Below are 54,937 nucleotides of genomic sequence, written 5' to 3'. Positions count from 1 at the left end.
CGCAGCGCTTCCTCGGGCACAACGGTTATTTCGCGGAGAGCGACATCGAGAGCTATCTCAGGGATTATGCGGCCGAGGATCCTTGGACACTTTCAAACCTTTCCAATTTCCGCGCCAATGTCCTGATCGACAATGCCGAGCTGGTCTCGGATGAACGCTACAGCAAAAGTCGCCTCTACAACGAGTTCTTCAGGAAAATCGGCGACGATACGTTTCGCGCCCTGTCGATTTCCGGGAGCTCCCCGCACGGCAAGGGATCGCTCGCCATCCACCGCGGAAAGTCGTCGCAGGGTTTCTCGACCGCCGGCAAGCGTGCGCTGGCCCGTATCGCGCCGCATGTCGGCAGGGCGGTGGCGTTGCGTGCCCAGTTGGCGCAGCTGGAAAGCAGCCGCGAACTGGCTGGCGCCTTGGCCGATGCCAGCCCCGTGGCAACCCTTATCGTGGACAGCAAGCGACGACTTCTTCGCGCGAATGCGGCCGGGGAGGCTTTGCTGCAGGCATCATCCCTATTCATCGTGAAGTGGGGCCGTATCGGCATTGTCGGCAAAAGCGCCCGTGCAATCGAAGACGGGTTGGCCCGCGCGACATCCCCGTCCCCGGCTCCCGCGCTGATAGCGATCGCGCGGGAAGACGATGTTCCCCTGACCCTCGACATCCTGCCCATGCCGATCGATGCGACGACAAGGGGCGCGATGCTGGTTGTGCGCGACCCCTCCGCAATGTCGCCCGATACACCAGCGCGCCTGAGCGGCCTGTTTGGCCTCAGCTCTGCCCAGGCTGCCGTCGCGATGGGACTGGCGGAGGGACGAACCATCGAGCAGATGGCCAAAGTCCGCGGCGTTTCGCGCGAGACCATAAAGGTACAGGTCCGCGATGCGGCTGCCCGGCTCGGATGCACCAGGCAGGCCGAGATCGCCGCGGTCGTCCGCGCAATAGGTGTCCTGTCTAAAAATGCAGGCTGATCGCGAACCATAACCCGAATGGGTGATGTGGGGCCAGAGACGGCAATGTAAGGCCCGACGATATCAATTCATTCTGTTTTTGATAGGTTTTTCGGGGGTCGTTCTCATGAGTACCAGTGATATTTTCGTCGTCGATAATGGTCTAACCTATTCGGCGGAGGATCCTTCCGTTGCGACCCTGCTCGATGGGGGTTTCGTCGTTGCTTACAATCGCAACAGCGATCCAGGGGGCGACGGTGACGACGAAATCTACATCATCTATTACGATGCATCGGGGCAGCCCACTACGCCTGCGTTCCAGGTCAATTTGTCGACTGTGGCTCAAGACGACAATCCCGAAGTAACCGTCCTTGCCAACGGCAATGTGCTTGTCGTCTGGACCAAGGAATCGGTCGCAGGTTACGATCCGGAATATGGCTACGAACTCTACGAAGAGGAGATTTACGCACAGCTCCTTGATTCGTCGGGCAACCGCATCGGGCTGAATTTCGAGCTGCTCGAGGGCGGCGGATCGGTTTACGCGATGGATATCACTTCGCTGGAGGGCGGCGGGTTCGTCGTCAGCTACCAGGATTATTCCGATTGGAGTGCTGGAGTCCGGATCTTCGACCATCTGGGCAACGCTGTGGGCAACACCATCTCGATTCCAAACTCATACGACATCAGTATCACGGGGCTCGCAGGAGGCGGATTTGCGATAGGCTGGCAGATCGATGTCTATGACGAAGTCGCGGACATCTGGACCTATCAGAACTACGTGCGCAGCTATTCGGCCGATGGCACCGCGATAAGCACGACCTTGCTGGGCACCAGCCCGGATTATTTCGCCGCACCGGATGTCGCAAGCTTGGAGGGCGGAGGCTTCGTAACAGTCTGGGCAACCGGAAATGGCAATATCGGTGCAGCGCTTTTCGACAGCAACGGCCAGACAGTCGGCAGCAAGTTCTATGTCAACACTTCGCCTGCGGCCGTTTTTACAGAGGCTTCTGTTATCGGGACCTCGGACGGGGGCTTCGTAGTTGCATGGAACTACGATAATTTCGGCGAATACATCTATCACGCCCAACGATACGATGCTGCCGGCAATGCCGACGGTCCCCTCATCACCATGGCTACAGGCCAGATCGACCCGGCCGATTTTCAAATGTCGGCGCTCGCGGACAACGGGTTCGTGGTCACTTGGGATGCCGAAGAAAACGACCGGGACTTCGTCCAGGGTTACTACTCGTCTGTGGGCGGCGAGGAGATAAGCGGAACTGCAGAGGATGAAGAAATCTCTGGCGGCAGCGGAAACGATTTCATCTACGGCCTCGGCGGGAACGATATCATCAACGGCCTGGGCGGTAACGACACGATCGATGCCGGCACGGGTAACGACACGCTGATAGGCGGCGCCGGGGACGATATCCTGATCGGGGATGCTGGAGAAGACACCGCGTCCTACTCCACCGCTTCTGCTGGCGTTTTCGTGCGGCTGCTTGCAGGTGGTCCGCAGGACACGCTTTCGGCCGGCATCGACACTCTGGTAGCAATCGAGAACCTGGTCGGTTCGGATTTCCGTGACCGCCTCGAAGGCGACGATGGATCAAATCGCGTCGATGCGGGGGATGGCGACGACCGTGTCTACGGCCATGGCGGCAACGATGTCATCGTGCTCGACACAGGCCGGGACCGCGCCTGGGGCGGCGCAGACGATGACCGGATCTACGGCCAGGACGGCAACGACCGCATCTATGGCGACAATGGCGACGACCGTCTCTACGGCCAGGCCGATGACGACACGCTGATCGGCGGGGCCGGCAATGACGAGATGGTCGGCGGCACCGGCAACGACATCTATTTCGTCGACGATGCGGGCGACAGCGTGCTCGAGCTGGCCGACGAGGGTAATGACGGCGTGATCGCCGGGCTCGACTATACGCTGGGCGACAATGTCGAGATCCTGCGCATGCGCACCGGCGATTTCGACGGGACCGGCAACGGGCTCGACAACATCGTGCGCGGTGTCGGCGGGGTCAACGTGCTCCACGGCATGGGCGGCGATGACAGCATCTACGGCGGCACGGGCAACGACACGCTCGACGGCGGCGATGGCAACGACCGTCTCTATGGCGAGAACGGCAGCGACACGATGACCGGCGGCGCGGGCGCCGACAGCTTCATCTTCATGGATGCAGCCGAGCTGGGCACGCGGCTTGCCATCGCCGATATCATCACCGACTTCAGCCAGTCGGACGGCGACCGGATGAACCTGCGCAATGTCGATGCCAACATCAACCTCGAGGGCGACCAGAACTTCGCCTTCATCGGCACCTCGGCGTTCAGCCAGACGGCAGGCGAACTGCGCTATTTCCAGACCAGCACCAGCACCATCGTGGAAATGGACGTGGACGGCGACGGCGTCGGCGATCTCTACATCCGCCTCGACGGGCAGATGGATCTCAGCGCGGGCGACTTCGTGCTCTAGTGTGCCGGAGACAGAGCGACGTCGGCAGGGTACCGGCGTCGCCTTGCCTTATCACCCTGCGCGCAATAGGGTTGTGAGAGGGTTCGTTAAAAATAATCACAACCGGAGGTGTGACCGCGTTCTGGGCGCGGGTAATCTTTGCGCGATGCCGCACGAATGCGGGTAAGCGCAATGGGGGGCTATATGGGCGTGTGGTTCGATACCGAAATTCAGGGAAAGCAGCTGATTGCCGAAGCATCGGGAAGGCAGCTTGCCCGGGAAAGTCATGACCTGATGACGCAGTTCCAGCTGCTTTCCGTTTCCGGCAACGAGCAATCGTTTTCACACGGCCCCGCACCTGCCTGCGGATGCACGGCCTGCTGCACAAGCGCGGCGATGGGGGACGGCTTCGTCCTTTCGCTCGAAGCCATGGCCACGGTATCCGACTACACCTCGCTCATCTCAGGCAGTTCCATGAGCATGGCTCCGGGCCTTGGCGCATTCTTCAGCTATTCGCTGGCTAGCCAGATTCCCGATTATCTCCTGCCGACCCTGAGCCAGGAACAGATCGACACCTTCCAGGAATTCACGGAAGAACAGGCCACGCTGATCCGGCAGGCGATTGCCGAGTTTACCGACGCCAGTGGCCTGACCGCCTTCGAAGTGCCTTCGGGCATGGGCGACATGAATTTCTATGTGTTCGACCTGGCGTTTTTCCCTGCGCTCGGCGGAGGTGCTGCCGGGTTCGCCTATTACCCGACGAACTACGATTCCAATTTCGCCTCCGACGTCTTTCTCGACGATACGGCAGCCGGCGGATATGCGGTTATCCTTCACGAAATCGGCCACGCGGTCGGCCTGAAACACCCTTTCGAGGGTGATCCCATCCTGGATACCGAGCTCGACAACCGCGCAAATACGGTCATGTCCTATACCCACACGGGTTTCGCAGACCAACTCGGCCCTCTCGATATCGAAGCCATCCAGTATCTCTATGGCGACGATACGGCGGATGGAAACCAGGTGGCATCATGGTCGTGGGACAATCACACCCATACTCTGACCCAGACAGGCTTCGCCGGTAACGATACGATATTGGGGATAGGTGGGCGCGACGTGATCGACGGCCTCGCAGGCGCGGACACCATTTACGGCCGATTGGGAAATGATTCACTCAGCGGAGGAGATGGCGCAGATATCCTTTACGGCGGCGACGGCGAGGACGAGTTGTTCGGTGGCGGGGACGAAGACAACCTGGTCGGTGGCAATGGCGACGACATCCTCACCGGGGGACTTGGCAATGATTCGCTGTCGGGTCAGCGCGGAAATGACGAGATTTTCGGCGGCCAGGGCGATGACAATATTTTCGGTGGCGGCGACGACGACTGGCTCGAGGGGGGCGATGGCGACGACTGGATCAGCATCGGGGATTATTGGGACCGCTCGATAGGAGGTAGCAGCGTCGCCCACGGCGGGTCCGGGAATGACGGTTTCCAGATTTATGCAGGCGAGAATGCAATCCACGGTGACGCGGACAATGACAATTTCTACCTCTATGGCGGAAATAACCAGGTATTTGGTGGAACCGGGAATGATTATTTCTGGGTTTCCTATTCCGATGATGGAAGTACCCATCAGCTCGATGGCGGCGACGGCGATGACGACTTTTTCGTAGAACTTCTGACAAGCATTCCTTTGGTCATCGACGTTACGGACCTCTCGTCCTTCGGTGTCGTCCTGGATAGCGTCGAGGCCGTCTACATTCTCGGCTCTGAATTCTCCGAAACCCTGATCGACGATATCTCGAATACAGGGGCCTACCATTCGCTGTATGGCGGAGATGACACGGTCTACACCGCCGGTTGGGACTATCGGCCAGGGACAGATGGCCTCCCCAGCTTCTGGTCGCACAGTTATTACGGCGGGGACGGTAACGACATTTTCCATCTGGGTGCAGCGAGCGGCTACATCTACGGTGAGGCCGGTGCTGACCTCTATGTCTATGACCATGCCGGCGACATTGCGCAGGGATCCTATTGGTACGTCCCCGACTTCACGACCGGGACCGACCAATTCGACATATCGGCATTCCCCGTTTGGAATTTGTCGATCGACGTCAATGGCTATGTGACCGGACTGACAAGCGCCGGTAATCTCGGTTTTTATGCGCCTGGCATAGCGCTTTCGGATATCCTCCAGCAGTCTGGCATCGGCATGTATTTCGCCGGAAATTACTATTCCGAGCTGGTGCAAGGCGGTGCCGACAAGGATTTCCTCAAGGGTTCCGAAGGGAACGACGAGATCTATGGCTATGGCGGCGATGACCTAATCCATGGCGACGATCTTTCGGTCACGGTCCTGCAGACCAATGGCAATGACGATGAGATCCACGGCGGTGACGGCAACGACCGGCTCTACGGGGCGATCGGCAACGACCTTCTCTATGGCGAAGCCGGTGTCGATCTCCTGGACGGCGGGATCGGTGACGATTTCCTCGATGGAGGCTCTGGCAGCGATAGCGCGAGCTATGCGGATGCGGCTGGCGGCGTTTTCATAAACCTGCGTGCGGCAGGGGCACAGGACACGCTTTCGGCCGGGATCGATACGCTCGTCTCGATCGAGAACCTGGTCGGCTCGGGTTTCCGTGACCGTCTTGTAGGTGACGACGGGGCAAACCGCGTTGATGCCGGGGATGGCGACGACCGTGTCTATGGCTACGGCGGGCGGGACGTGCTTGTGCTGGAAGAGGGCAATGACCGGGCCTGGGGCGGCAGCGACGATGATCGCATTTATGGCCAGGACGGCAAGGATCGCATCTATGGCGACGATGGCGACGACCGTCTTTATGGCCAGGACGGCAATGACACCCTGATCGGCGGGGCCGGCAATGACGAGATGGTCGGCGGCACCGGCGACGACATCTATTTCGTTGATGATGCGGGCGATAGCGTGCTCGAGCTTGCCGGCGAGGGCAATGACGGCGTGATTGCCGGAATTGACTATGCGCTGGGCGACAACCTCGAAAAGTTGCGGATGCGCACCGGCGATTACGACGGGACCGGCAACGGGCTCGACAACATCGTGCGCGGTGTCGGCGGGGTCAACGTGCTCCACGGCATGGGCGGCGATGACCAGGTCTATGGCGGCACGGGCAACGACACGCTCGACGGCGGCGATGGCAACGACCGGCTCTATGGCGAGAAGGGCAGCGACACGATGACCGGCGGCGCGGGCGCCGACAGCTTCATTTTCATGGACGCGGCGGAGCTTGGCACGCGGCTTGCCATCGCCGATATCATCACCGACTTCAGCCAGTCGGACGGCGATCGGATCAACCTGCGCAATGTCGATGCCGACAGCACTGCCGAGGGCGACCAGAACTTCGCCTTCATCGGCACCTCGGCCTTCAGCCAGACGGCGGGTGAGCTGCGCTATTTCCAGACCAGCACCAGCACCATCGTGGAAATGGACGTCGACGGCGACGGCGTCGCCGATCTCTACATCCGCCTCGACGGCCAGATGGATCTCAGCGCAGGCGATTTCATACTGTAAGATTCCCTAATGGGTGGAAAGTCGACCATCGCTTTCCACCCAGTTCGGGCCATAATCGATGTCAGATTGACCGCTGAGCGAACGCAATCAGGCGCCAGCTTCTTTCAGCAGCGCTGCGCTTGATGCAGTTCGCGACTTAGGATTGCCCTGCCACAGGCACTTGGAGATCGCATGAATTCTTGAGCCTCACGGAAATATTCCGGAAGTCGGCCCTGGTGACCCCGGTCTCGTCGAAACGGTAAGTACCCAGCTTCCAGTAATGGTTCTGGTCGCCGGCATCGTAGCCGACAGGTCCCAGATATTGCCCTGCCCGTTCGCCGTTCTGGTAGATTACCGCGCCAGCATCGGTGCCCAGCGTTACGCAATAGCGAAGACGCTGCCATTCGCCCCGATTTGCCGGTATTTCGGCGACGACGAGGTCCGGCCCGCGCCCAGCCTCGATCGTGCCGGAGCGGATCGTAAAAAGCAGCTTGTCCCCTTCCAGGTTGACGACAAACGGCGGGTAAATGAAGTCGTCTCCTTCGGGAAGCGTCGGACGGTCAGGACCGTGTAACTGGGAGAGGATGAGCCTCGCCGGGCCATCCATGCTTCCCGCCTCGACGATCTTCAAATCGTAGGCAAGCTCGATACTCTGGCCCGGTTGTGCGTATGTTTGCGAGCTGAGTTCGGCGCGCTCTCCCTTACTTTCGGGCGCGGAAGCCCACCGATCTCCGTCTTGGATCTCGAAGCTGAAACTGTTTGCCCCCCAGCGCGTGATGGCGCCTCGGCGCTCTGGAGCGTGAACTGTGAATTCGGATCCACCTACCGATAATCGAGAGTGATTTGTCGGGGTTGCGAGCAGGAAAAGATTGGCTGCGAGCAGCGCCAGGAGAAGAACCAAAAGAATGCCAATCCGGCGATTCAACGATGTTTTCCGATCTTTTCGGGCACGACGCGCCTAAACTCCGGCATCTTTCAGCAGCGCGGCCCTTAGCTCGCCGATCCCCATGCCCTTCTCGGCGCTGGTGACATGGATCTGCGGGTAGGCAGCGACGTGTTTCTTCGCCTCGGCCTCGACCTTCTCAACCGTCGCAGCCAACTCGCTCGCCTTGATCTTGTCGGCCTTGGTCAGCACCACGCGGTAGCCCACGGCTGCCTCATCGAGCATCTTCATCATGTCGCGATCGACATCCTTCAGCCCGTGGCGGCTGTCGACCAGCACGAGATTGCGCACCAGCACCTGCCGTCCGCGCAGATAGGTGCGCACCAGGTTCTTCCACTTCTCGACGACCTTAACCGGGGCCTTGGCAAAGCCGTAACCGGGCATGTCGACGAGACGGAACTGGGTGGGCTCGCCCACCTCGAAGAAGTTGAGTTCCTGCGTGCGGCCCGGCGTCACCGAGGCGCGCGCGATGGCCTTGCGACCGGTGATCGCGTTGAGGAGCGAGCTCTTGCCCACGTTCGAGCGACCCGCAAAGGCGATCTCGGGCACGGTCGGATCGGGCAGGAACTTGAGCTGCGGGGCCGAGAGGAGAAACTCCACCCGGCCCGAGAACAGCTTGTTTGCGCGCCGCTCCAGCTGGGCCAGTTCGGCGGCTTCTTCGTCGGTCATCACTCGCGTCCCGGGAGCTCGACCTTGGCGGCCTTGGCAGCCTTCTCGGCCTTCTCCTTCTCGGCCGCCGCCCTCAGGGCAGGGTGCTTGGAATAGAGATACTTCTGCTGCGCCAGCGTGAGGATGTTAGAGGTTACCCAGTAGAGCAGAAGGCCGGCCGCAAAGGGCGCCATTACGAACATCAGCACCCAGGGCATGATGTTGAATACCTGCTGCTGGACCGGGTCCATCGTGCTGGGGTTGAGCTTGAAAGTCAGCCACATCGTCAGGCCGAGCAGCACCGCAAGCACGCCGATAGCAAGGAAGCCGGGCGGGTCGAAGGGCAGCAGGCCGAACAGGTTGAGGATGGTCGCCGGATCGGGTGCGGAGAGATCCTTGATGTAGAGGAAATCCTGGTGGCGCATCTCGATCGCGAGGTAGAGCACCTTGTAGAGCGCGAAGAAGATCGGGATCTGGAGGATCAGCGGAAGGCAGCCGGCGAGCGGGTTGACCTTCTCGTCCTTGAACAGCTTCTGCATTTCCTGCTGCTGCTTGACCCGGTCGTCCTTGTAGCGTTCCTGCAGCGCCTTCATCTTGGGCTGGATCGCCTTCATCGCAGCCATCGATGCGAACTGCTTCTGCGCGATGGGGAACATCAAACCGCGCACGATGATCGTCAGGATGATGATCGCCACACCGAAATTGCCGACGATTTCGAAGATGTTCTTGAGAAGCCAGAGGAAGGGTTTCTCGAACCAGCGGAACCAGCCCCAGTCGATCGCCAGGCCGAATTTCGCAAGCCCTGCATCCTCATAGGCATCGAGCACGGTCGATTCCTTCGCGCCGGCATAGAGGCGCGAGGTCGTCGTGTATTTGCGACCGGCCGGCACAGTCACCGGGTCGTAGATCATGTCGGCGCGGTAGATGTTGCTGCCGAGCGAGCGGAAGGTCGCATCGGGCGTCGCCCCATCCTGCGGGACCATGGCTGCCAGCCAGTAGATATCGGTGAAGCCGAACCAGCTCGGTGCGCCCTCGGGCGAAACCTTCTTCGCCTCGTCGATATCGTCGTAATCGTAATCGTAATTCGCGCTGTCGCCGAAGACGCCCATTGGGCCCGAATGCGCGATGAAGAAATCGGCGCTGGCGGTGTCGCTGGTACGTCCGACGAGGCCATAAGGCTGCACGACGGCGGGTACAGCGCTGCGGTTCGCGACGGCCTGCTCGATGGTGAGCATGTATTCGTCGTCGATGCTGTAAGTGAGCTGCAGTTCGATCCCGTTGCCGGCATCATGCGTCAGCGTGACGGGATTATCTGGTGTCAGCGTGCCGCCCTCGGTGGACCAGAGCGATTCGTCGGACACTTTCTGGCCGTTCACCAGGAAACCGAACTGCGAAAACTGCTGCGCCGGAGTGCCGCGCGGCGAGAATATCCGGACGGGGTCGTCATCGTCGGCATCAGTGGTCGCGGCGTAATCCTTGAGCACGACATCGTCGAGGAACGCGCCCTGCAGATTGATCGAACCGGCTATACGCGGAGAATCGATCGCCACGCGCTCGGGCGTGGCAAGCGCGGTTTCGAGATCGGCGGCCTCCTGCGCGATTGCCGTCGGGTCCTGAAGACCGCCGGTGCGCGCATGGGCGACCTCGGCCTGTTCGGCGGGCGTGTCGACCTTCTCGGCCGTGACGGACACTTCCTCGGGCTGCGGATAGAAATAGTCCATCGCCCACTGCCAGCCGATCAGGACGGCCAGCGAGAGAGTGAGCACGAGCACGAAATTGCGTGAATTTTCCAAGGTCGATCCCGGTGGTAATTGTATTCGTCAGGTGGGAAGGGTGTGTTGCTACGTCAAGACAGTGGTCCCTCAAGGAACCGGATCGTGGCCGCAGCCCCCCCAGGGTTGGCAGCGCAATAGCCGCTTGAGGGCGAGCCATCCACCCTTGATTGCGCCATGTTTCTGCAATGCCTCGATCGCGTACTGGCTGCAGGAGGGGGTAAAGCGGCAGGTAGGCGGCAAAATCCGGCTCGGACCGAGCTGCCACAGGCGGGCGATCCAGATGAGCGGGTACTTCATGCGCGGCGCGACCGGTTGCGATGCGCGCGGCGGGCGCGGTCGCCCTCGCCGCTGGCTGCGCGTGAGAGAGCAGCGGCGAGTTCTTCGGTCAGCGCGGCAAAATCGCGTTCCACCCCGCCTTCGCGCCCGATGAGGATATGGTCGTGGTCGGGCAGTCCCGCTTCGGGGAGCGCGGCCCAAAGGAGTTCGCGGAAACGCCGTTTCATCCGATTGCGCACCACGGCATTGCCGATCTTCTTGGTCACGGTGATGCCATACCGCTTGCCCTTCCCCTCGTTGGGACGGGTTAGCAGCACGAAACCGGGCTTGGCGTTTCGCACACCGCGATTGGCGGCGAGAAAATCGCTGCGCTTGCGGATCACGGACAGGCTCGGGTGCATGGAATGCAGATACGCAAAACGGGCCCCCGATGGGAGCCCGCTTTTGTTATCGCGATGACAGGCGCGCCGAAGCGCAGCCGGTCAGTCGATTACGCGCAGAGGTTCTTGCGGCCGCGGTTGCGACGTGCACGGAGAACCTTGCGGCCGCCCGGGGTGGCCTTGCGGGCGAAGAAACCGTGGCGACGGGCGCGCACGAGGTTCGAGGGCTGGAAAGTCCGCTTCATCGGATGATCCTTCGTTAAATCACAATACGCCGGGCGAATCGCTCCGACAGAAAAAGGGCCGCCGCATGGGGCGACCGCTCTCGTGAGGGCGCGCTTAAGGAAATCGGGCCCGAAGGTCAAGCCTGAAGGCGCCTTGCACCGATATGGATGGGCCAAGTCTCGACAATCGCTACGCTTCTTGCCAGAGCCTTCTCTAAGCAGGGGGGAATTCAGGTGGTCGCATTGGTCCGGACGGTGGCCTATCTCGGGCTGGAAGCACGCAGCGTGGAGGTCCAGTGCAGCCTCGCGCCGGGCCTGCCCAATTTCAACATCGTGGGCCTCGCCGACAAGGCCGTGGGCGAAAGCAAGGAGCGCGTACGCGCCGCGCTCTCCTCCATGGGCCTCGCGCTGCCGCCCAAGCGGATCACGATCAACCTCTCGCCGGCCGACCTGCCCAAGGAAGGCTCGCATTACGATCTTCCGATCGCGCTTGCGGTGCTCGCGGCGATGGGGATCACCGATGCGGAGCAATTGGACGACTGGGTCGTCGTCGGCGAGCTGGCGCTCGATGCGCGTGTGCAGCCTTCGCCCGGCGTGCTGCTGGCGGCTATCCATGCGAGCGAGCAGGAAAAGGGGCTGGTGTGTCCTGCCGCACAAGGCTCGGAGGCGAAATGGGCGAGCGACGTACCGGTTCTCGCCGCGCCCGATATCGCCAGCCTGCTCAATCACCTCAAGGGTACGAGCCAGCTGCCCCAGCCGGTGCAAGGAGAGGTCGAGGAGCCGGCTAACGCGCCCGATCTCAAGCAGGTCAAGGGGCAGGAAACCGCCAAGCGCGCACTCGAGATCGCGGCTGCGGGCGGGCACAACTTGCTGATGATCGGTCCTCCGGGCGCGGGCAAGTCGCTGCTCGCCAGCTGCCTGCCCGGCATCCTCCCCCCGCTCTCTCCTTCCGAGGCGCTGGAAGTGAGCATGGTGCAATCGGTCGCCGGCCTGCTCGAGGAAGGGCGCATCTCCCGCGCCCGCCCGTTCCGCGCGCCGCATCATTCGGCGAGCATGGCCGCGCTCACCGGCGGCGGGCTAAAGGTGAAGCCGGGCGAGGTCAGCCTCGCCCATCTCGGCGTGCTGTTCCTCGACGAATTGCCAGAGTTCCAGCGCGCCGTGCTCGATTCGCTGCGCCAGCCGCTCGAGACCAACACGGTCGACGTCGCGCGTGCCAATGCGCATGTGACCTTCCCCGCTAATGTCCAGCTTGTTGCGGCGATGAATCCCTGCCGCTGCGGGCACCTCGGCGATCCCGCGCTGGCATGTTCGCGCGCCCCCAAATGTGCCGCCGACTACCAGAGCAAGGTATCGGGCCCCATGCTCGACCGCATCGATTTGCACGTCGAAGTCGATCCCGTGAGCGCCGCCGACCTCGCCCTGCCCCCGCCCGCCGAGGGCAGCGCGGAAGTCGCCGCAAGGGTTGCTGCAGCCCGCGCGGTTCAGACTGCGCGTGCAGAAAAGGCAGGCGCACGCACCAACGCCGAATTGCAGGGCGACGCACTCGAAAAGTTCGCCTCACCCGACGAGAAGGGCCGCGAATTGCTGATGCAGGCCGCCAGCGCCATGCGCCTTTCCGCCCGCAGCTACACGCGCATGCTGAGAGTAGCGCGGACGATCGCGGATCTGGCGGGCGCGGAGAAGGTGGGGCGCATTCACGTGGCAGAGGCGCTCAGCTACCGGAGGCAACCGCCACGCGCGTGAGTTGACAGCCACCGGCATGCGGCGCAGATTCCCGTCGGTCCAACCGTCCGGGGAGGGATGCTGTGCCTTATAAGAAAGCCTATATGTGGGTAGCTTTTGCGACCCTGCTCACTATTCCCGCCTTTTGGCGCGGCTATTTCGGGCGCATCTCGGAAGTGGGCTGGGAGCTGCATTTCCACGCCTTCACGGCGACCGGTTGGATGATCCTTTTGGCAGCACAGGCATGGGCGGCCCACCGGCGAGACAAGCTGGCGCTTCACCGCCTCCTTGGCCGCGCAAGCCTGTTCTTTTTCCCGGTGTTCTTTTCCAGCGCCCTGCTCGTCGTCTGGTCGATGGCGCACAACACCGCCTTCGGCGACAGCATCATCTACGAGGCGCATGGCGAAGGATTGGGCGCCTACGACTTCCTCTCGGTCACTTGTATGGGGATGTTCTACTACCTGGCCCTCAAAGAGCGGCGCAGCGTGCACGTCCACGCGCGTTGGATGATCGGCACGCTGTTCGCACTGATCGGCCCCATGCTGGCGCGGCTGTTCGCGATACCCCTGTTCATCACCTTTGGCAGCACGCAGGCGCCGCCCGACATTTTCTACGCGGCGCTTGTGCTGGCCCAGACTGTCGCGCTCGGCATCGCCCTCCTGCTTTGGCGCGGTGCCCCGCTTGCCGGAAAGCAGCCGATGAAGTGGGTGGCACTGCTGGTTTTCGGCCAAATGGCGATCTTTGCCGTCGCTCGTCTGTCGGACGGGTGGCGAGAGATGTTCATGGCAATGGGCCGAACCGACAGCGCCATCTGGTTGGTGCTAGGCCTCGCCATCGGCGCGGCCGTGACATGGTTGGGCTGGCAGGCAGGGAAGACCCCGCAAAGCAAGAAGGCCGCCCCCGCGATGGGAGCGGCCTCCTAAGCCTTGCAGCAACGTCGGTTGCCTACTGCTCCTCGCTCATATCGAGGTTTAGCTTGACCGTTTCATGCTCGTGGTCGCCCTCGAACTTGGCGAGGAAATCGGCGATGGGCATGGCCTGGTTCGGCATTTCCTTCGATCGTGCGCCGGGCTATTGACGGCAGCCGCCGCGGTCGTGACGTCGGTATCGCAGATCAAGGCGGAGTAGGAGAACGACCAATGATCCGTAGCCTGTTCATGTGCCTGGCCACGGCGTGCGCCATCGCCGCTTCGCCGGCGTCCTCTCGAACCGATGCACCTGATGGCACGTTGCTTTCGTCGAAGCCGTGTCCGCCCAATCCGGTCGAGTCGTACGAGCACTATATCGACAGCGCGCGAGCCTATTTGGCCGAGGAAGTCGCCTTGGCCGCAGCGGAGGGGATACAGATGCCGGCCGTCGCCGACGACCTGCTTGTGGAGATGCTGGACGACCGGGAAACAGTCGAAAGCCAAATAGCTTACGAAGGGTTCGAATGCCTTCAGATCACCTATGCCAGCGATGGCCTGGAGATCGGCGGCTTCCTCTGGAAGCCTGCCGACACGAGAGGGGGCAGCCTGCCGCTGATCATCGCAAATCGGGGCGGCAATGCCGACTTCGGCCCGATGCGGCCATGGCACAATTGGGGCTGGCACGATTTCCTGCGCGCGGGCTACGTCGTGCTCGCCTCGCAATATCGGGGTGGGCCGGGCAGCGAGGGCTTGGATGAATTCGGTGGCCGCGACCTCGATGATGTCCGGGCATTGCTGCCGCTCGCCGAAAATCTCGGTTTCGTGGACACACGAAACATTTTCGCCTTCGGTGAATCGCGAGGCGGCATGACAACCTACATGCTCGCGCGCGGAAAATCGCCTTTCAAGGCCATCGCGATCCGGAGCGGGCTTGGAAATGCCTATCGTCTTGTGGAGAGCAGGCCGGTATTCGATACGATGGTTTTTCCGGCGCGTATCCCGGACTATGCAGAGAAACGCGAGGAAGCCCTGACGGCCCGCTCTGCATCGATGTGGGCCGATGAGATCGCAGCGCCCGCGATCATTTTCCATGGCTCGGACGATTGGCGCGTTTCACCAAGCGATGCCGTGACTATTGCAGGGAAAATGATGACAGCCGGGATTCCTGTGGAGCTGCACCTCTACCACGGCGACACGCATTCCATCACTCTCAACCGCACGGATATGCTGGCGCGCACGATCGCCTTTTTCGATCGCTTCCGGATACCGTAAATCGGCTTAGTCTTCCTCGCTCATGTCGAGGTTGAGCTTCACCGTTTCATGCTCGTGGTCGCCCTCGAACTTGGCGAGGAAATCGGCGATCGGCATGGCCTGGTTGGGCATTTCCTGCGCTCCGGCGCTGGGTGCAGGCGCGGCGTGGCCATCCGAAGGGGTGGTCTTGACGTGGAGATAGGGCACCCAGACTTCGCCGTAATCGGCTTGCTGGTACCACACGTCGAGCACGTCGTAGCTCGCCCAGGTCGCGTCGGGTTCCTTCAGGCGGATGCCTTCGCCAATGCGCGGCACGCTCATCGCCTTGATGCGAAACTGCGTCTGGTGCGTCTCGTTCTGGACTTCGATTTCGATCACGTTTTCATTCCGGCTCAACGGGCGCAGGGCCCCGATTCACCGAAACATATGTCATAAAGGTGTTGCGATGGTTTTAACGATGACGTCACACCGCCAGAGCCGGATTTGACGTCACTTTGGCAAGAGGTCGTTAACGTTCAGGCGACGGAGGCCGCGCCGGATTTCGCGCGCGCTCATCGCCGGCGTAAGGCGTATTCTTGAGCAAAAACCGGTTGTAATCGGGTGCACCGTCGTCCCACCACACCGGACCGCGCTCACCCAGGCGGACCTTGACGTCATGTACCTTGGCGCGCGCATCCTTTTCCGCTGCGGCATCTTTTTCGCGCAATGCCGCCCCGACGGCGCGGCGCGCGTCCATCAGCTCGCGCACGAGTGATTCGCGCGATTCTTTCGAAAGCGAAGGGTTGCTGGCCCGCCAGAGGCGACCGCGCACGATGATGTAGCGCCCGTCAGGCGTTCTTTCAGGAGTGTCGCTCAGGCGGCGCTGCGCGACTTGGCCGAGGCGATGTCGACCACCGAGCCTGTCTCCAGTCCTTTGCCCGGAGTCGCCTTGCTGCCATCGGCCCGCACACCCAAGTCGCCGCGCTCGACCAAATAGAGGTCGGCAGGTCCAAGAATACGGCCATCGTGGCTCAGGATGGAGGTCGGGCCGATCGGCAGGCGATCGCGTTCGTCGACCAGCACGGGGTTCTCGATCACTTCCGCACCGTATTTCTGGCCCCACTGGCGTAGCGCGACCATGGCGGGCAACAGGTCAAAGCCTTTTTCGGTCAGGCGATATTCGATCTTCCGGCGATCGTCGGGGCACGGATCGCGCTTGAGGATGCCGTGTTCGACCAGTTTTGCGAGGCGATTCGAGAGAATATTGCGCGCAATTCCCAACTCGCTCAGAAATTCCTCGAAGTGATGCAGCCCGTTGAAGCTGGCGCGCAGGATCATGAAGCTCCAGCGTTCGCCCATGACCTCAAGTGCTTGCGGCAGGCCGCATTCGGTCAGTTCACGCAAGGGTTCGCGGATATCGCCCATAAATTCAGTCCTCTTCCAGCAACCTATCTAGCTGGAATTCGTCTCAAGCCAAATATTTTCAAAAAAGGGTTGTGGAATGCAACTTATCTATATAGGTAGCGATTCGCAACCAGTTGCAAACAGAAACTGATATTGCAGTTTCCGCAAGCGCTGTTGTTGAAAACGCAACATTCGAAAAGGCGGACAGACAATGACCCTCTCCAACTCCCCCTCCACCAAGCTCGGCGTGTTCGCTGCAGCTGTCCTCTACACCGCCGTCGGCTTCGGCGCCCTCACTGCCCCGGTCGCCGCTTCTGCCGCAGGTAATTCGCCCTTCTACCGCGCCGAACTGACCCAGCCCGCCACCGAGCGCACGGTCATCGCAGGCGGTGTTGCGTGGACTTGCGAAGGCACGACCTGTGTCGCCAAGAAGAGCACCTCGCGCCCGCTGCGCGTGTGCCGCGAACTGCAGCGCGACACCGGCGATATCGCCAGCTTCACCGTCAAGGGCGAAGCGATCGAGGCTGACAAGCTGGCCAAGTGCAACGGCTGAACCACCGCACACCCTTCCCCCACCCCCTCTCCATCGGGTGGAAACACTGGCCCCGGCGCATCTCCGCCGGGGCTTTTTTGTGCCTCAGATCAACCCGCGTGCGGCAAGATCGCTTTCGAGCGAGGCCGCATGGGTGAAGTGATGGACTTGCCACCCGCTCACCCGCGCCGATTCAACATTGGCTGGATTATCGTCGATGAAGAGCATGCGCGCAGGATCGTGGCCGAAGCGCCTGGCCGATAGCGCGAAGATCGCCGGATCGGGCTTGGCAATGCGCTCCTGCCCGGAAACCACGATATCGCGAAAGCGGTCGAAGATGCGGTGCTGCGGGCGGAAACCGGCCCAGAACTCCGCGCCGAAATTGGTGATCGCGAACAGCGGCACGCCGCGCGCGTCCAGCCGCTCGACCAGCTCGTGACTGCCCTCGACCGGACCCGGAATGGTCTCGTTGAAACGCGTGGCGTAGGCGCGGATTTCCTCGGCGAATTCGGGATATAGCGCGATGCGTTCGGGCACCATCTGCGACAGCGGCCGGCCCGCATCGTGGAGGAAATGCCATTCCTCGGTCACGACTTCGCCCAGCAGTTTTTCGAGCCGCGCGGGATCGCCCACCATCTTCCCGAACAGGTGGCGCAGCTCCCAATGGTAGAGCACACGCCCGACGTCGAAGACGACGGCATCGACCAGTTCGTGGTTCATCTCGTCACCTCAAACATCAACGGCCCGCACTCCCATCGGGAGCCGGGCCGGTTGAAAGACATGTCGCGGAATTGCTTCCGCGCAGCCGAAGCTTAGCCCTGGCGGGCCTTGAAACGGCGGTTAGTCTTGTTGATAACGTAAGTGCGGCCGCGACGACGGATCACGCGGCAATCGCGGTGACGGCTCTTGAGCGACTTGAGGCTGTTGCGGATCTTCATCGTATCTCTCTGGTCAAATAAATACGCGCCGGAGATGGTGCCCCGACGCGCCGATTTCAAGCGCGCCCGTTAGCGGCGGTGGTGATTCTGGTCAAGTAATTCCGCGAATTTCGCTGAGTTTGCGTTCCCATTGCAGCGCATGGCCGATGATCTCGCCAAGGTCGTCGTGCTTGGGCTGCCACGGCACGGTGGCGCGGATGCGGCTGGGATCGGACACCAGCTCTGCCGGATCGCCCGCGCGGCGCGGCTGCATGACGCGCTCGATCTTCGCATTGGTCACCCGGTCGACCGCGTCGAGCACTTCGAGCACCGAGAAACCCTTGCCATAACCGCAGTTCATGGTGAGCGAGCGGTCGGGTTGGCCGATCAGCGCTTCGAGCGCGAGGACATGCGCATTCGCAAGGTCGCTGACATGGATATAGTCGCGCACGCCCGTGCCGTCGGGCGTTTCGTAGTCGGTCCCGAACACCGCCACGCTGTCGCGCTTGCCGGTGGCTGCCTCGCAGGCGACCTTGATGAGGTGCGTTGCGCCCGCGGTCGACTGGCCGCTGCGCGCCTGCGGGTCGGCACCGGCGACGTTGAAATAGCGCAATGCGCAGAAGTTGAAGCCATGCGCTGCGCTGGCATCGGCGAGCATCTGCTCTGTCATCAGCTTCGACCAGCCATAGGGATTGATCGGGCTCTTGGGCGAATCCTCCGAAATCGGCGAGCTTTCGGGAATGCCGTAAGTCGCCGCGGTGGAGGAGAAGATGAAGTGCTCCACCCCGCCCTTCACTGCCGCTTCGATCAGCGCGCGGCTCTTCACCGTGTTGTTCTCGTAATATTTGAGCGGCTGTTCGACCGATTCGGGCACGATGATCGATCCGGCGAAATGCATGATCGCCTTCGTGCCCTGTTCGGCGAAAATCCGCGCGAGCAGCACCGCATCGGCGATGTCGCCTTCGTAAAGCGGCACATCGTCCGGCACGGCAAACTCGAACCCGGTCGAAAGGTTGTCGATCACCGCGACCGGCCAGCCCGCGTCCTTCAGCGCCAGCACCGCGTGCGAGCCGATATAGCCTGCGCCCCCGGTGACCAGCACCGGCACTTTCGTGACTTTGTCCATGGCGCTGCCCCTAGCACACGATTTGGTAAGGGCAATCGCCTAGAGCCGCGCGCACCAGGCCGGTTCCGGCCATCGATATCCGCCCTTGCGCATTGACCGGCAAACGCCCATTCGGGCCGCCACGCCTTGGGCTAGAGGAATTAGAGAGGTTTATACGTGAGCGACATCCGGATCGATTCCGCTTTCGACAGCGGCAATATCGAAGTCCTGTCGGTCGACGGCGCGACTGCGCGCCTGGCCATCCCGCTGGATACGAACAGCGAATTCAAGCAGTGGTTCCACTTCCGCGTTGCAGGCGCGAAGGGCCGCGAACTGGTGCTCAAGATCACCCAGCTCGCCGACAGTGCCTATCCCGGCGGCTGGCCCGATTACGATGCCTGCGTTTCGGAAGACCGCGACTATTGGGGCCGCGCTGCCTCGACCTATGACAAGGACGAGGAAGGCGGCACGCTGACGATCCGCTATACGCCCGCCAGCGACATCGCCTATTTCGCTTATTTCGCGCCCTATTCGATGGAGCGCCATCACGATCTCGTTGCCGAGGCAGCCGCTTCGGAAGGCGTAGAGCATATCGCGCTTGGCAATACGCTCGACGGCCAGCCGATCGACCTGCTCACCATGGGCGAAGGCAGCTTCAACGTGTGGCTCTATGCCCGTCAGCACCCCGGCGAAACGCAAGCCGAATGGTGGATGGAAGGCGCGCTCGAAGTGCTCACCGACCCCAGCGACAGCGTGGGCCGCAAGCTGCGCCAGAACTGCCGCCTCCATATCGTGCCCAATTGCAACCCGGACGGCTCGAAGCGCGGGAACCTGCGCGTCAATGCGGCAGGCGCGAACCTCAACCGCGAATGGGAAAATCCCAGTGCGGAGCGTAGCCCCGAAGTCCTCGCGATCCGCAACCACATGGACAAGACCGGCGTCGATTTCGCCATGGACGTCCACGGCGACGAAGCCATTCCGGTGAGCTTCCTCGCCGGTTTCGAGGGCATCCCTTCGTGGACCGACGAGCAGGGCGAACGCTATTACAGCTACGAGCGCATCCTCGACCGCCGCACGCCCGATTTCCAGACCGAGCAGGGCTACACCAAGGCCGCGCCGGGCAAGGCGAACCTGTCGATGAGCACCAACCAGGTCGCCGAGCGCTTCGGCGCGACCGCGATGACGCTGGAAATGCCTTACAAGGACAACAAGGCCGATCCCGAGCCCGAGCAGGGCTGGTCGCCCGAACGCTGCAAGATGCTCGCGCGCGACTGCCTTGCGAGCCTCGTGGAATGGATGGACGAGCAAGGCGTCTGATCGCCCCACTCGACAAACAAAAAGGGGCGCATCCTTGGCTGGATGCGCCCCTTTTTCATACCCGGCCGGAAAGCGTCAGCCTTCGGAACCGCCAGCCAGCAATTTCTGCGCCACGCTTTCGGGCGTACCGGTGACCAGCAGCGGCTGGCTGCCGACCATGCCGACCTGCGTCTGCCCGTTCTCGGCAACGCGCAGGTACGCGACGTTGCTGGCAACGACCATGTAGTTGCCGCCGCGCGATTCGAGGTGGACGAATTTCATGTCTCGGTATCTCCGGAGCGCACCATGCGCCGCCGAGACGTCCTAAACGCGATTGGTGAAGGAATGTTTAGTCGAGGCTTGCCGGGCCGAACGCGTCGGGAAGCAATTCGCTGAGCTTTACGCGGCGCACCTCACTCGGGCCGACGCACAGGATCAGCGGATCGGTCCCGCCCAGTTGCGCCAGCTCGTTGAGCACCTGCCGGCAGCGGCCGCATGGTGTGATCGGATCGTTGCCGGGACCGGTTACCGCGACCGCTTCAAGCCCGCCGCGCACGCCGTCGGCCATGGCTTTCGAGACCGCGACCGTTTCGGCGCAAAGCGCGAGGCCGTAGCTGGCGTTCTCGATATTGGTGCCGGTCACCACGCTGCCGTCGGCAAACAGCAGGGCGCTGCCGACAGCGAAGTTGGAATAGGGTGAATAGGAATTTCCGGCAGCTTCGCGCGCGGCGGCGATGAGGTCTTCGTCGGTCATATCCGGGGCTCCTAGGGTCGCACGGCCAGCCAGCGCAAGGGGGTCTCGGCTGCATCGCTCCGGTATCCGGAGTTCGCGGTCCAGACGGTCCAGGGCCTGCCCGCGTATTCGGGTTCGCTCCGGTCGCCATCGAGCCAGAGTGCGCGTTCGAGACGGCGGGCGGGACGGTAGCGGTCTTCGAAAACCTCGCTGGGCGCGAGCACGACGGGCGCGCCGGTATGCGCCTCGATCTGGTTGACGAGGGTCAGCAGTTCGCTCTGCACCGCCGCGTCGGAGACGCGCTCGAAACATTCGTCGGTCGTGCGCGTCAGGCGGATGGCGGGCGGCAAGAGGTCCGCATCGCGCGGGACGATGGTGACGTAATTGGCGGACTGTCCGTCCGCAGTCTCGCAGGGGTCGAACAGGTGGACGGCGCCGACCTGCAGGCCTGCAATGCGTGCAGCTTCGAGGTTGCGGCTGAAGTTGGCGTCCTTGCCGCGCGCGCCGCGGCTCGCTTCGAGATAGACGAAACTTGCCCCGAGGCCCTTCAGCACCTTGAAATCGACAGCGCCGTCATTTTCTCCGACAAGCGCGCCCTGGTCGGGATAGGCCTCCTCGTCGGGTCGCCAGCCGGCGTTTTCATGCTGGAGGTAGAGCCAGCCGCCAGCGCCCAGCAGTGCCAGCAAGAACGCCAGCTTCACCAGCAGCCCGATCCGGCCCTTCTTCTTGCGATGTGCCACGCTTCAGCCCTTGATGTGCAGGACGCAGATGAGCGTGAAGAGGCGGCGCGCGGTGGCGAAATCGGTTTCGACCTTGCCCTCCAGCCGTTCTTGCAGGAGTTCCGCGGCGCGGTTGTGGACGCCGCGGCGGGCCATGTCGATCGTCTCGATCTCGCCCGGCGTCGCCTTGCGGATGGCCTGGTAATAGCTGTCGCAAATGGCGAAATATTCGCGGATCGGACGGCGGAAGCGCGCAAGGCCGAGCAGCAGTTCCTCGACCAGTTCGTCGTTCCTGTCGTTGATCGTCAGCAACAACCGCCCGTCACGCACGGCAAGGCGCAGGTGATAGGGGCCGCTTGCCCCGCGTGTCGCAGCGCGCACCGGCTTGAAGGTGTTTTCCTCGATCAGGTCGAAGATCGCGATCCGCCGTTCCTGCTCGATATCGGCATTGCGCCAGATGATCGTCTCCTCGTCGAGGTCGATCTTGGCAATGCGCTGGTCGCCGGGAAGGGTAGTTGAATCGGTCATCGTCCGAAGTGTGCTTTCGCAACTGCAGTCAAGCGGAGCAAGGTCGATCTTTGGCCAATCCATCCACAGGGTTACCCTCATCGCCAAATTTTGGTCCGGTTCAAACCCGTGGCGATTTCCGTCATGGTGCCGCGCATGGCCGACACCGATCTCCTTTTTCCCGCCAATGATTCGACCCCCGCAGCCGAAAAGCAGGGCCAGACCCTGCCGAGCAATGTCGAGGCGGAAGCGGCGTTCCTGGGCGCGGTGCTGATCGACAACCAGGTGGTGCAGGAGCTCAACACCCCGCTTCAGCCGCATCATTTCTACGAGCCGGTCCACCAGCGCATCTACGAGCGCGTGCACAAGATGATCGACCGCAATTCGGTCGCCACGCCGGTGACGCTGAAGCCCTATTTCGAGAGCGACGAGGCCCTGAAGCAGCTGGGCGGCGTGACCTACCTTGCACAGCTCACCGCCGACGGACAGGGCCTGCTCGCCACCGGCAAGCTGGCCGAGCAGATCTACGACCTCGCCCTGCTGCGCGAACTCGTCACCGTCGGCCGCAACCTCGTCGAAGGCGCACTGGACACCTCCGAGGAGGTCGCGCCGATGGACAAGATCAGCCAGGCCGAGGCCGATCTCTACAAGGTTGCAGAGGGTGCCACCACGGGCAGCGAGGCACAGGATTTCCGCACTGCGGCCCTCGGCGCGCTGAAGATGGTCGAGGCGGCGATCAACTCTGGCGGCAAGTTTTCAGGCAAGACCACCGGTCTTGAAACGATCAACGACAAGACCAGCGGCCTGCATAATTCGGACCTCATCATCCTCGCTGGCCGTCCGGGCATGGGCAAGACCTCGCTTGCCACCAATATCGCCTTCAACGCCGCGCGCAGGCTGATGGACGACAAGAAGATCGGCATCGAAGGCAGCGAAAGCCCGGGCGCGGCGACCGCATTCTTCAGCCTCGAAATGAGCGCCGACCAGCTGGCCACGCGTATCCTTGCCGAAACGGCGGAGATTTCCTCCGAAAAACTGCGTTCGGGACGCCTCTCGAAGGAAGAATTCCAGCGCCTGTCCTTCGCCAGCCAGGAATTGAACGAGCTCCCGCTCTATATCGACGATACGCCTGGCCTCACCATCGGCTCGCTGCGCACGCGCGCACGCCGGTTGAAGCGCCGCCACGATATCGGTCTCGTCATCGTCGACTACCTCCAGCTCTTGCAGGGCTCGGGCCGCGCCAACGACAATCGCGTGAACGAAATCTCGGAAATCAGCCGCGGACTGAAAACGCTCGCCAAGGAACTGCACGTGCCGGTTATCGCACTCTCGCAGCTCAGCCGTGCGGTGGAACAGCGCGAGGACAAGCGCCCTCAGCTTTCGGACCTGCGCGAATCGGGCTCGATCGAGCAGGACGCCGACATGGTCTGGTTCATCTATCGCGGCGAATATTACCACAATGCGCTGAAGCCCGACACGCCCGACGAGACCAGCAGCGAAGAGGTGCGGATGAAGTATGCCGATTGGGAAGCGCGGCATCTCGAACTGGTCAACCGCGCAACACTGATCGTAGCCAAGCAGCGTCACGGCTCGACCGGCAATGTCCCGCTGCTGTTCCAGAGCGAGTTTACCAAGTTCAGCTCACCCGAATTGCGCGGCGGATATGAGGATTACGAATAGCGCCTAGAACCCCAGGTTCGTGCGCCGCGCCACCGTGTAATCGATTACCGAGACTAGCACCCACCCCGCCCACCAGCGCATGCGGTTCCACACGGTCGCGCGCTTGCGGTGTTTCTCCAGCGTGATGCGTTCTGACGCCTCGATGTGATGGCTGACGAAATCGCGCATCCTGTCGGCCAGCGCCTTGTCCTCGATCCGTAGCATGATCTCGAGGTTCAGGTAGAGACTGCGCATGTCGAAATTGGCGCTGCCCATATAGACCGCATCGTCGAGGATCAGCAGCTTTGTGTGCAGCTTGCAGGGCGAGAATTCCCAGATCTTCGCGCCGCGTTTGAGGAGATAGTTATAGAGCGAGCGGGTCGCCCCGATGGTGGCGCCATTGTCGCTCTTGGCTGCCATCAGCAGCCGCGTCTGGCCCTTCTTCGCCACCCGCGCGATGCGTTTGAGCAGCGTGTAGGGCGGCGAGAAATAGGCCATGAAGATATCGAGCTTCTCGCCCTCCTTCAGGTCCTGTGTGACGCAGCGCGCCCAGGTGGAAAGCCCGCGCGTCGGACCGCCCACAAGCCAGCGCGCCTGGCCATCCTTCGAGGTCCAGTTCCAGTCGCGTACCGTCTGCTTGATTTCCTTGAAATGCGCTTCGTCATCATCGGTCCAGTCGAGCAATCTGGCAAACCAGTCGGTCAGCCCTTGCACCGCATCGCCTTCGACCCTGATGCCGATATCGTTCCAGCCGTTCTTCTCCGGGGGATCGAAATAGCTGTCCTCGATATTGAACCCGCCGAACATCGCCTTCTCGTTGTCGGCGATGACCATCTTCTGGTGGTTGCGGATGAGATAGCGCATCGTCCAGCGCGGGCTGAAGCACAGGAACCGCCCGCCGCTGTCGACCAAGGGTGCAAGGAATTCGTCGGTGGCCGAAGCCCCGAAGCGGTCGATGATCAGCGTCACCTTGACCCCGCGCGATGCCGCCTCGCACAGCGCATCGCGCAGCTCGGTAGAGACCGCATCCTCGGCGAAGATGTAGAAGCAGATGTCGAGCGTTTTCTGGGCCTGCCGCACGAGTTCGAGCATCGCCTCGCGCCGGTCCTTGCCCGCGGGATAGAATGTCAGCGACTGGCCCTGCGCCTCGGCCTCGAAAGGCGGGGGATCGCGGTAGTCGGTGGCGATTTCCTGTGTGGTTTCCTCACCCATGCGCAGCCACCCTTAGCGGTCCTTCCCCATGGCGCAAATCCTTGACTATTGCGCCTGCGGACCTTATCTGCGCCGCTCTTTCCGAGATTCTCGAATTCATTATACCGGAGTGCCCAATGGCGCGCGTTACCGTCGAAGATTGCGTAGACAAGGTTCCCAACCGTTTCGATCTCGTCCTGCTGGCAGCCCAGCGGGCGCGCGAGATTTCGGGCGGCGCGGAGATCACGCTGGATCGTGACCGCGACAAGAACCCGGTTGTCGCACTGCGCGAAATCGCGGAGCAGACGGTCAAGCCGAAGGACCTGCAGGAAGCAGCCGTCACCAACCTGCAGAAGATCCTGCCGGACGATGATGACGAGATGGATGAAGTCGGCTCGCTCAGCCAGTCGGCCGAAGCCCTTCGTATCACTGCCTCGGCCCCGACGCGCTCGACCTCGATCGGCGCCGATTACGACGGCTGATCTTTCGCTCCGGCGAAACCATGAAAACCCGCCCCTCACCGGGCGGGTTTTTCATTTGTGGAACGGGAGAAGCAGGCTCCAGCCGAGCTTGTACGGACGCGTATCCTGGTATTCCTCCAGCCCGATTGTGAGATTGCCCTCGGCGTCTTGCGTATATGTCCCGAACAGGCGATCCCAGCCCGAAAGCAGCGTGCCGTAATTGCTGTCGGTCTCGCGCTGGATGGCCGAATGGTGGATTCGGTGCATGTCGGGCGTGACGATCAGCGCTCGCACAGGCTTTTCGAGTGATTTCGGCAATGCAAAGTTCGCATGGGTGAACAGCGTGGCGATGTTGAACACCAGTTCGAACAGGAACACGCCCCAGACCGGCAGTCCCAGCGCGGCCACGACCGCCATCTTGTATAGCATCGACAATGCGATCTCGACCGGATGAAAACGCGCCGCGGTCGTCACGTCGAAGGCCGGGTCCGAATGGTGGACCTTGTGCAGCCGCCAGAGCAGCTGGACGCGGTGCGTCGCCCAATGCTGGACATAGAGTGTCAGGTCCAGCGCCACGATTGCCAGCAGGATCTCCGTCCAATGCGGCAGGCCGACCAGGTTTAACAGCCCCCAGCCACGATCGGCCGCCAGGGCAGCGGCCCCCACCATCAGCAGCGGAATCAGCAGGCGCACCGCCAGCGTGTCGATGGCGAACAGCGCGAGATTGGTCAGCCAGCGGTGCCCCCTCGGGGCCTTGCGCGCAGGCGCGGCGATCTCGATCACGGCAAACAGCGCAAAGACCGCAGCCATTGCGGAAAACGCCGCTATTTCTGCAGTGTCGGAGATGCCGTCCATCTTGCTCTTGTCGCAAGGCGCTTCATCCACCGCAAGCGAGATTGCGCCGGTTTGCCCGCCCGCCCTGGAAGTCTATAGGAGAGCCGACGAGCACAGGGGGAAAGCGTGAGCGATTTCGGCGATGCCATCGGAACGGCGGTAGAAGGTGCGCTGGTGTCAAGGGCGGTGGACGGCGACAAGGGCGCTCCGCTCGATAAGGGCCACTTCGCGGAAGGGGCCTGCCTCAATTGCGGCACGGAGCTGATCGGATCGCATTGCCATGCCTGCGGCCAGAAGGCGCATCTCCATCGTACGCTCGGCGCGTTCATTCACGACCTGCTCCACGGCGCGCTCCATTTCGAGGGCCGCACCTGGAAGACCCTTCCCAAGCTGCTCTTCAAGCCGGGCGAACTCACCCGCCGCTATATCGAAGGCGAGCGCGCGCGCTTCGTGAGTCCGATGGCGCTATTCCTTTTCGTCATCTTCCTCATGTTCGCCGTGTTCCAGATCGCGGGCATCAGCACGCCGACCGATTTCGACACCGAGGCCCGCACGGACGAAGTCGTCGCCCAGGCTGCGAAGCAGATCGACACCCTGCAGGAACGCCGCGACGATCTCGCGCTTGAGATCGACACCGGTGCATACTCCGGCGCTGAACGCACTGCTGCCGAGGCGCGTCTCAAGGAACTCGATGACCAGCTCGCCGGGCTCGAGGCAGCGCAGGACGAACTGCCGATCCTGAGACAGATTTTCGATGAGAATGACGCATCAGCAGAAGAAGCGTCAGGCGGACTGCCGCTCGGCACCGGTGAAGGCCAAGCATCCGGCATCCCGACATCAGAGGGGGGCGATACGACCGTTAAGGTCGATGCAGCGCAGTTCGGGTGGCTGGAGAAAACTGTCGAGAAATGGCGCGCCAGCCCCGAGCTGATGCTCTATAAATTGCAGACCAATTTCTACAAATTCAGCTGGTTGCTGATCCCGCTGTCCATACCCTTCGTGTGGCTACTCTTTTTCTGGAAACGGCGGTTCAGGGCCTACGATCACGCGATCTTCGTGACCTATTCGCTCAGCTTCATGACGCCGCTGATCCTGGGGGTCACGCTCGCAGGACTGGCAGGGCTATCCACCGAACTGGTTGCGATTTGCTTGCTGACCATCCCGCCGCTGCACATGTACAAGCAGCTGCGCGGCGCCTACTCGCTATCGCGTTTCTCGGCCCTGTGGCGGCTGGCAGTGCTGACGGTCTTCATCCTCGTCATCCTGCTGCTGTTCCTCCAGCTCCTGCTCGTGATAGGAGCTTTCTGACCTAATAGGCCGGGTCTTCGCGATCCTCATTCAGATCCTGTCCGGTAATCGGTGCGGGACCGGGCGTTTCGTTGTCGTTTTCTTCGATATGCTGCTGGAGGTCGGCTGCCCCTTCCGCGACCGCACCTGCGGCCTTCTTCGTGCCGTCCTCGAGAACTTCGCCGACGACCTGGGCATTGGCCTCGATATCGTCGCCCGCAAGATCTGCTGTGCGTGCAGCATCGTCCTGCGTCTGCTCGGAACAGGCGGCAAGCGGCAAGGTGGCAAGGGCAATGGCGGTGGTGATGGTGCGTTTCATGGCAGTGACCTCATGTGATTGTATTGCCGTCCAAACGCAGAAAGGGCGCCAAGGGTTTCCCCCATGGCGCCCTTTGCATGAATTGGCAGACGGCTTCAGGCGCCTGCAGGAGCGCCTTCGCCCGAACCGCCGAACTTCTTGCCGGCCTTGGGCACGGTGCTTCCGCCCGGCTGGCGGACGATCGCCGGACCGCTCGGCTGGTCGGGACGATCGATCTTGCCGTCCTTCATCAGCTGGTCGATCTCGTCGCCGGTGAGTGTTTCGTATTCGAGCAGCGCCTGCGCGAGGAGGTGAAGCTTGTCTTCCTGCTCCTTGAGCACTTCGGTCGCACGCTTCAGACCGCCCTCGACCAGTTCCTTGATCTCGCTGTCGATCAGCTTGTTCGTTTCCGCGCCCCCCATCGTGCGCGCGGTCTGGCCCATGCCGAGGTAACCTTCCTGGCTTTCCTCATACATCAGCGGGCCGAGCTTGTCCGACATGCCCCATTTGGTGACCATGTTCTTGGCAAGGTCGGTCGCATATTGGATATCGCCGCTCGCGCCGCTCGACACCTTGTCATGGCCGAAGATGATCTCTTCCGCCACGCGCCCGCCCATGGCCACGGCGAGGTTCGCATGCATCTTGTCGCGATGGTAGGAATAGCTGTCGCGTTCGGGCAGGCGCATCACCATGCCCAGGGCGCGGCCGCGCGGGATGATGGTGGCCTTGTGGATCGGGTCGGATGCCGGCTCGTTTAGGCTGACCAGCGCGTGACCTGCCTCGTGATAGGCGGTCATCTTCTTCTCGTCCTCGGTCATGACCATGCTGCGGCGTTCGGCGCCCATCATGACCTTGTCCTTGGCGTCCTCGAATTCCTGCATCGCGACGAGGCGCTTGTTGCGGCGCGCCGCCAGCAGCGCCGCCTCGTTGACGAGGTTGGCGAGGTCCGCACCGGAAAATCCGGGTGTTCCGCGCGCAATGGTGCGCGGGTTCACATCGGGCGCCAGCGGCACCTTCTTCATGTGAACGGCGAGGATCTTCTCGCGCCCGTCGATATCGGGGATCGGCACCACGACCTGGCGGTCGAAACGGCCCGGGCGAAGCAGCGCGGGATCAAGCACGTCGGGGCGGTTGGTCGCCGCGATGATGATGATGCCTTCGTTGGCTTCGAAACCATCCATCTCGACCAGCAGCTGGTTCAGCGTCTGTTCGCGCTCGTCGTTCGAATTGCCGAGGCCGTGGCCACGGCTGCGGCCGACCGCATCGATTTCGTCGATGAAGACGATGCAGGGCGCGTTGCGCTTGGCCTGTTCGAACATGTCGCGCACGCGGCTTGCGCCGACGCCGACGAACATTTCGACGAAGTCCGAGCCCGAAATAGTGAAGAAGGGCACGCCCGCCTCGCCCGCGATGGCGCGAGCGAGCAGCGTCTTGCCGGTGCCGGGCGAACCGACCAGCAGCGCGCCCTTGGGGATCTGTCCGCCGAGCTTGGAGAAGCGCTGCGGGTCCTTCAGGAATTCGACGATTTCTTCCAGTTCCTCGCGCGCCTCGTCGATGCCGGCGACATCTTCGAAAGTGACGCGGCCCTGGCGTTCGGTCAGCATCTTGGCCTTCGACTTGCCGAAGCCCATTGCGCCGCCTGCCCCGCCGCCTTTCTGCACCTGGCGCAGCGCAAAGAAGGCGATGCCAAGGATCAGCAGGAAAGGCAGGATATTGATCAGCGCGTAGACGAGCAAATTGCCGCTATCGGCTTCCTTGCCGGAAAACTCGACACCGTTCTTTTCGAGCAGCGGAGTAAGCGTCGTGTCGTTCTTGACCGGAATGGTATTGAACGGCTCGTTGTCCGTGGTGAGGCCGGTAATGCGATCGTCGGAGATTTCGACCGATTTGATCGAACCTTCGGCCACCTTGCTCTTGAAATCGGAATAGAGAAGCGGTGCGCCGGCATTCTGGCTGCTGCCACCGAATGCGGAAACGACAAGCAACAGGCCGAGGAATACCCCGCCCCAAATAAACAGGCTTTTCATCCACGGGTTGGGACCGCCGCCTTCGGGTTCCTGGTTCGGCTGGTTGTTTTCGTCGCGCATTGCTGGGGGCAATCCTTTCCTTGTCTAAGGAATGTAGGCGCGCGCCAGTGAATGGCAAGTTTAGCCGGCAGCGAAAATCGCGCTTATTTCCGCTCACACTCATCGATAGCATAGGCGCGGCAGAACACCTCGACCGCCCCATCTATGCGCTGGCGGTCCCGTTCGGGGTCTCCGGGATGGCCGAAACGGCGCTCCAGGTCGCCCATTCCCTTGCACATGGACGCGAATTGTTCGACCGCGAGATCGACGTCGTCGATGCGGACTTCGCCGGCATCGACCATCGCCTGCATCAGCCCCTTGAAGGCCGCTTTCATGCGGTGAGGACCGGACTCGAGGAAGGCCGCGCCGATATCGGGTTCGTGTTCGGTTTCCGCCGCGATCCGGCGCTCGAACTGGACCATTTCGGGGCGCGAAAGGAAGCCGACCATGGTTTCGCCGATTGCGGTAAGGCGCTGGCGCAAGGTTCCGCGCAGGTCAGGTGTAACCTGGAACTGGTCGCGCAACCGCTCGCATTCACCCTCGACGGCGGCGGCAAACAATCCGCGCTTGTCGCCAAAATGACTGTAAACGGTGACTTTCGAGACTCCTGCGTCGGCTGCGATCTGCTCGATCGAGGAGGCAGCAAAACCCGATCCGAAAAAGGCACGCGTCGCCGCTTCGAGGATCGCCTCGCGCTTAGCGGTGTCCGCCGGCCGCCCGGCCTTTTTCGCATCACTTGACAAAATGAACGGTCCCGTTCAGTTGAACGCCATCGTTCACTAATGGACGAGTCGGTGGAATTAGGCAAGCGGAGGCACGGAAGGCGCAGATGATCTGGATCGCGATCCGCATGCTCACCGGCGACCCGCAGAAATTCTTTGGGCTGGTGTTCGGCATAGCCTTTTCCACCCTGCTCATCACCCAGCAGCTCACGATCTTCGTCAACCTGCTCAATCTCGGCGCGGCCGGGGTCTATAACAACGGCAATGGCGAGGTCTTCGTGATGGACCCTGCCAGTGTCACCACCGATGTGACCTATCCAATGCCCTCCACGGCGCTCGATGCGGTGCGTTCGGTAGAAGGGGTCGACTGGGCGGTCCCCCAATTGCGCAGCGCGGCCGCCGTCCGCACCGCGCAGGGCGATCTCGAACAGGTGGTCATCGTGGGCGTCGACGATGCGACGCTGACGGGCATGCCCAAGCGGCTGGTCGAGGGCGACAAGAGCGATCTGCGCACCCCCGACACGGTGATGGTCGACGATGTCGGCGCCACGCGCATGTTCCCCGGTCTCGATCCGATGGGACAGGTGCTGGAGTTGAACGACCAGCGCGTGGTCATCGGCGGCATCACCGACACCGTCCCCGGTTTCGCCAGCACGGCTGTGTTCTACACCACCTATTCGCGCGCACTGCGCTACATCCCGGGCACGCGCAACCGCATGAGCCTCGTCATTGCGCAGCCGGTCGCTGGAATCACACCTTCACAGCTGGTCGACAAGATCGAAGCGGAAACCGGCCTCAAGGGCCGCACGCGCGAGGAATTCACCCGCGACGGCATCGATTTCATCATCGCCAACACCGGCATCCCGTTTAATTTCGGCATCACCGTTGCGCTCGGCTTCGTGGTCGGCGTGGCGATCGTCGGCCTGACCTTCAGCCTCTTCATCCGCGACAATATCAAGCAGTTCGGCGCTCTGAAGGCCATCGGCGTCACCAACCGCCAAATCCGCAAGATGGTGGCCGCGCAGGCGGGGCTGGTCGGCTTCATCGGCTATGGTTTTGGCGTATTGGCGACGGTCGGCACGATGTGGGCGTTCTCGTCCAACCCCTTCTTCAAGGGCTTTTTCGTGCCTTGGCAGGTCCCGTTGATCAGCCTCGCCGCCGTGATCGTAATCCTTGCCCTTACCGCCCTCCTCGCGCTGAGAACCGTCTTCAATACCGAACCTGCGGCGGTGTTCCGGTGAGCGCGCCTGCCATCTGCACGCGCGATGTGACGCGCGATTTCCAGGCGGGGCAGCAGACGATTACCGTGCTCCACGGCATCGATCTCGACATCAAGGCGGGGGAGATGACCTTCCTTGTCGGCGAGAGCGGATCGGGCAAGACCACGCTCATCTCGATCATGTGCGGCATTCTCTGGCCGACGCTGGGCGAGGTTAAGGTCTTCGGCACCGACATCTACGACCTCCCCGACGACGAGCTGGTAGAATTCCGCCTCCAGAACATCGGTTTCATCTTCCAGCAGTACAACCTTATCCCCGCCATCGACGCGGCGAGCAATGCTGCCGTGCCGCTGATCGCGCAGGGCATGGACCGCGCCGAAGCGCGCGAAAAAGCCGTGGCGATGTTCGAAAAGCTCAACATCGCCGACCAAGCCGACAAGCTGCCGAGCCAGCTTTCGGGCGGCCAGCAACAGCGCGTTGCCATTGCCCGCGCACTCGTTCACGAACCGCGCCTGGTGGTCTGCGACGAACCGACCGCCGCGCTCGATGCCGCTTCGGGCCGCCGCGTGATGGACCTGCTGCGCGAAGTTGCCGTCGCCGAAGACCGCGCCTGCATCATCGTCACCCACGACAATCGCATTTTCGACATGGCCGACCGCATCCTCGTGCTCGAGGACGGGAAGGTCATCCATGACGGCAAAACCATGCCGGAGACCCACTGATGGCAATCGATATCCGTAACCTGAGCTTCTCCCGCCAGATCCTTCCCGCGATTGCCGTGGTGGGGCTGGTGCTGGCAGCGATCTTCATTCTTACCGGCCAGCCCGACCGCGAGGTAGATGAGCCCGACACTTCGCCGCCCAGCGTGCCCGGTTCGCTCGCCAACGAGGCACGCGTGGCAGGTTCGGGCGTGGTCGAGCCTTCGAGCGAGCTGGTGCAGGTGGGCTCCGCGCTGTCGGGGCTGGTGACCGGTCTCTACGTCCAGCCCGGCGACCGCGTAAGCGAAGGGCAGACGCTGTTCACCGTCGACGACCGGCAGGCGCGCGCACAATTGCGCGAGGCCGAAGCCGCTATCGGAGAAGCACGCGCGGCGATAGCCGAGGCGCAAAGTGCGCAAGCCACCGCATCGAGCCAATTGGCGCTCTATCGCAATGTCTCCGACCCCGCCGCGGTAAGTCGTAGTGAAGTCATCCGCGCCGAGGGGGAAGCCAGGGCCGCAGGCGAGCGATTGCAACTCGCGCGGGCAAGACTGTCGGCGGCGCAAGCCCGCGCATCCTCAGCGCGTACCGAGGTCGGGCGCCTCACCATTACCGCACCGATCGCAGGCGAGATTCTCGCGGTGAATATCCGCAAGGGCGAATATGTCAGTACCATGGGCGGCGGCGGTTCGCAGCCCTTCATAGAAATGGGCCAGACCCAACCGATGCACGTCCGCATCGATATCGACGAGCAACAGGCCCCGCGCCTCGCGCTTGGCAAGCCCGCCACGGTTTCCCCTCGCGGCGCCGCCGAACAGCAGGTCGAAGCCGCATTCGTGCGCGCCGAGCCGCTGGTGGTGCCCAAGCGCTCGCTCACGAACTCCGCCGCCGAGCGTGTGGACGTGCGCGTGTTGCAAGTGATCTACGAACTACCCGCGAGCGCGGTGGGCGAAAACGGCACCTTCCGCGTCGGCCAGCAGGTCGATGCCTTCATTCCGGCAAAGAAGGGCCAATAATGAGGCGCGCGCTTCTCCTTGCCGGATCGCTGGCGCTTGCAGCCTGTGCGGGAGGCCCGCCGCCCGAGGTCGCCACGCCGACACCGGTGCTGCCACCCGAATTCCTTTACGCACCAGACAGTGAGAGCGGGACGGCACTTGCCGAATTGTTGCCGAGCGCTGACCCCGGTTACGACACGCTCGCAGCGCAGGCGCTTGCCGGGTCGCCCACGCTCGCCGAAGCGCTAGCCCGTATCGAACAGGCCCGCGCTGGTGCGGTCCGTGCCGGGGCCGAGCGATTGCCCAATATCGGCGCCAATGCGGCGGTTACCGGACAGCGCACCAATCCGAACCAGTTTGGCGCTTCGCTTCCGCCCGGCGTGGAGTTCGACACCGAACGCGTTAGCTACGCCGCCAATCTCACCGCGCGCTGGGACCCGGACATCTTCGGCCGCTTACGCGCGCAGGAGCAGGCTGCGCTGTTCCGTATCGACGCAGCCGATGCGCAGTCGCGCGCGGTGCGCAATGCGCTGCTGGCAGAGATCGCGGCCAGCGTCATCGACTGGCGCACGCTCGACGCGCGGCAGGCGGAAATCGAGGACGATATCGCCGCCGCCGTGGAATTGGCGCGCCTGGCCGGTGTGCGCGAAGAGGCTGGCATTGCACCCGGTTTCGACCGCGTGCGGGCGGAAAGCGCTGCCAATGCCTCGCGCAGCCGCCTTGCCGCTTTGGACAGCGAACGTGCCCGGCTGACCGGACGGCTGGTCACGCTGACTGCGCAAGGCGGGGCACAGGTGCGCGCCGCACTGGCGCTCGACCCGCCCGCGCCTCCATTGCCAGAACCGCCGGTGGCGCTTCCCTCTACCTTGCTTGCCAACCGGCCCGATGTCTTGGCTGCCGCCGCGATATTGGCTGCAGAGGATGCCGATCTCGCTGCCACCGCGCGGCGTCGTTTCCCGACCTTCGACCTCTCTGCGGTCATCGGCCTGCTCGCCTTCGGCCCCGCCGATCTTTTCGACGAGGACAGCATCGTCGGCTCGCTCGCCGCAGCAGTCGCAGCCCCTCTTCTGGACTTCGGTAGGATCGAGGCGGAAATCGACGGTGCAGCCGCAGAAAAGCGCGCGGCGTTCCAATCCTATCGCGGCGCGGTCTACACGGCGCTGGGCGATGCCGAGGCCGCCTACGGCCTGGTGGCTGCCGCCGATCGCGAACTCGCCGCGGCGCGGGCCGAGGCTGCTAGCCTCCAGCGTGCCGCCAGCCTTGCCGAGACCCGCCAGCAGGCAGGCCTCGCCGACTTCCTCACCGTGCTCGAAGCGCGCCGTGCTGCCGATGCCAGCGGTGAGCGCGCGGCAGCGGCACTGGGTCGGGCGCAAAGAGCACGCGTGCTCTTGTGGCAAGCGCTCGGCGGAGATGCTCAGCCGACCACGCGGTCGACCAGCCAGTAGGCTCCGATAATTCCGATTGGGTAGGAGGCGAGGCGGATGGCCCGCGCCTCCGCCGCAGGTTTCACACTCCGGAGCCCCCACAGCGTCACCAGCACCGCGGCGATGACCGCGAGCTGCCCTGCCTCCACGCCGAGGTTGAAGCTGATGAGCGCTGCCGGAACTTCTCCTTCGGGCAGGCCGATCTCGCGCAAGGCCCCTGCGAAACCGAAGCCGTGGAGCAGGCCGAAGACGAAAGCGACCAGCCACGGCAGGCGGCGCGTCAGAGTCTCGCGGGTGCCGCGTGCGATTTCGACAGCAAGGAAGACGATCGAGAGTGCAATCAGCGCTTCGACGGGCCGCTGCGGCAAACCTGCAGCGCCCAGCGTCACGGCGGCAAGCGTGAGGGAATGCGCCACGGTAAAGGCTGTCGCCGCCTTCACCACCGCCCAAGCGCGCCCAACCAGCAGGACCAGCGCGATGACGAACAGCAGATGGTCCCAGCCGGTGAGGATATGCTCCACGCCGATGACGAAATAGCTCCGCCACACCTGGCTCGCCGATGCACGCGGTGCGATGGTGGCGAGCGGCTCGTCGGGTGTGAGGCGATAGACCTGGACCGCGCGCTCCAGCGGCGCGACGCGCAGGATAGCCTCGCCGTGGCCGGGAAAATCGGGCCAGCCGATCTGCGGCTCGCGTAGCTGGCCGTTGCAGATGATCTCCGCATGGCCGTGAACCGCATCGCCTTCGCGGCTGCGCTGCGTATCGCGCCACTCGCAATTGGCAGGGATCTGCGGTGTGCCCAGAGCCTCCCCCCGCTGGCCGGATAGCGGTTGCTTCCAGTCGAGCGACCACCAGCCACTTTCGACCTCGACGAACTGGATCGAGACGGGACGCAACTCGTCCGCCCATGCCGGAACGGCAGCGAACAGCAACGCCAGTGCGGCAAGCCAGCGGATCATTCGATGTCGATCTCGTATGCGTCGCGCAGCAGCTGGTAGGCTTTCTCTCGTCGCGCCTGGATGGTGCGGCTGCGCCAGTCGCGTTCGACAGCCTCGCGCACTTCCTCGAAGGGCGGAATCCTGCCCTCCTCGCGCTGGTAGAGATGGACGAGATGCCATCCGTATCCCGAACGGACCGGCCCCTGCCACCCCGGCCCCGAGCGCAGTGCCGTAACCTCTTGGGCGAAGTCACTGCCGAATAGCTTGGCGATTTCATCCGGCGAGTTTCGCACGACCGTGCGCGGCAGGCTGATCGGTTCTCCGCGCGGCCTCTCCTCACTCTTCGCCGCAAGCGCCGCTTCCTCGCTCGGGTACCAGGCCTGCTCGAAATTCAGCACTCCGCCCGTCTCGAATTGCCCGCCGTTGTCGCGGTACCAGTCGCGCAAGGTTTCCTCGTCCGGCCGGACCATCTCGGCCTGCGCCGCCGCGAGTTCGTCCATCTTGGCAGCAAGCCTGCGGCGGACCAGCGGATCGCCATCGTCGAGACCGAGCCGCAGCGCCTCGCGATAGAGGATCTCCTCACGAACCCAGTTCGCGATCTGGGCGTCGAGCTCGGCATCGGTCGGCGCGCGGCCCATCATCCGCTCGAAGCGCAAGGCAAGGCCCGCCTGCTTTTCGCGGCTGAGTTCGATACTGCGGCCTGCCGGGTCAACCGGATCTCCGGCCAGCGCCAGCACGCCCCAGATCGCGGCCCCGGCAATCAGGAAATGCGCGAGCGGATCGCGCAAGGCCTCTCGGATCATGCGCCTTCCATGATCGCCGGTGCGTCGCCCGGCGTTGTCTGCGGCTCGTGCGCCGGGCGTAGCCAGACGGGCGAGGAATAGGCGCGTTCCTGCATGACGTTGGCCTCGATCACATTGGTCGGCAGCTTCAGCCCGAAGCGAACCGCGTCGAACAGCACCCAGCTGGGTGTCGGGATTTCGAGTACGCGAACGTAATAGAACGCGCGCTGACCCTCACGATATTCGGGATCGGTCCAGGTAGCCCGCAGTTCCGGTGCACCGATGGAGTTTTCGTAGGTCGCCTTCGCGCGGTCCACCGTGTCCCCCACTGGCGGGACGGGAGAATCAGAAGCCCCGTCCATCTCGCGCGCGCTCCATGCGACGTCGAAGACCTTCTCCCGCGCCTCGCCATTGGCATCGACCCATCCCTTGACCACCTGCACCCGGTCGAGATTGGCCCCTTCGGGGTCCTTGAGTGCGGAAATGAGGAATGTGGGCGCGCGCCCTGTATCGTCGAGCACGCCGCCCATCGGCACGCCGCGCGTATAGCCGGCGCGCACCCAGTCGCCGTCCCAGTCGTCCTCGGCAAGATCGAAGCCGGCGAACAGGCGCAGCACCATGCGCGGGCCGGTCGTGGCATAGACTTCGCGCCGCATGAAGGCATCGAAGATTTCCGCGCGCGTATTCCCGCGTGCCCAGGCAGCCGCATAGCCGCCTGCAAGGTAGTGCCAGCCGAAGCGCCCCTGCCGCGTGCCGAGGTTCTGCCCCTCCATCGCGCGGCCTTCGCGCGGCTCGACACCCGTGTGCTTGCCGAAGAAATTGTCCTCGTCGCCCGTGGCGAGCGCGGTGTGGCTATCGGTCGAACCGATCATGCCGAAAGCATAGGGATTTACCCCCAGCTGCTCCTCCAGCGTCAGCCCGCGCAGCAATGCCGAGCGGGCATAGCTGCCCGCATACATGTCGGGAGTTGACCGCTCGGTCAGCGGCAAATTGCCCAGTTCCCATCCGGCCACGCCATATCCGGCGAACTCGTCGTTGGGCGAGAGGAAGGGATGCGTTTCGCTGTCGCCCTTGATCTGCGTCGCTTCGACCACCGGCTCCCTTGCGGCGCGGCGGCGGGCATATTGCGCACTCATCGCGCCGCCGTCTGGGCCGGTCAGTTCGAACATCATCCCGTTCGAGAGGTTCGAATTGTGCGGGATGGCCAGCACCTTGCCTTGGGTCGTTTCCTCGTAGGCGTCCATGTAATCCCACAGGCCGGTGACTTCGCCATCGATACCGGGATAAGGCAGCACCTGCCGCGTGCGCGCGCTGCCATCGCGAAACATCACCACCCGGTGGAGGTTATTGCCGTTCGGCATGAGCGTCCATTCGAACCCGGCGAAGGCGGTAAACTTGCCCGGCTCGTTGTAGCGGTCGAGCGTATCGAGATGGCGGTCCCACAACTCGCGGGTCGCCTTCGCCTGCGCCTCGGTGTCGCGCATGGCCTCCGGAATATCGCCATTGGCCGCCGCGGTGATCAATTCGGCCACCGCGCGCGTCGATTGCTCGGGGCTTTCGTGCATCATGTCGTACCAGCGGCGCAGCGTGGGATCGCGCACCATCATGCGCGGCGCATCGTAAAGGCGGCGGGTGGCGCCCATGCCGTCCGAGTGGTCCGATATGACGAGAAAATCGAGCGGCCGGTCGAGCTGCGCGCTCATGCCAGTGGTTGCAGTGATTTCCTCTCCGCGGGCAAAACGCAGTGCCTCTTCCGGACCCAACCTGACACCGAACCCGAAGGCGTCGACCGAGATATCAGTGTGGAGATGCGTGTCCCCCCAATAGGGCCGGTCGGGGAACTCAGCGAGTTCGACGGCATCGGTCCCGTCGCCGCGCTGGGCCTCGGTCGGCTCGTCGCTGCCTATCCGCCCACAGGCAGCAAGTGCCAGCAGTGCTGCAAATCCCGCGAATTTCCGCATCGGTTCTCCCCAACCGTCAGGAAAGAACTGTGCGCCTCTTAGAGGCCTCGGGTCAAGGCCCCGTCACGAAGGGAACGCCATCGTAATGTCCGGCCTCTTCCTCGCCGGTGTAGGTCACGGCGAGATATGCGCCGCCCGCCAGGGCAGCGCCGGCGAGCAGCAGGGCGATCACCATGATTTTGCCGTCACGCACGGTCAGCGCGAGGCCGATCGCGGCAATTGCAAGCATGGGCGCGCTGCTCGCGAAGGGCAGCACCTCCAGTGGGGGAACAGCGCAACAAAGGAGGATGACGACCGACGCGGCAATCTTCAACCATACGCCTTCGGTCAGCTTCTCGAGCCGGTGGCCCTGGCTATGCTCGTCCAGCCAATGTGCGATCCCGCGCAGCTTCTTCACCGCCTTGTGCAATTTCTTGGAGCCTACCGCGCGGTTCTGGATGAAGTCCGGCATCCAGACGTGATCTTTACCCATGAGGAGTTGCACCGCCACGATGGCAACGATCAAGGCAAGGAAGGTCGGAACGCCGGGTATGCCGCCGACCGGTGTAATCTCCAGCAGCGCAGGCAGCATGATAAACGGACCGAAACTTCGCCCGCCGAAATCGTCCAGCACATCGCGAATGCAGACCTCGTGCTGGTCTGCCGCGAGCTCGTCGAGTTCGCCGAGGACTTCCTCGACGCTTTCCGGATCTTTCTCGCTTTTCTGCTCGTTCACGCGCTGTCCCCTTCGTCCCTCAACGCGTGAGGCTGACAAAGGGGTGCAAAGCGCGGAAAATCAGACGCTTTTCTTCAGCAATGCCGAGCGTTCGCAGCGGCATACGACCTCGCCGCGCTGGTTCACCGCCTCGTGCAGGAAAGTGACGATGCCGGTGTCGGGACGCGACTTGCTTTCGCGAAGGCCGATGACCTCGCTCGTGGCATGCAGCGTGTCGCCGATGAACACGGGCTTGGGCATCACCAGCTTGTCGTAACCCAGGTTCGCCACCAGCGTGCCGAGCGTGGTGTCGCCCACGCTCAGCCCCACCATCAGCGAGAAGGTATAGGTCCCGTTGACGAGGATCTGCCCGAACTCGCTTTCCTTGGCCGCTTCCACATCGAGGTGGAGCGGCTGCGGATTATGGGTCATCACGGTGAAGAAGAGGTTGTCCGCCTCGGTCACCGTTCGCCGGATTTCATGGGTCAGCTTGTCGCCGACCTGCCATTCGTCGAAGAACTTGCCCGCCATCAGCTGTGGCCCATCACGGCTTTCACTTCGAGGAAGTCGTGGAAGCCCCACTCGCCCCATTCGCGGCCGTTGCCCGATTTCTTGTAGCCGCCGAAGGCTGCATTCATGTCGTAGCCGCCGTTGATGGCGACACGTCCCGCGCGGATGCGCTTGGCGAGCTTCTTCGCGGTCTCGATATCCTCGCCCATGATATGGCTGGCGAGGCCGTATTCGGTGTCGTTGGCGATGGCGATCGCGTCCTCGTAATCGTCGTAGCCGATCATCGCGAGCACGGGTCCGAAAATTTCCTCGCGCGCGATGGTCATGTCGTTGGTGACATCGGCGAAGACGGTGGGCTTAACGTAGTGGCCGGTCTCCAGACCTTCGGGCTTGCCGGGGCCGCCTGCGACCAGCGTCGCGCCTTCTTCGATGCCCTTTTCGATGAGGCCCTGGATCTTGTCCCACTGCGCCTTCGAAACGACCGGGCCGATGGTGGCATTGCCCTTCGGGTCGCCCGGAATCACGCCCTCGGCAGCTTCCTTGGCCGCGGCCTTGGCCTCTTCCATGCGCTTGTGCGGCACGAGCATACGGCTCGGCGCAGTACATGTCTGGCCCGAATTGCCCATCATCGCGGTGGTGCCGCGCATCACTGATTTGGTAAAGGCGCTGTCGTCGAGAATGATGTTGGGGCTCTTGCCGCCCAGTTCCTGCGCCACGCGCTTGACGGTGTCGGCAGCGTTCTTGGCGATAGCGATCCCTGCGCGGGTCGAGCCGGTGAAGCTGACCATGTCGATGTCGGGATGGCCCGAAATAGCCTCGCCCACGCCCGGCCCGTCGCCATTGACGAGGTTGAACACGCCCGCAGGCACGCCCGCCGCATCGAGGATTTCGGCGAAGATATAAGCGTCGAAAGGCGCGATTTCGCTGGGCTTGAGAACCATGGTGCAGCCGGTCGCCAGCGCGGGGAAGACCTTGCAGGCGATCTGGTTCAGCGGCCAGTTCCACGGGGTGATCATCCCAACCACGCCGATCGGCTCCCACACGTGGAGCGTCGGGCCGTCCTGGCGTTCGAAATCGAACTTCTCGAGCACTTCGATGGCAGTCTGGCAGTGTCCGGCGAGCAGGCCGGTGTGGGGGCCATTGGCGAGGCTCATCGGCGCACCCATTTCCTCCGAGACGGCAAGTGCGAGGTCGTCCTTGCGATTGGCGATTTCGGCCTGGATGGCGCGCAGCAGGGTGAGGCGCTCTTCCTTGGAGGTCTGGCTGAAGGTCTCGAAGGCGCGGCGCGCGGCCTTGACCGCCTTGTCGACATCAGCAGCCGTGCCGAAGCTGATGTGACCGATGGTCTCTTCGGTGGCAGGGTTTTCGACCGGCTGCGTGTTTTCGGTGACCGGGTCGACCCACTGGCCATCGATGTAGAACTTGGTGCAATCGCGCATGGGAAAATCTCTCCTTGTGCGCGCCCCTCTAGCCCCCTTGTGCCCAGCGCGCCACTACCTCTTCGCCGTCTTCCGCACTGTCGCGGATGACACCCGGCGTGCGGTCGAAACGCGGTGCGGGCGCGGTGTGCGAACGCCCGCCATAGTCGACGAAAGCCCCGCGCGCTTTCATGTGCGGATGGTCCTTTGCCTCGTCGAGCGGCACGACCGGCGCGAAGCAGGCATCAGTGCCTTCGAGCAGTGCGGTCCATTCGGCTTGGGTCTTGGTCCTGAACAACGCAGCGAGCTTTTCGGTGTAATCGTCCCAGTTGGAGGGATCGAGCTGGCCTTGCGCCAATTCCTTCGGCGCATCGGCACGGGCAAGCAGCTCGGCATAGAATTGCGGCTCGATCGCCCCGACGCTGACTTCCTTGCCATCCGCGCAAGTGTAGCAGCGGTAGAAATGCGCCGCCCCGCCCAGCAGGCCCGCGCCGCGTTCGGTCGTGCGAAGTGCACTGTGCGGCTGGCCGTAGAAAAAGCTCATCAGGCTGGTCACGCCATCGACGATCGCCGCATCGACTACCTGCCCCTTGCCGCTGGTCTGGCGCTCGTAAAGCGCGGCAAGTATGCCGAAGGCGCAATACATCGAGCCGCCTCCGAAATCACCGACGAGGTTCTGCGGCGGGATGGGCAATTCGCCCTTTGCCCCGATGCTGTCGAGCGCGCCGGTGATGGCGATATAGTTGAGGTCGTGCCCTGCTGCCTGCGCCAGCGGCCCGTCCTGACCCCAGCCGGTCATGCGCGCATAGACGAGGCGTGGATTGAGGCCGAGCACTTCGTCCGGCCCCAGCCCGAGCCGCTCCATCACGCCGGGGCGGAAGCCTTCGATGAGCACATCGGCATTGGCGAGCGCTTTCTTCACGAAAGCCTGTCCCTCCTCGCTCTTGAGATCGACGCCGGCGCGGTTGCGTGCGCGCTCGACCACAGCATTCATCGGCTGGTGTCCCGGCCGCTCGATGCGAACCACTTCCGCGCCCAGATCGGCGAGCAGCATGGCGACATGCGGCCCCGGCCCGATGCCCTGGAATTCGACCACGCGAAGGCCGGTCAGCGGTCCGTTGCTCATTTCTCTCTCCCGATTGGCGTTTGCCCCAAGAAAGCGAAACGGTCCGCAATTGCAACCGGTTTGAGTGCTCAGGCGAGGCGCGCTTCGGCCTCGGTCAAGTCTTCGGGCGTATTGACGTTGAAGAAGGGGTCACCGTCTTCGGTGTCCCATTCCACCGTCACATAGCCAAGCAAATTGGCAAGTCCGAACAGCGAGCGATCCTCGCCTTCAAGATAGTCCGGCAGCGCACGGCCCAGCGCCTCGACATTCCACATGGAGCAAACCGGCACGTCCCGTTCGTCGCAGCGCGCCATGGCGCAATTCGCCCCGCCATCGACCATCCACGCCAGTCGCTCGGGCACGTCGCCGGGGAGGAAGGGCATGTCGCATGCGATCAGGAGAAGGCAGGTTTCGCCATCCCCCCGGGCCTTGTCGAAGGCTGCTGCCAGACCTGCAAGCGGACCTTTCAATTCGGGGCGGTCATGAATGACTTCGCAGGTCGCATCGGTGACTTCATCGCGCGTCACTATGACCGGCGTGCGGTCCCAAAATCGCACTGTCGCTACTGCGCGGTCGAGCAGCCTCCTGCCGCCCAGGACCCGCTCGGCCTTACCGCCTCCGATCCGCCGCCCCTCGCCACCTGCAAGTACGGCGACCAGCATGTCAGACCGCCTGTTCGCCGTAGTAAAGCGTCACCGCGTGCTTGGCCTCTGCAAAAAACAGCCAGCGTTCGGCGGTGATGCCGATCTGGCAGGCGATGACGGAGAGCAAGGTGACCAGCAGGTTCAGCGGTCCTTCGGCGAAGACAAGGCCCAGGGCCACACAGATTATCGGCACCACAAAACCGAGCAGCGTTGCAATGCGGCGCAATTTTTCGGCGTGCTTGCGCGCGATGCGGAAGCCCATTTCACGCAGCAGGTAATTGTCGCTGTCATGGGGGCTGCCTGTCATCTCGACCTTGCCGAGGTGACCCAGACCGGTAGCCGTCCCGGCGGTACTGACCGGCGCTGAAGTGCGGATATTCTGCCAGTAGAGCAGCTTCACCGCGAGACCTGCGAGGAGCATGGCCAGCGCGATACTACGCATTGCTGCTGCGGCGTCGGCAAAGCCGAACAGAGCGAACAAGAAGGCGAGGAAGACCGCGCCGTTCATCGGACCGAGTACGAGGTAGCCAGCGACGGTCCAGCCATTGTGCCATGCGGGAATGGTCCTCAGCGAGGCATAAATCATCGAGGTGAAGTAGAGCGTCAGCAACGCCATGGCAGCACCGATGACACCGACGACCGCGCCCAGCGCCATGTCGGCAATTCCGAAGATCGCAACGAGCGCAAACAGGCCGAGCGGCACGAAGCCGATGATTGCAGCCAGTCCCTCGCGGCTGAGCCAGCTGGAGCGCCATTGCGACATCGCGCGCCATGCCCGCTCGGGCCGGCCGAGGTGGAAGGTCGAAGACAGCAAGCCGCCCACGATCAGAGCGAAGGCCAGGCCGAAGACGAGGATCCCGAAAACGGTTTCCTGAGGCAGCATTCCCAGCGCTGCGAGGACCGCCAGCCAGATCATCATACCGTAACCCGCGCCGCTCGCGGTGGTGAAAAGGATGACGGATTTCGCCGGATGCATTCGCGTAAGGCCCCTTAGGAAAGTATCTTGTCGACCCAGCGCGCGATAACACCAGCGCCCTCGGTGCTTTCATCGGCGGAGGCGAGCATCCGCGGGGCCTTGTCAGCTGTGCGGCCATCCTGCCTCGGGCGGGGCGGCAGGTACTTGTTGACCGGCTTCGTCTCTTGTTCGGGCATAAGATCATAGCCGCCGCGCGCCGCGACAAGTTTCGATACCTCGCTTTCCGGATCGCCCAGATCGCCGAAGCTGCGCGCGCCTGCAGGGCAGGTCGATACGCAGGCCGGAACGCGGCTCTCTTCGGGCAGGTTCTTATTGTAGATCTTGTCGACGCAGAGCGTGCATTTCTTCATCACGCCTTCGTTTTCGTCATACTCGCGTGCGCCATAGGGGCAGGCCCAACTGCACAGCTTGCAGCCGATGCAGATATCCTCGTTGACGAGAACGATACCGTCCTCCTCGCGCTTGTAGCTTGCGCCCGTCGGGCAGACGGTGACGCAGGGCGCATCCTCGCAATGGAGGCATGAGCGCGGGAAATGGACGGTCTGGCCGTGACCAGCCTCATCGAGGGTTTCATAGGTGTGGATGCGGTTGAACCAGACGCCGTCGGGCTTCTTGCCGTAGGGGTCGTAGTCGGTGAGCGGCGCGGACTTGGCGCTCGCGTTCCACTCCTTGCAATTCACCGCGCAGGCGTGGCAGCCGACGCAGATGTCGAGATCGACGACGAGACCGAGCTTCTTGGCGGTGGTTTCGGGAAGGCTGGTCATCTGTCTTCGCTCACCCTGTTACCGCGTCCGTCCCTGATGCCATCGACCCAGCTGTGGTTGGCGCTGCGCTGGCCGATGAAGTCCTTGAGCGGCGCCTTGCCGCCCGTGTCCTGCCCTTGCAGGTTCTCGCCGAATTCCATCGGACCGGTCTTGCCGCTGAAGCGCTTGTCCATCGCTTCGAACACCGGATAGGCCTCGCCCGCCTCCTCCTCGGTGCATTTCCTGAGGCGCACGCGCAAATCATACCACGCGGCCTGGCCGGTAACGGGGTCGGAATTCGAATATTCCTTCCCGCCCTTCTCTGGCAGCAGCTTCTCGGTGATGATGTGGTTGAGCAGGAAACCCTTCTCGAATTCGGGGCTATCCTTGTCGAGGCCCCAAGCGCCCTTACGCTTGCCGATGGCGTTCCATGTCCAGACGACAGAAGGGTTCACGCCCGTCACCAGCCGCACCTGCGCCTTCACCCGCCCGCGGCCGTTCTCGATCCAGACCCAATCGTCGTCTTTCAGGTCGTGTTTTACCGCAAGGTCGCGGTGCATGTGGAGCTTGTTGGCATTGGTAATCTGCCGCAACCAGGCGTTCTGGCTGCCCCAGCTATGATACATGTGCATCGGCCGCTGCGAGAGCGCGTGGACCGGGAATTCATCGCCGCCCTCGTCCCTCTCGAGGAAAGGCTGGTACCAGATGGGCAGCGGGTCGAAATAGGTCTCTATCCGCTCGCGATGCGCCTCTGGCGGCTGGATCTCGCCATGCCCCTGCGCGGCGAGGCGGAACTTCTGCAAATCCTCGTTATACAGCTGGAAGGTGATGGGGTCGGCATGCCCAAGCCACGCCATCTTCTTCGCATGCTCGAGATATTCGCGGTTGGCGAACTTCATGAACTGCGCGGAAAGCGGCAGTTCCTCGTGCCAGAAGCAGCCGTTCTCGATGTAGCGGTCGAGCTGTCCCGGATTGACCGCGCCCACGCCCGACTTGCTCCCGTCTTCGCCGCGCCAGCCCGATAGTGGGCCGACACCCGGCGCACGTTCGTGATTGACGATGTAATCCTCGTAGCCACCGGGGAATTTGGGCGAGCCGTCCTCGTTCGTCATTCCCGGCAGGCCCAGCCTTGCCCCGAGGTCGAGCAGAACCGTCTGGAACGGCCGCACATCGCGGTCGAGCGGGATCACCGGCTGGCGAATGGCATCGCCCCCGCCATGCGCCGAGGAAATCGGCCGGTCGAGCATCGAGATGCAGTCCCAGCGCTCGAGATAGGTCGTGTCGGGCAGGATGAGGTCGCAATATGGGACCGTCTCCGAATAGAAGGCGTCGGAGTAGATGATTTTCGGGATGACGTATTCGCCGTCCTCGCGCTTCTTCGTGAAGTACCCCAGCGTCTCGGGGATATTCATCGAGCTGTTCCAGGCCATGTTCGCCATGAACATGAACAGCACGTCGATACCGTAAGGGTCCTGGGTCGCCACATTGTGCAGCACCATGTGCATCATGCCGTGGAGCGCGAGCGGATGCTCCCAACTGAAGGCCTTGTCGATCCGCAGCGGGTCGCCGTGCTGGTCGACGATCAGGTCGGCAGGAGAACGCGGGAAGCCGAGCGGCGGACCGTCGAGTGGCAATCCCGCCTGGGCCTTGGGCCATGCCGCCTTCACGCCCGGAGGGATGGGCTTGGGGAACGGCGCCTTGTAGCGCCAGCCGCCCGGGCAATCGACGCTCCCCAGCAGCGCCTGCAGGATATGGATCGCTCGGCAGGTGTGGAAGCCGTTCGAATGAGCCGAGATGCCGCGCATGGCGTGGAAGCTGACGGGACGACCGACGAATTTGTCGTGATGGCGACCCCAGGCATCGACCCAGGGCTCCTCGATCACGATCTCCTTCTCGAAGGCGGTCTCGGCCAGCTCGGCAGCGATGCGGCGGGTGACTTCGGCAGGAACGCCGGTGGTCTCGGCCACGGCTTCGGGCGAGAATTCCTCGTTCAAATAGCGTTCGGCGAGAATCTGGAAGGAGGGGACGACAGTGCGCCCTTCGACTCGGCGCTCTCCGGCAAAAGCGGGCTTGCGATGCACCGCATTAGCCAGCACCGCCTTGCCCTGTTCAAGACACCAGACCAGCGGCCCGCCATCCTTGTCGCGCAGGAACAGGCCGTCGTCCTCGGTGCCGGGCTCGCGGATGACCAGCCAGGGCGCGTTCGAATAGCGCGCAAGGCTCGCCCAGTCGATTTTCTCTGCACGCAGCAATTCGTGGATGATGGCGAAGACGAACAGCCCGTCGGTGCCGGGGCGGATGCCGATCCACTCGTCGGCGATCGCAGAATAGCCCGTGCGCACCGGATTGACCGAGACGAACTTGGTCCCTTCGCGCGTCTTCAAATTGCCGAGGCCGAGCTTGATCGGATTGCTGTCATGATCGTCGGCCACGCCGAACATCATGTGATAAAGCGTGCGCTCGTAATCGGGCTCGCCGAATTCCCAGAACGCCCCGCCCAGTGTGTACAGGCCCCCAGCAGCCATATTGACCGAGCAGAAGCCGCCGTGCGCGGCAAAATTATGGGTGCCGAACTGGCTCGCCCACCAGCCGGTCAGCGATTGCGACTGGTCGCGCCCGGTGAAGAAGGCGAGCTTGCCCGGGTCGCGCTGGCGCACTTCGCCGAGCCACCGGGTGGCAAGCTCCAGCGCCTCGTCCCACTCGATTTCCTTGAACTCGCCAGACCCGCGCTCACCCACGCGCAGCAGCGGCTTGGTCAGCTTTGCGGGCGCATACTGGTGCATGATGCCAGCGCTGCCCTTTGCACAGAGCACGCCCTTGTTGACCGGATGGTCGGGATTGCCCTCGATATAGCGGATCGTGCCGTTCTTGAGGTGGACCTTTATCCCGCAGCGGCAGGCGCACATGTAGCAGGTGGAGGTCTTCACCTCGTCGGCGACTTGCGGGGACAGCCCCACATCCTCGCGCACCGTTTCGAACGGATTGAACCCCATCGCTCTCCTGCAGAGCCGCGCTATATCACGATCTCCTAATACGGGTATCGCAGCGCGCCCGCAGGAGGGCAACAGGGAAAAGGGCCGTGCGAGCCTAAAGCTTGAACTTGAGGCCCAGCGTGAGCTCCAGCTGGTTCATCTCGATCTCGACCGTGCGGCCCGGATTGGGGCCCAGCGGCGAGACTTCGATGCCGCTAACGCTTTCGTCGGGGGCATACATCAGCGCCAGTTCGAAAGCCGCACCGCTGCCGAAGCCGAAGCTCGCGCCGGCAGTGAAGTGATCCTGGATAACACCCGGCGCGAGAACATTGATCGTCACGTCATCGCCGCTGATCGGCTGCGAGTTGTGGGCATAGCCAGCGCGAAGTGCCAGCGTGTCGCTTGCGCGATATTCGGCCGCGATCTTGTAAGCATCGACATCGTCCCAGCCGAAGCCCGGACCACCACTCGAGCCGAAAGGCGCCATGATGCGCGAGCTGTTGCCGACCGATCCGGCCTCGGAATAGTTGATGCGGCGATAGTCGGCCATGACGGTGAACTGGGGCGTAACGTCGGCCGCGACACCCACCTGCCAGGTCGAGGGGATGTCGAAATCGCCCTGGTCGGCAAACAGGCCGGCGTAATCGTCGAACTCGCTCATCGCGAACTTGGTCTGGTAGGCGCCGCCGATACGAAATCCATCGACCGGTTCGACCTCGATCCCGACGCGCGCGCCGAAACCAGTCGAGATGTCATGTCCGTTGTCGGAAAGGTTCGCCGGGTCGGCAGAAAAGCCGCCGAAGGCTGCAACCCCGCGTCCGCGAAAGCGCTGGACTGCGAAGATCGGCGAAACGCCGACGCGCACTGCGCCGAAATCATGCGCATAGGCCGCCGCGAAAAAGGCCTGCATCATGTTGACCCCGGCCTCGCCGCCACAGAAAATCCCGTCGGGCGCCGGCAAAGGCATGGTGCCGCAAGCAGGATTGGCGACTGCGGAATAATTCGTGTTGAGCCCGCCGTTACCGCTCAGCGAGAAGCCGAGCGTGCCGTTTCCGCCCAGCTTGTAAGCCAGCGCCAGGTTGGGGATCGGGAAGATGTCGACGTTGCTCTCGGTGTTGCCGGCCGGGAGAAAGCCGGGATCGCCGGTGACCGTGAAATCGCGATTGGGATTGAACAGCGAAACGGCAATGGCGATTTCGCTGTCTTCCAGCGTGGCGATGCTCGCAGGGTTGACGTTGATCGCGGTGGCATCGCGCCCGTCTGCCGCACCTGCACCGGCCAGGGCCTTGCCGCGCGCGCCGACGCCGTTGGAGAAATAGCCTTCGGTCGCATGCGCTGCCGGAGCGACTGCCGCCAAGGCGAGGAAAGCGGAAGCGCCCGTCAACAGGCGAGAGATAGCCGGGCGCATCTCAGCAAACCCGCTCGAGCACGAAGCGATAAGTGCCATTGTCCTCGCCCGAATCCACCAAACGGTTGCCGGTCGCCCTTGCGAATGCCTCGAAGTCCCTCACCGAACCGGGGTCGGTGCAAAGGATTTCAAGCGTCTGTCCGTTCGACAGATCCTTGAGTGATTTCTTCGCCTGCAGGATCGGAAGCGGGCAGTTCAGCCCCTTCGCGTCGAGCGTTGCATCAGCCATTTCGTGTTTCCTTCCCGCTTACATGTACAGGTTGATGTCGGACTGGAGCGCGGATTCCATCCAGGTGGCAGCGCCACCGATCTCGATACCGTCGATCATGTCCTCTTTCTTCTTTTCGAACAGATCGAGGGTCATCTGGCACGCTATCATTCTTACGTCGGACAGAACCGCAGCTTCGCGCAGCTCCTCGATCGAGGCGACACCCTTCTTCTTGATCATGTTCTTCATCATCGCGGTCGCCCCGCTGGTGACACCGGGGAGCATGCCGACCATGTTGGGCATGCCCATGTGCATCCCCATCATCGGCATCTCCATTGCCGGATTGCCGAGCGGCGAAACCTTGAGGTCGAGTTCCTTGTCGAGCAGGCCGAGCCCGTAGAAGGTGAAGAACATCGTCACTTCGACATCCATCGCTGCGGCAGTCGTGCCGAGGATGAAGGGCGGATAGGCCCAGTCGAGCGTGCCCTTGGTGCAAATGATGGTCATCTTCTTGGTATTGCCTGGGATCATGCCGTCATCGGCCATAGTCTAGCCCTCCGTTTCCGGCCCGGAGATAACGAAAAACTGCCAAAAAAGCGCTAATGCGGCCTCAAGAATGGCGATTGACGCTAAAACCGTCTCTCGCTTGCCAGCACAGTGGCAACTGCCTAATTTGACCTATCCTGATGCGCGAGGATTGCGCTCGGCTAGGACTGGACGGGAAAAAATGGATCTACCTCTGGACTTGATGCGAGCGAACGCCGCCCGGGCGACTGCGCTGCTCAAATCCATGGCCAATGAATCGCGGCTGATGATCCTGTGCCATCTCTCGCAGGGGGAAATGTCGGTCGGCGAACTGTCGGAGCACCTTGCACTTTCGCAATCCGCGCTCTCGCAGCACCTCTCGCTCCTGCGCCGCGAACATCTCGTAAAGACGAGGCGCAATTCACAATACGTCTACTATTCGCTCGACAGCGAGGAAGTGAAGGCGGTGATGGGGACGCTCTACGACCAGTTTTGCGCGAATTGCGAGGCAGAGGCTGAAACCGGCGGCGAGGCAGCTCGGGCCTAAAGGCGTCCGCGGATTTCAGACAGGTCGTGGCCGGCAGCCGCTGCCTTTTCGATCCGTTCTTCCGCACTCAGCCCTTCGGGATTGCTGAGCGCCCAGAGAATGCTGGCACGACGCCCGGACCCGCAATAGGCCAGGACCGGCCCCTGCGCTTCCGACAATATCTTGCCCTGCTCTTCGACATGGCCGGGGGCAAGCTGGCCGGGGGTCAAGGGATTGTGATGGAAGGCGAGCCCCGCTGCCTCGGCCGCAGCGCGGATTTCGGCCGCATCGGGCTGGCCTTCGATCTCGCCGTCGGGCCGGTTGCACAGGATCGTGCGATAGCCTGCATCGGCGATTTCCTGCACCTCGTCGGCATGCACCTGGCCGCGTACACTGATGGCATCGGTGATCTTACTGGCGTGCATGGACGGGTTCCTCTGTTCTTGTTCTGGCTATTGCGCGGTGGAGCGCCATGCCCGCGAGCAGGCTGGCGGTAAAGACCAGCGCCTCGACAGGGGCGATGATGAAGATTGCCACACCGGGACCCGGGCAGAGTCCGGCAAGGCCCCAGCCGGTGCCGAAAAGGGCAGCACCACCAACGAGCTGGGGAGTTAGGTCGGTCCGGTCGGGAAGCGAGAATTTCGTTTCGAAAAGCGGGCTCGCCATACGCGGGACAAACCGCCAGGCGATCGCCATCACGGCCAGCGCGCCGCCCATCACGAAGGCGAGCGTCGGATCCCATTGCCCGAACACGTCGAGAAAGCCGCGGATGCGTGCGGGATTGGTCATCCCGCCCAGCGCAAGGCCTGCACCGAACAGCACGCCGGAGACGGCTGGAAGAACCTGCCGGGCAATCATGCGATCATTCCCAATACCGCCACGGTCGCGATTCCTGCCGCAATGAAGGTCGCTGTCGCTACGATCGAACGCTGCGACAGGCGGCTCACACCGCACACTCCGTGGCCGCTTGTGCAGCCGCTACCCATGCGCGCCCCCAAGCCGACAAGCAGGCCGGCTGCGATCATCATCGGGATCGATGCGAATTCGGCTTCAAGCCCGCCCTTGATCCAGTAAATGGCCGCGGCGCCGGCAGGCATTCCGGCAAGGAAGAGCCAGGCGCTGGGCATGGGAAGGTCGGAGGCGTTGATCCTGAAGGCCCGCCCGACAATGCCGGAGACGCCGACTATGCGTCCTGCGCCCAGCAACATCACGGCAGCAGCAATGCCGATAAGCACGCCGCCGGCGAGGCCCTCGATCGGGGCCGCTTGGGGAAATCCTGGCAGGCTCATACAGCGTTGACCGGTATCTTGATGTAGCTGACGCCATTGTCTTCGGGCTCGGGCAGACGCCCGCCACGGATATTGACCTGCACGCTCGGCATAATGAGCTTGGGCATTGCGAGTGTCTTGTCGCGCGCGGTGCGCATCTTCACGAATTCATCCTCGCTCGTACCTTCCTTGACGTGGACGTTCTCCCGCTTCTGCTGGCCGACGGTGGTCTCCCACGCATATTCGTCGCGGCCCGGGGCCTTGTAATCGTGGCACAGGAACAGGCGGGTTTCTTCCGGAAGCCGCAACAGCCGCTGGATCGACTGGTAGAGCTGGCGCGCATCCCCACCGGGAAAGTCTGCACGCGCCGTACCGAAATCGGGCATGAACATTGTGTCGCCTACGAAAGCCGCGTCTCCGATGATATAAGCGTAGTCGGCTGGCGTATGGCCCGGTACGTGGAGCGCGATGGCTTCGATCTCGCCGAGGCTGAAACTCTCGCCATCGTCGAAAAGGTGGTCGAATTGCGAGCCGTCGCGTTCGAAATCGGTGCCGGCGTTGAACAGCTTGCCGAAGACCTCCTGCACGCGAATTATTTCCCTACCGATGGCGAGTTTGCCGCCGAGTTTATCCTGCAGGTAGGGCGCGGCCGAGATGTGGTCGGCATGTGCGTGCGTTTCGATCAGCCAGGTTACGGTAAGATCGTTCGCCTTCGCGTATTCGACGATTAGATTGGCCGAGCCATGCGAGGTGCGACCGGCTGCGGCATCGTAATCGAGCACAGAGTCGATGATTGCCGCCTCCCTGCTCGCCGGGTCGTGGACGACATAGCTGATGGTATTGGTCGCCTCGTCGAAGAAACCGGCGATCGAAGGGCGTTTCGCCTTGTCTCCGGCCGCTGCGCGGACTTGAGCAGCAGCGCTTTCAAGCGGGCCATCCGGGGCAGAAGAATTAGCAGGATCGGTCATATGAGCATTATCTAATATACGTGCTTCGTATGTCAATGACCCGGCATCGTGCGGACGGGCGGTGACATTGGCGCCTCGGCGGGTATATGATCGATCCGAATGGCTTTGTTCGATCCACCCTCTCCCTCCTCAACGGGGCAGCTGCAGGACGGTTTCGGGCGACGCTTTTCCTATTTGCGCCTGTCGCTGACCGAGCGCTGCAATTTCCGCTGCACCTACTGCCTGCCTAACGGATTCCAGGCGCAGAAGAGCCTCCCGACCGAGCTCTCGCGCGACGAAATCCGGCGCGCGGTTGCCGCCTTCGCGAAATTGGGGTTGTGGAAGCTCCGCCTGACCGGCGGCGAGCCTACAGTGCGGACCGACTTTACCGACATCGCGCGCAAACTGGCGCAGGTCGAGGGTATCCGTCACCTCGCCATGACCACCAATGGCTACCGGCTCGAACGCAGCGCTGCGAAATGGCGCGAGGCGGGTGTCGACGCGGTCAATGTCAGCATCGACACGCTCGATCGCACGCGCTTTGCCGAAGTGACCGGTCACGACAAGCTGGAAGGCGTCGTGCGCGGAGTGGACGTGGCGCTTGGCGCAGGTTTCGCCTCGGTCAAGGTCAACAGTGTGCTGTTGCGGGAACTCGAGGGCTCGGGTTGGGACGACGTGCTTGGCTTCGTTGCGCACCGCGATGTCTCATGGCGTTTCATCGAACTGATGCGAACGAACGACAATGCGGGCTTCCACCAGAGGCAGGCGACGCCTGGCGAGCTTGTGCGCGAGCGGCTCGATGCCTCGGGATGGTACGCGCTTGCCCGCCGCGAAGGTGCCGGACCGGCGGTCGAATACGCCCATCCGGATTACCGCGGTCGGATCGGCCTCATCGCGCCTTATTCGAGCGGGTTCTGCGACAGTTGCAACCGGTTGCGCCTCTCGAGCCGCGGCAAGCTGCACTTGTGCTTGTTCGGCAGCGAAGGCCTGGAGCTTCGCGACCTCCTCCAGCGCGACGACCAGGCTGGCGAACTGGTCGAACGGATCGAAGCGGCCATGCCTGCCAAGATGCGCGGCCACAGGCTGCACGAGGGCGACAGCGGTGCAACTCCGCATCTCGCCTCGATCGGCGGCTGACCGACCGGCCGTGCTCACTTTCGACGAGGCTATTGCGCTGCTGGACGAGGCGGTTTCGCCATTGACGAGCGAAACCGTGAAAATCGAGCATGCGGCAGAACGCTATCTCGCCGAAGATTTGCACGCCCGCACCGACGCGCCGCGCAGTGATGTCTCGGCGATGGACGGCTATGCGGTGATCGAGCGCACGACCGTTCCCGGTAATCCGTACAAGGTTGTCGGCGAAGCGCGTCCCGGCATGCCTTACCCTCGCACCTTGCAGGAAGGCGAAGTGCTGCGGATTTTCACCGGCGCACCTGTGCCGCAAGGTGCCGACTGCGTCATCATGCAGGAATATGCGACGAGCGATGGCGAGCATGTGACTTTCGCCGAGGGGTTCGGGCCAGCCCGCCATATACGCAAGGCCGGCGGCGATTTTCGCGAGGGAGATTTGCTACTAGCGAGGGGTTCTTGGCTCACCCCTCGCGCCATGGTGACAGCCGCTGCCGCTGACCGTGACCGCATCGAAGTCTACCGGCAACCCAAGGTAGCGATCATCGCGACCGGAGAGGAACTCGTCACGCCAGGGAACGCGCATGCAACCGACGCGGGCTTGCCCGAGTCCGCCAGTTTCGGCGTTTCTGCAATGTGCGGGCGAATGGGCGCTCAAGTCATCATGCGCGCGCGTGGGCGCGACGATCTGGACGAACTGGCCGGGCTTGCGAGCGAGGCAATTTCCTCGGCCGACCTCGTCGTCGTCACCGGAGGAGCATCGGTGGGCGATCACGACCTCGCCAGGCCGATGTTCGCCGATATCGGCCTCGACCTGGTGTTCTCGCGCATCGCCATCAAGCCGGGCAAACCTGTCTGGCTGGGCAGGGCCGGGGGCAAGCTCGTGCTCGGCCTGCCGGGCAATCCCACCTCCGCCATGGTCACCGCACGCCTGTTCCTGTGCCCGCTTTTGGCCCGCTTGCAGGGCGGTGCGATTGCAGACCAACTCGGATTCCTTCCCATGCTTCTGGCCGGACCGCTCGATGCAGTCGGCTCCCGCGAGACCTTCGTGCGGGCAGCGAGCACCCAATC

General features: G+C 62.9%; 57 protein-coding genes (2 of these 57 cut by a window edge). 18 read left to right on the top strand and 39 right to left on the bottom strand.

The window, feature by feature from the left end:
* The 3 genes from K3178_RS01755 to K3178_RS14280 all read left to right on the top strand — a co-directional run.
* Nucleotides 1-962, top strand: the 3' portion of a protein-coding gene (locus K3178_RS01755; RefSeq protein WP_221569668.1) for a helix-turn-helix transcriptional regulator. 124 nt of this gene lie to the left of the window's left edge; only the last 962 of its 1,086 coding nucleotides appear in the window; the start codon falls outside the window, past its left edge; its stop codon occupies nucleotides 960-962.
* Between the two features lie 106 nt (nucleotides 963-1,068).
* A complete protein-coding gene (locus tag K3178_RS14285) occupies nucleotides 1,069-3,429 on the top strand; it encodes a calcium-binding protein (RefSeq protein ID WP_221569667.1) in 2,361 nt (786 codons plus the stop codon).
* 156 nt (nucleotides 3,430-3,585) lie between these two features.
* Nucleotides 3,586-6,960: a reprolysin-like metallopeptidase gene (locus tag K3178_RS14280; RefSeq protein ID WP_221569666.1), complete on the top strand. Its 3,375-nt coding sequence runs from the start codon at nucleotides 3,586-3,588 to the stop codon at nucleotides 6,958-6,960.
* Between the two features lie 136 nt (nucleotides 6,961-7,096).
* Here the strand turns inward: K3178_RS14280 and K3178_RS01740 are convergent, their stop codons facing one another.
* From K3178_RS01740 to rpmH, 6 genes are all read right to left on the bottom strand, one after another.
* Nucleotides 7,097-7,864, bottom strand: a complete 768-nt coding sequence (locus tag K3178_RS01740) for a heparin lyase I family protein (RefSeq protein ID WP_221569665.1) — start codon at nucleotides 7,862-7,864, stop codon at nucleotides 7,097-7,099.
* A 33-nt stretch (nucleotides 7,865-7,897) separates the two neighbouring features.
* Nucleotides 7,898-8,551, bottom strand: coding sequence for a ribosome biogenesis GTP-binding protein YihA/YsxC (gene yihA / locus K3178_RS01735; protein WP_221569664.1), 654 nt, complete (start codon nucleotides 8,549-8,551; stop codon nucleotides 7,898-7,900).
* Entirely contained in the window at nucleotides 8,551-10,323 is a 1,773-nt protein-coding gene (gene yidC, locus K3178_RS01730) for a membrane protein insertase YidC (protein ID WP_221569663.1), read from the bottom strand. The genes yihA and yidC overlap by 1 nt, the downstream gene beginning before the upstream one ends.
* A 69-nt stretch (nucleotides 10,324-10,392) precedes the next feature.
* Nucleotides 10,393-10,602: a membrane protein insertion efficiency factor YidD gene (yidD, locus tag K3178_RS01725; RefSeq protein WP_221569662.1), complete on the bottom strand. Its 210-nt coding sequence runs from the start codon at nucleotides 10,600-10,602 to the stop codon at nucleotides 10,393-10,395.
* The gene (gene rnpA / locus K3178_RS01720) at nucleotides 10,599-10,982 is read right to left on the bottom strand and encodes a ribonuclease P protein component (protein WP_221569661.1); all 384 of its coding nucleotides are present in this window, start codon (nucleotides 10,980-10,982) and stop codon (nucleotides 10,599-10,601) included. The genes yidD and rnpA overlap by 4 nt, the downstream gene beginning before the upstream one ends.
* An 89-nt stretch (nucleotides 10,983-11,071) precedes the next feature.
* Entirely contained in the window at nucleotides 11,072-11,206 is a 135-nt protein-coding gene (gene rpmH, locus K3178_RS01715; RefSeq protein WP_090478272.1) for a 50S ribosomal protein L34, read from the bottom strand.
* 213 nt (nucleotides 11,207-11,419) lie between these two features.
* Here rpmH and K3178_RS01710 point away from each other — a divergent pair, with 213 nt between their 5' ends.
* The 3 genes from K3178_RS01710 to K3178_RS01700 all read left to right on the top strand — a co-directional run bounded on the left by K3178_RS01710 (nucleotide 11,420) and on the right by K3178_RS01700 (nucleotide 15,087).
* Nucleotides 11,420-12,928: a YifB family Mg chelatase-like AAA ATPase gene (locus K3178_RS01710; RefSeq protein WP_221569660.1), complete on the top strand. Its 1,509-nt coding sequence runs from the start codon at nucleotides 11,420-11,422 to the stop codon at nucleotides 12,926-12,928.
* A 62-nt stretch (nucleotides 12,929-12,990) separates the two neighbouring features.
* Nucleotides 12,991-13,830, top strand: coding sequence for a hypothetical protein (locus K3178_RS01705; protein WP_221569659.1), 840 nt, complete (start codon nucleotides 12,991-12,993; stop codon nucleotides 13,828-13,830).
* Nucleotides 13,831-14,046: 216 nt separating this feature from the next.
* A complete protein-coding gene (locus K3178_RS01700) occupies nucleotides 14,047-15,087 on the top strand; it encodes an alpha/beta hydrolase family protein (RefSeq protein ID WP_221569658.1) in 1,041 nt (346 codons plus the stop codon).
* Between the two features lie 6 nt (nucleotides 15,088-15,093).
* On the opposite strand, the gene K3178_RS14105 is transcribed toward K3178_RS01700, so the two are convergent.
* The 3 genes from K3178_RS14105 to K3178_RS01685 form a co-directional block, all read right to left on the bottom strand.
* Nucleotides 15,094-15,444, bottom strand: a complete 351-nt coding sequence (locus K3178_RS14105) for a hypothetical protein (RefSeq protein ID WP_345719835.1) — start codon at nucleotides 15,442-15,444, stop codon at nucleotides 15,094-15,096.
* Between the two features lie 130 nt (nucleotides 15,445-15,574).
* Entirely contained in the window at nucleotides 15,575-15,814 is a 240-nt protein-coding gene (locus tag K3178_RS01690; RefSeq protein ID WP_345719834.1) for a hypothetical protein, read from the bottom strand.
* A 104-nt stretch (nucleotides 15,815-15,918) separates the two neighbouring features.
* Nucleotides 15,919-16,470, bottom strand: coding sequence for a winged helix-turn-helix transcriptional regulator (locus tag K3178_RS01685; RefSeq protein WP_221569657.1), 552 nt, complete (start codon nucleotides 16,468-16,470; stop codon nucleotides 15,919-15,921).
* Nucleotides 16,471-16,660: 190 nt separating this feature from the next.
* Here K3178_RS01685 and K3178_RS01680 point away from each other — a divergent pair, with 190 nt between their 5' ends.
* Complete coding sequence (locus K3178_RS01680; protein ID WP_221569656.1) at nucleotides 16,661-17,002, top strand: DUF8200 family protein; 342 nt, start codon at nucleotides 16,661-16,663, stop codon at nucleotides 17,000-17,002.
* A gap of 84 nt (nucleotides 17,003-17,086) precedes the next feature.
* Here K3178_RS01680 and K3178_RS01675 read toward each other — a convergent pair whose 3' ends face one another.
* The 3 genes from K3178_RS01675 to galE form a co-directional block, all read right to left on the bottom strand.
* Nucleotides 17,087-17,701 (bottom strand): HAD family hydrolase, encoded by a 615-nt coding sequence (locus K3178_RS01675; RefSeq protein ID WP_221569655.1) that lies wholly within the window; start codon nucleotides 17,699-17,701, stop codon nucleotides 17,087-17,089.
* A 92-nt stretch (nucleotides 17,702-17,793) separates the two neighbouring features.
* The gene (gene ykgO, locus K3178_RS01670) at nucleotides 17,794-17,919 is read right to left on the bottom strand and encodes a type B 50S ribosomal protein L36 (protein WP_006833921.1); all 126 of its coding nucleotides are present in this window, start codon (nucleotides 17,917-17,919) and stop codon (nucleotides 17,794-17,796) included.
* A gap of 91 nt (nucleotides 17,920-18,010) precedes the next feature.
* Nucleotides 18,011-19,024 (bottom strand): UDP-glucose 4-epimerase GalE, encoded by a 1,014-nt coding sequence (galE, locus tag K3178_RS01665; RefSeq protein WP_221569654.1) that lies wholly within the window; start codon nucleotides 19,022-19,024, stop codon nucleotides 18,011-18,013.
* A gap of 156 nt (nucleotides 19,025-19,180) precedes the next feature.
* On the opposite strand from galE, the gene K3178_RS01660 reads away from it, so the two are divergent.
* Nucleotides 19,181-20,320, top strand: a complete 1,140-nt coding sequence (locus K3178_RS01660; RefSeq protein WP_221569653.1) for a M14 family metallopeptidase — start codon at nucleotides 19,181-19,183, stop codon at nucleotides 20,318-20,320.
* Nucleotides 20,321-20,395: 75 nt separating this feature from the next.
* On the opposite strand, the gene K3178_RS01655 is transcribed toward K3178_RS01660, so the two are convergent.
* The 4 genes from K3178_RS01655 to K3178_RS01640 form a co-directional block, all read right to left on the bottom strand.
* Complete coding sequence (locus tag K3178_RS01655) at nucleotides 20,396-20,581, bottom strand: hypothetical protein (RefSeq protein ID WP_221569652.1); 186 nt, start codon at nucleotides 20,579-20,581, stop codon at nucleotides 20,396-20,398.
* A 67-nt stretch (nucleotides 20,582-20,648) separates the two neighbouring features.
* A complete protein-coding gene (locus K3178_RS01650; RefSeq protein WP_221569651.1) occupies nucleotides 20,649-21,053 on the bottom strand; it encodes a cytidine deaminase in 405 nt (134 codons plus the stop codon).
* Between the two features lie 11 nt (nucleotides 21,054-21,064).
* A complete protein-coding gene (locus K3178_RS01645; RefSeq protein ID WP_221569650.1) occupies nucleotides 21,065-21,772 on the bottom strand; it encodes a glycoside hydrolase family 25 protein in 708 nt (235 codons plus the stop codon).
* Nucleotides 21,773-21,775: 3 nt separating this feature from the next.
* Nucleotides 21,776-22,279 (bottom strand): UPF0262 family protein, encoded by a 504-nt coding sequence (locus K3178_RS01640; protein WP_221569649.1) that lies wholly within the window; start codon nucleotides 22,277-22,279, stop codon nucleotides 21,776-21,778.
* 135 nt (nucleotides 22,280-22,414) lie between these two features.
* Between K3178_RS01640 and K3178_RS01635 the strand changes: the two genes are divergently transcribed.
* Nucleotides 22,415-23,938 carry a replicative DNA helicase gene (locus K3178_RS01635; RefSeq protein ID WP_221569648.1) on the top strand — a complete coding sequence of 508 codons (1,524 nt, stop codon included), beginning with the start codon at nucleotides 22,415-22,417 and terminating at the stop codon, nucleotides 23,936-23,938.
* A gap of 3 nt (nucleotides 23,939-23,941) precedes the next feature.
* Here K3178_RS01635 and K3178_RS01630 read toward each other — a convergent pair whose 3' ends face one another.
* Nucleotides 23,942-25,129 carry a phospholipase D-like domain-containing protein gene (locus K3178_RS01630; RefSeq protein WP_221569647.1) on the bottom strand — a complete coding sequence of 396 codons (1,188 nt, stop codon included), beginning with the start codon at nucleotides 25,127-25,129 and terminating at the stop codon, nucleotides 23,942-23,944.
* Between the two features lie 116 nt (nucleotides 25,130-25,245).
* Here K3178_RS01630 and rpoZ point away from each other — a divergent pair, with 116 nt between their 5' ends.
* Nucleotides 25,246-25,590 (top strand): DNA-directed RNA polymerase subunit omega, encoded by a 345-nt coding sequence (gene rpoZ, locus K3178_RS01625; protein ID WP_221569646.1) that lies wholly within the window; start codon nucleotides 25,246-25,248, stop codon nucleotides 25,588-25,590.
* Nucleotides 25,591-25,641: 51 nt separating this feature from the next.
* Here rpoZ and K3178_RS01620 read toward each other — a convergent pair whose 3' ends face one another.
* Nucleotides 25,642-26,424, bottom strand: coding sequence for a sterol desaturase family protein (locus K3178_RS01620; RefSeq protein WP_221569645.1), 783 nt, complete (start codon nucleotides 26,422-26,424; stop codon nucleotides 25,642-25,644).
* Between the two features lie 105 nt (nucleotides 26,425-26,529).
* On the opposite strand from K3178_RS01620, the gene K3178_RS01615 reads away from it, so the two are divergent.
* Nucleotides 26,530-27,711: a DUF3667 domain-containing protein gene (locus K3178_RS01615; protein ID WP_221569644.1), complete on the top strand. Its 1,182-nt coding sequence runs from the start codon at nucleotides 26,530-26,532 to the stop codon at nucleotides 27,709-27,711.
* A gap of 1 nt (nucleotide 27,712) precedes the next feature.
* On the opposite strand, the gene K3178_RS01610 is transcribed toward K3178_RS01615, so the two are convergent.
* The 3 genes from K3178_RS01610 to K3178_RS01600 all read right to left on the bottom strand — a co-directional run bounded on the left by K3178_RS01610 (nucleotide 27,713) and on the right by K3178_RS01600 (nucleotide 30,797).
* Nucleotides 27,713-28,009 carry a hypothetical protein gene (locus K3178_RS01610; protein ID WP_221569643.1) on the bottom strand — a complete coding sequence of 99 codons (297 nt, stop codon included), beginning with the start codon at nucleotides 28,007-28,009 and terminating at the stop codon, nucleotides 27,713-27,715.
* 95 nt (nucleotides 28,010-28,104) lie between these two features.
* Nucleotides 28,105-30,075 carry an ATP-dependent zinc metalloprotease FtsH gene (ftsH, locus tag K3178_RS01605; protein WP_282098828.1) on the bottom strand — a complete coding sequence of 657 codons (1,971 nt, stop codon included), beginning with the start codon at nucleotides 30,073-30,075 and terminating at the stop codon, nucleotides 28,105-28,107.
* 83 nt (nucleotides 30,076-30,158) lie between these two features.
* On the bottom strand, nucleotides 30,159-30,797 hold the full coding sequence (locus K3178_RS01600; RefSeq protein WP_221569642.1) for a TetR/AcrR family transcriptional regulator: 639 nt from the start codon (nucleotides 30,795-30,797) through the stop codon (nucleotides 30,159-30,161).
* 86 nt (nucleotides 30,798-30,883) lie between these two features.
* Here K3178_RS01600 and K3178_RS01595 point away from each other — a divergent pair, with 86 nt between their 5' ends.
* From K3178_RS01595 to K3178_RS01580, 4 genes are read left to right on the top strand one after another with little or no spacing between them, the layout of a single operon-like run.
* The gene (locus K3178_RS01595; RefSeq protein WP_221569641.1) at nucleotides 30,884-32,017 is read left to right on the top strand and encodes an ABC transporter permease; all 1,134 of its coding nucleotides are present in this window, start codon (nucleotides 30,884-30,886) and stop codon (nucleotides 32,015-32,017) included.
* Nucleotides 32,014-32,718 (top strand): ABC transporter ATP-binding protein, encoded by a 705-nt coding sequence (locus tag K3178_RS01590; RefSeq protein WP_221569640.1) that lies wholly within the window; start codon nucleotides 32,014-32,016, stop codon nucleotides 32,716-32,718. The genes K3178_RS01595 and K3178_RS01590 overlap by 4 nt, the downstream gene beginning before the upstream one ends.
* Nucleotides 32,718-33,710, top strand: a complete 993-nt coding sequence (locus tag K3178_RS01585) for an efflux RND transporter periplasmic adaptor subunit (RefSeq protein WP_221569639.1) — start codon at nucleotides 32,718-32,720, stop codon at nucleotides 33,708-33,710. The genes K3178_RS01590 and K3178_RS01585 overlap by 1 nt, the downstream gene beginning before the upstream one ends.
* Entirely contained in the window at nucleotides 33,710-35,134 is a 1,425-nt protein-coding gene (locus K3178_RS01580) for an efflux transporter outer membrane subunit (RefSeq protein WP_221569638.1), read from the top strand. The genes K3178_RS01585 and K3178_RS01580 overlap by 1 nt, the downstream gene beginning before the upstream one ends.
* Here the strand turns inward: K3178_RS01580 and K3178_RS01575 are convergent.
* The 14 genes from K3178_RS01575 to dsrE2 all read right to left on the bottom strand — a co-directional run bounded on the left by K3178_RS01575 (nucleotide 35,104) and on the right by dsrE2 (nucleotide 50,018).
* Nucleotides 35,104-36,072 carry a HupE/UreJ family protein gene (locus tag K3178_RS01575; RefSeq protein WP_221569637.1) on the bottom strand — a complete coding sequence of 323 codons (969 nt, stop codon included), beginning with the start codon at nucleotides 36,070-36,072 and terminating at the stop codon, nucleotides 35,104-35,106. The genes K3178_RS01580 and K3178_RS01575 overlap by 31 nt on opposite strands.
* Nucleotides 36,069-36,854, bottom strand: coding sequence for a peptidyl-prolyl cis-trans isomerase (locus K3178_RS01570; protein ID WP_221569636.1), 786 nt, complete (start codon nucleotides 36,852-36,854; stop codon nucleotides 36,069-36,071). Before K3178_RS01570 ends, K3178_RS01575 begins: the two co-directional genes overlap by 4 nt.
* A complete protein-coding gene (locus K3178_RS01565; RefSeq protein ID WP_221569635.1) occupies nucleotides 36,851-38,794 on the bottom strand; it encodes a DUF3604 domain-containing protein in 1,944 nt (647 codons plus the stop codon). Before K3178_RS01565 ends, K3178_RS01570 begins: the two co-directional genes overlap by 4 nt.
* 52 nt (nucleotides 38,795-38,846) lie before the next feature.
* On the bottom strand, nucleotides 38,847-39,509 hold the full coding sequence (locus K3178_RS01560) for an exopolysaccharide biosynthesis protein (protein ID WP_221569634.1): 663 nt from the start codon (nucleotides 39,507-39,509) through the stop codon (nucleotides 38,847-38,849).
* Nucleotides 39,510-39,569: 60 nt separating this feature from the next.
* Nucleotides 39,570-40,019 (bottom strand): MaoC family dehydratase, encoded by a 450-nt coding sequence (locus K3178_RS01555; protein ID WP_221569633.1) that lies wholly within the window; start codon nucleotides 40,017-40,019, stop codon nucleotides 39,570-39,572.
* On the bottom strand, nucleotides 40,019-41,437 hold the full coding sequence (locus K3178_RS01550; protein ID WP_221569632.1) for an aldehyde dehydrogenase family protein: 1,419 nt from the start codon (nucleotides 41,435-41,437) through the stop codon (nucleotides 40,019-40,021). The genes K3178_RS01555 and K3178_RS01550 overlap by 1 nt, the downstream gene beginning before the upstream one ends.
* A 28-nt stretch (nucleotides 41,438-41,465) precedes the next feature.
* Nucleotides 41,466-42,542 (bottom strand): CaiB/BaiF CoA transferase family protein, encoded by a 1,077-nt coding sequence (locus K3178_RS01545; RefSeq protein ID WP_221569631.1) that lies wholly within the window; start codon nucleotides 42,540-42,542, stop codon nucleotides 41,466-41,468.
* A gap of 68 nt (nucleotides 42,543-42,610) precedes the next feature.
* Nucleotides 42,611-43,183 (bottom strand): molybdenum cofactor guanylyltransferase, encoded by a 573-nt coding sequence (mobA, locus tag K3178_RS01540; protein WP_221569630.1) that lies wholly within the window; start codon nucleotides 43,181-43,183, stop codon nucleotides 42,611-42,613.
* A 1-nt stretch (nucleotide 43,184) separates the two neighbouring features.
* Nucleotides 43,185-44,141 carry a dimethyl sulfoxide reductase anchor subunit family protein gene (locus tag K3178_RS01535; protein ID WP_221569629.1) on the bottom strand — a complete coding sequence of 319 codons (957 nt, stop codon included), beginning with the start codon at nucleotides 44,139-44,141 and terminating at the stop codon, nucleotides 43,185-43,187.
* 14 nt (nucleotides 44,142-44,155) lie between these two features.
* Entirely contained in the window at nucleotides 44,156-44,905 is a 750-nt protein-coding gene (locus tag K3178_RS01530) for a 4Fe-4S dicluster domain-containing protein (protein ID WP_221569628.1), read from the bottom strand.
* Nucleotides 44,902-47,877, bottom strand: coding sequence for a molybdopterin oxidoreductase family protein (locus tag K3178_RS01525; RefSeq protein WP_221569627.1), 2,976 nt, complete (start codon nucleotides 47,875-47,877; stop codon nucleotides 44,902-44,904). The genes K3178_RS01530 and K3178_RS01525 overlap by 4 nt, the downstream gene beginning before the upstream one ends.
* 94 nt (nucleotides 47,878-47,971) lie before the next feature.
* Nucleotides 47,972-49,303: an OmpP1/FadL family transporter gene (locus K3178_RS01520; RefSeq protein WP_221569626.1), complete on the bottom strand. Its 1,332-nt coding sequence runs from the start codon at nucleotides 49,301-49,303 to the stop codon at nucleotides 47,972-47,974.
* Nucleotides 49,266-49,493, bottom strand: coding sequence for a sulfurtransferase TusA family protein (locus K3178_RS01515; RefSeq protein ID WP_221569625.1), 228 nt, complete (start codon nucleotides 49,491-49,493; stop codon nucleotides 49,266-49,268). Before K3178_RS01515 ends, K3178_RS01520 begins: the two co-directional genes overlap by 38 nt.
* A gap of 18 nt (nucleotides 49,494-49,511) precedes the next feature.
* Nucleotides 49,512-50,018 (bottom strand): sulfur carrier protein DsrE2, encoded by a 507-nt coding sequence (gene dsrE2 / locus K3178_RS01510; RefSeq protein ID WP_247713476.1) that lies wholly within the window; start codon nucleotides 50,016-50,018, stop codon nucleotides 49,512-49,514.
* Nucleotides 50,019-50,199: 181 nt separating this feature from the next.
* On the opposite strand from dsrE2, the gene K3178_RS01505 reads away from it, so the two are divergent.
* Nucleotides 50,200-50,544 carry an ArsR/SmtB family transcription factor gene (locus K3178_RS01505; protein WP_247713475.1) on the top strand — a complete coding sequence of 115 codons (345 nt, stop codon included), beginning with the start codon at nucleotides 50,200-50,202 and terminating at the stop codon, nucleotides 50,542-50,544.
* Here the strand turns inward: K3178_RS01505 and K3178_RS01500 are convergent.
* Genes K3178_RS01500 through K3178_RS01485 form a run of 4 tightly spaced genes read right to left on the bottom strand, consistent with a single transcriptional unit; the run spans nucleotide 50,541 to nucleotide 52,759 of the window.
* Nucleotides 50,541-50,948: a protein tyrosine phosphatase family protein gene (locus tag K3178_RS01500; RefSeq protein ID WP_221569624.1), complete on the bottom strand. Its 408-nt coding sequence runs from the start codon at nucleotides 50,946-50,948 to the stop codon at nucleotides 50,541-50,543. The two genes, K3178_RS01505 and K3178_RS01500, sit on opposite strands and share 4 nt — an antisense overlap.
* Nucleotides 50,935-51,381 (bottom strand): DUF6691 family protein, encoded by a 447-nt coding sequence (locus K3178_RS01495; RefSeq protein ID WP_221569623.1) that lies wholly within the window; start codon nucleotides 51,379-51,381, stop codon nucleotides 50,935-50,937. The genes K3178_RS01500 and K3178_RS01495 overlap by 14 nt, the downstream gene beginning before the upstream one ends.
* Entirely contained in the window at nucleotides 51,378-51,812 is a 435-nt protein-coding gene (locus K3178_RS01490) for a YeeE/YedE family protein (protein WP_221569622.1), read from the bottom strand. Before K3178_RS01490 ends, K3178_RS01495 begins: the two co-directional genes overlap by 4 nt.
* On the bottom strand, nucleotides 51,809-52,759 hold the full coding sequence (locus tag K3178_RS01485; protein WP_221569621.1) for an MBL fold metallo-hydrolase: 951 nt from the start codon (nucleotides 52,757-52,759) through the stop codon (nucleotides 51,809-51,811). Before K3178_RS01485 ends, K3178_RS01490 begins: the two co-directional genes overlap by 4 nt.
* Nucleotides 52,760-52,858: 99 nt before the next feature.
* Here K3178_RS01485 and moaA point away from each other — a divergent pair, with 99 nt between their 5' ends.
* Nucleotides 52,859-53,875, top strand: a complete 1,017-nt coding sequence (gene moaA / locus K3178_RS01480) for a GTP 3',8-cyclase MoaA (RefSeq protein ID WP_221569620.1) — start codon at nucleotides 52,859-52,861, stop codon at nucleotides 53,873-53,875.
* Nucleotides 53,876-53,885: 10 nt separating this feature from the next.
* Nucleotides 53,886-54,937: the 5' portion of a molybdopterin molybdotransferase MoeA gene (locus K3178_RS01475; RefSeq protein WP_221569619.1), read on the top strand. The gene runs 133 nt beyond the window's last position; 1,052 of the gene's 1,185 nt are visible here — the first part of the coding sequence; it begins with the start codon at nucleotides 53,886-53,888; the stop codon falls past the right edge of the window.

This window comes from Qipengyuania sphaerica, from assembly GCF_019711595.1.
Lineage (GTDB): Bacteria > Pseudomonadota > Alphaproteobacteria > Sphingomonadales > Sphingomonadaceae > Qipengyuania > Qipengyuania sphaerica.
This window is presented reverse-complemented; position numbering and strand designations above follow the sequence as displayed.

What these genes read in the sequence shown, in the direction of transcription:
- K3178_RS01520 (WP_221569626.1), bottom strand. Translation starts at nt 49,303, where the DNA reads ATGGCACTTATCGCTTCGTGCTCGAGCGGGTTTGCTGAGATGCGCCCG.
- K3178_RS01525 (WP_221569627.1), bottom strand. Translation starts at nt 47,877, where the DNA reads ATGGGGTTCAATCCGTTCGAAACGGTGCGCGAGGATGTGGGGCTGTCC.
- K3178_RS01500 (WP_221569624.1), bottom strand. Translation starts at nt 50,948, where the DNA reads ATGCACGCCAGTAAGATCACCGATGCCATCAGTGTACGCGGCCAGGTG.
- K3178_RS14280 (WP_221569666.1), top strand. Translation starts at nt 3,586, where the DNA reads ATGCGGGTAAGCGCAATGGGGGGCTATATGGGCGTGTGGTTCGATACC.
- K3178_RS01485 (WP_221569621.1), bottom strand. Translation starts at nt 52,759, where the DNA reads ATGACCGATCCTGCTAATTCTTCTGCCCCGGATGGCCCGCTTGAAAGC.
- moaA (WP_221569620.1), top strand. Translation starts at nt 52,859, where the DNA reads ATGGCTTTGTTCGATCCACCCTCTCCCTCCTCAACGGGGCAGCTGCAG.
- K3178_RS01700 (WP_221569658.1), top strand. Translation starts at nt 14,047, where the DNA reads ATGATCCGTAGCCTGTTCATGTGCCTGGCCACGGCGTGCGCCATCGCC.
- K3178_RS01675 (WP_221569655.1), bottom strand. Translation starts at nt 17,701, where the DNA reads ATGAACCACGAACTGGTCGATGCCGTCGTCTTCGACGTCGGGCGTGTG.
- K3178_RS01515 (WP_221569625.1), bottom strand. Translation starts at nt 49,493, where the DNA reads ATGGCTGATGCAACGCTCGACGCGAAGGGGCTGAACTGCCCGCTTCCG.
- mobA (WP_221569630.1), bottom strand. Translation starts at nt 43,183, where the DNA reads ATGCTGGTCGCCGTACTTGCAGGTGGCGAGGGGCGGCGGATCGGAGGC.
- yidD (WP_221569662.1), bottom strand. Translation starts at nt 10,602, where the DNA reads ATGAAGTACCCGCTCATCTGGATCGCCCGCCTGTGGCAGCTCGGTCCG.
- K3178_RS01565 (WP_221569635.1), bottom strand. Translation starts at nt 38,794, where the DNA reads ATGCGGAAATTCGCGGGATTTGCAGCACTGCTGGCACTTGCTGCCTGT.
- K3178_RS01630 (WP_221569647.1), bottom strand. Translation starts at nt 25,129, where the DNA reads ATGGGTGAGGAAACCACACAGGAAATCGCCACCGACTACCGCGATCCC.
- K3178_RS01535 (WP_221569629.1), bottom strand. Translation starts at nt 44,141, where the DNA reads ATGCATCCGGCGAAATCCGTCATCCTTTTCACCACCGCGAGCGGCGCG.
- K3178_RS01505 (WP_247713475.1), top strand. Translation starts at nt 50,200, where the DNA reads ATGGATCTACCTCTGGACTTGATGCGAGCGAACGCCGCCCGGGCGACT.
- K3178_RS01595 (WP_221569641.1), top strand. Translation starts at nt 30,884, where the DNA reads ATGATCTGGATCGCGATCCGCATGCTCACCGGCGACCCGCAGAAATTC.
- K3178_RS01655 (WP_221569652.1), bottom strand. Translation starts at nt 20,581, where the DNA reads ATGAAATTCGTCCACCTCGAATCGCGCGGCGGCAACTACATGGTCGTT.
- K3178_RS01530 (WP_221569628.1), bottom strand. Translation starts at nt 44,905, where the DNA reads ATGACCAGCCTTCCCGAAACCACCGCCAAGAAGCTCGGTCTCGTCGTC.
- K3178_RS01685 (WP_221569657.1), bottom strand. Translation starts at nt 16,470, where the DNA reads ATGGGCGATATCCGCGAACCCTTGCGTGAACTGACCGAATGCGGCCTG.
- rpoZ (WP_221569646.1), top strand. Translation starts at nt 25,246, where the DNA reads ATGGCGCGCGTTACCGTCGAAGATTGCGTAGACAAGGTTCCCAACCGT.
- K3178_RS01580 (WP_221569638.1), top strand. Translation starts at nt 33,710, where the DNA reads ATGAGGCGCGCGCTTCTCCTTGCCGGATCGCTGGCGCTTGCAGCCTGT.
- rpmH (WP_090478272.1), bottom strand. Translation starts at nt 11,206, where the DNA reads ATGAAGCGGACTTTCCAGCCCTCGAACCTCGTGCGCGCCCGTCGCCAC.
- K3178_RS01545 (WP_221569631.1), bottom strand. Translation starts at nt 42,542, where the DNA reads ATGAGCAACGGACCGCTGACCGGCCTTCGCGTGGTCGAATTCCAGGGC.
- K3178_RS01570 (WP_221569636.1), bottom strand. Translation starts at nt 36,854, where the DNA reads ATGATCCGAGAGGCCTTGCGCGATCCGCTCGCGCATTTCCTGATTGCC.
- K3178_RS01490 (WP_221569622.1), bottom strand. Translation starts at nt 51,812, where the DNA reads ATGAGCCTGCCAGGATTTCCCCAAGCGGCCCCGATCGAGGGCCTCGCC.
- rnpA (WP_221569661.1), bottom strand. Translation starts at nt 10,982, where the DNA reads ATGCACCCGAGCCTGTCCGTGATCCGCAAGCGCAGCGATTTTCTCGCC.
- K3178_RS01640 (WP_221569649.1), bottom strand. Translation starts at nt 22,279, where the DNA reads ATGACCGATTCAACTACCCTTCCCGGCGACCAGCGCATTGCCAAGATC.
- K3178_RS01575 (WP_221569637.1), bottom strand. Translation starts at nt 36,072, where the DNA reads ATGATCCGCTGGCTTGCCGCACTGGCGTTGCTGTTCGCTGCCGTTCCG.
- K3178_RS01680 (WP_221569656.1), top strand. Translation starts at nt 16,661, where the DNA reads ATGACCCTCTCCAACTCCCCCTCCACCAAGCTCGGCGTGTTCGCTGCA.
- ftsH (WP_282098828.1), bottom strand. Translation starts at nt 30,075, where the DNA reads ATGCGCGACGAAAACAACCAGCCGAACCAGGAACCCGAAGGCGGCGGT.
- K3178_RS01495 (WP_221569623.1), bottom strand. Translation starts at nt 51,381, where the DNA reads ATGATTGCCCGGCAGGTTCTTCCAGCCGTCTCCGGCGTGCTGTTCGGT.
- K3178_RS01585 (WP_221569639.1), top strand. Translation starts at nt 32,718, where the DNA reads ATGGCAATCGATATCCGTAACCTGAGCTTCTCCCGCCAGATCCTTCCC.
- dsrE2 (WP_247713476.1), bottom strand. Translation starts at nt 50,018, where the DNA reads ATGGCCGATGACGGCATGATCCCAGGCAATACCAAGAAGATGACCATC.
- ykgO (WP_006833921.1), bottom strand. Translation starts at nt 17,919, where the DNA reads ATGAAGATCCGCAACAGCCTCAAGTCGCTCAAGAGCCGTCACCGCGAT.
- K3178_RS01650 (WP_221569651.1), bottom strand. Translation starts at nt 21,053, where the DNA reads ATGACCGACGAAGACCTCATCGCCGCCGCGCGCGAAGCTGCCGGAAAT.
- K3178_RS01620 (WP_221569645.1), bottom strand. Translation starts at nt 26,424, where the DNA reads ATGGACGGCATCTCCGACACTGCAGAAATAGCGGCGTTTTCCGCAATG.
- K3178_RS01550 (WP_221569632.1), bottom strand. Translation starts at nt 41,437, where the DNA reads ATGCGCGATTGCACCAAGTTCTACATCGATGGCCAGTGGGTCGACCCG.
- galE (WP_221569654.1), bottom strand. Translation starts at nt 19,024, where the DNA reads ATGGACAAAGTCACGAAAGTGCCGGTGCTGGTCACCGGGGGCGCAGGC.
- K3178_RS14285 (WP_221569667.1), top strand. Translation starts at nt 1,069, where the DNA reads ATGAGTACCAGTGATATTTTCGTCGTCGATAATGGTCTAACCTATTCG.
- K3178_RS01555 (WP_221569633.1), bottom strand. Translation starts at nt 40,019, where the DNA reads ATGGCGGGCAAGTTCTTCGACGAATGGCAGGTCGGCGACAAGCTGACC.
- K3178_RS01610 (WP_221569643.1), bottom strand. Translation starts at nt 28,009, where the DNA reads ATGAAACGCACCATCACCACCGCCATTGCCCTTGCCACCTTGCCGCTT.
- K3178_RS01635 (WP_221569648.1), top strand. Translation starts at nt 22,415, where the DNA reads ATGGCCGACACCGATCTCCTTTTTCCCGCCAATGATTCGACCCCCGCA.
- yihA (WP_221569664.1), bottom strand. Translation starts at nt 8,551, where the DNA reads ATGACCGACGAAGAAGCCGCCGAACTGGCCCAGCTGGAGCGGCGCGCA.